The organism is Shewanella sp. WXL01, from assembly GCF_012263345.1.
GTDB classification, from domain to species: Bacteria; Pseudomonadota; Gammaproteobacteria; order Enterobacterales; family Shewanellaceae; genus Shewanella; species Shewanella maritima.
Genome location: NZ_JAAIKQ010000001.1, coordinates 749,731 through 807,401, shown reverse-complemented (window position 1 = coordinate 807,401; position 57,671 = coordinate 749,731). Strand labels below are relative to the sequence as shown.

The following is a 57,671-nucleotide window of genomic DNA, read 5'->3' as shown; positions in this document are numbered from 1 at the left end:
GTCGTCCCAGTCATCGTCGAAGTCCTCGTTAACAACTTCTTCTTGACCTTGGTGGTAGTTGTCCCACTTAAACTCAACGTCTTCTTCGCCAGCTTGCTGCTCAGCTTCTTCAGGTAGACTTTCGATAAAGTCTAACATCTTAATCGCAAGCTCTTGGGTACCTTCACGGTTATAGGCAGACATAGTGTATACATCGCCATCCCACTCAAGCTCAGACACAATATGATCGATCTTTTCTTTCAGCTCTTCTTCAAGCATCAGATCGGTCTTGTTGAATACTAACCAACGAGGCTTAGCTGCAAGTTTTGGTGAGTACTTCTCAAGCTCGCCGACAATAGCACGGGCTGATTCTACCGGATCGCTACCGTCGACAGGCTCGATATCAATAATGTGCAATAACACGCGGCAACGTTCTAAGTGTTTTAAGAAGCGAATACCAAGGCCTGCACCATCTGCAGCGCCTTCAATTAGACCTGGGATATCGGCAATCACGAAGCTCTGCCCTGGGCGCGGGCTAACCACACCAAGGTTAGGTACAAGCGTAGTAAACGGGTAGTCAGCCACTTTTGGGGTTGCACGCGATACCGAGCGAATAAAGGTAGACTTACCCGCATTTGGCATGCCTAAGAGACCAACATCTGCCAGCAGTAACAGTTCTAATTTGATCTCACGAACTTCACCTGGTGTGCCTAGCGTCTTTTGGCGAGGCGCACGGTTAGTACTACTCTTAAAGCGCGTATTACCCAAGCCGTGATAACCACCCTTAGCGACCATCAGCTTTTGCCCATGGGCGGTAAGATCGCCTAGGCTTTCTTCAGTTTCAATATCAACAGCGCGAGTACCCACAGGCACTTGCAGAATCAAATCTTTACCCGCTGCGCCGGTACAGTCACGGCCACGGCCATTAGTACCGCGCTCTGCAGCATGGAAGCGAGTAAAGCGATAATCGATAAGTGTATTTAGGTTTTCATTTGCTTGCAGGTAAACACTACCACCGTCACCACCGTCGCCGCCATCTGGGCCACCATCTGGTACATATTTTTCACGACGGAAGCTGACGCAGCCACTGCCACCATCACCTGCTTCAACTTTGATCTTTGCTTCATCAACAAACTTCATACTGACTCCTGACGCAACCTAATCTGTCATTATAACCCTAAACACTAGGATTTTGCAGAGCAGCACAGAAGTAAAATCATCCACGAAGCGCTAACTGCAACCAACCGAAAATATTACGTTAACCGGTTATTAATACCGTTAATAAACACAAAAACCCCACCATAAAGGTGGGGCTTTTTAAAACTTGCTTAGTAAAAAATTAAGCTTCGATGCTAACGAACTTACGGTTGTTAGGACCTTTAACTTCAAATTTTACTTTACCGTCTGATAGAGCGAATAGAGTGTGGTCACGACCAACACCTACATTGTCACCAGCGTGGAATTTAGTACCACGTTGACGAACGATGATGTTACCAGCAAGAACTGATTCACCACCAAAACGCTTTACACCAAGACGTTTGCTTTCTGAATCGCGGCCGTTACGAGTAGAACCGCCAGCTTTTTTATGTGCCATGAGTTAGACTCCTAATAATTAAGCGCTGATCGCAGTGATTTTAACTTCAGTGAACCACTGACGGTGGCCCATTTTCTTTTCGTGATGCTTACGACGGTTGAACTTTTGAATAGTTACTTTTTCACCGCGACCGTGGCTAACCACTTCAGCAACAACTTTACCACCTTCAACTAGTGGAGCACCAACGTGAACATTTTCACCGTCAGCTACTAGTAGAACTTGATCGAACTCGATAGTTTCGCCAGTGGCAACTTCAATTTTTTCTAAACGTACTGTGTGACCTTCAGCAACACGGTGTTGCTTACCGCCACTTTGAAAAACAGCGTACATAGCTATTTTACTCCAAATGACTAACACGCTAATCCATCAATTGAGGACTTAGGTGCTAAAAAACTTTTAATGACAATGGGCGCGGATTCTACGCGAACATTTTACGTCTGGCAAGCGTTAAATGGCTTTCAATCAAAAAAGATCTGAATACAACACAGTTTGCCGTATCAAGGCTGTGTTAGGGGTAAAAATTAGGTAAGATCTAACAAAATTAGCGACAGTTAATATCATCAAGATATTAGCGTCACACTCTGTCAATAAAAGCCTGTTAAACTTGTGTTCGTTTTTCGCTAGCAAAGTTAATTATAAACTGGCCAAAAAAACTGCGTTTACACTTATTAACGGCGATGATAACAGACTATCAGCCACTGAGGCTTTTATTGACTGTGATGTTTATCTAATATGATAACCAGTTAACAGAATAATAAACTTTTAGTGCGTGCTCCGTCACCACCATAACCAGAGACTATCATGGACTTAAACGCCATTCGTCAACTTGCTGATACTGATATGCAATCAGTGAATCAGCTAATTTATAAACAGCTAGAGTCAGATGTAGCCTTAATCAACCAATTAGGTTTCTACATTATTAATGCAGGTGGTAAGCGACTGCGCCCGCTTTTATCTGTATTAGCAGCGAGATCGATCGACTATAAAGGCGATCGCCATGTCAAACTGGCTGCGATCATCGAGTTTATTCATACCGCGTCATTACTCCATGATGACGTCGTTGACGAGTCAACCCTGCGCCGCGGGCGCGAAACCGCCAATGCTATGTTTGGTAATGGCGCCAGTGTATTAGTTGGTGACTTCCTATATACTCGCTCATTTCAAATGATGACTGAGTTGGACAGCATGCAAGTTTTAAATGTATTGGCTGATGCGACCAATGTGCTTGCAGAAGGTGAAGTGTTGCAGTTAATGAACTGTAATGACCCAAACACCACTGAAGAAAGCTACATGCGAGTGATTTACTGCAAAACAGCAAGACTGTTTGAGGCAGCAACATTGCTCGCTGGCGTGCTTAATGACTCAAGCGAAGACGTGCAGCGTGCGCTTGGTGACTATGGTAAATACCTAGGTACTGCATTCCAACTAACTGACGACCTACTTGACTATACGGCTGATAGCGAAGAGCTAGGTAAGAATATTGGTGATGACCTAGCAGAAGGTAAACCTACCTTGCCTCTTATCTACGCTATGAAACACGGTAGCGCAGAAGCATCAGCCTTAATCAAACAAGCGATCGAAAAAGGCGACGGCACTCATGCGATCGATGAGATTTTGGCGGCGCTGCATGACTCTGGTGCACTTAAATACACAGAGCAGAAAGCTGAGCAAGAAGCACAAAAGGCCATTGATGCGCTGAACATTATTCCTGATAGTGAATACAAAGAAGCATTAGTGTCTTTAGCTAAGTTAGCGGTAAGACGCAATAACTAGTGTTATATCGCCTAACAAGCCCACTTAGCTGAAAAAGCAAAATGGTTCTTAGCAAAAACGCCTCAATTGAGGCGTTTTTCGTTTTCTAAATCAGTCTTCTATATTCTCTACGAACTTTTGCTCTAAGCGGGCACCATAACTTTCTAGTGAAACAAGCGCGCTAATATTAGCGTTATTGATTAATCGCATTCCAATCGATGGGCTCAACATCGGCTTGTTGTAATAACTGATTGGCTTTGGAGAAATGCTGACAGCCAAAAAAGCCACGATATGCAGATAAAGGCGATGGATGTGGACCACTAAGGACATGATGATGCTTGGCGGTGATCAGCTTACCTTTTTTGATCGCATGACTGCCCCACAATAAAAATACGATCGGCCTGTCTTGTTCATTAAGCAGCTCAAGCGCCTTATCGGTAAATTGCTCCCAGCCAAGTTTAGCATGGGAGTGGGCTTGTCCTTGCTCTACCGTTAACACGGTATTAAGCAGTAAAATGCCTTGATCTGCCCATTTGATTAACTCTCCGTGTGCCGGCGTTATAAACCCTTCAATGTCCTGCGCTAACTCTTTATAAATGTTAACTAGCGATGGCGGAGTTTTAACGCCTTGTTTTACTGAGAAACTTAATCCATGAGCTTGCCCCGGACCATGGTATGGGTCTTGCCCAAGGATCACCAACTTCACCTGATTAAGCGGCGTTAGCTCAAATGCACTAAACACCTCAGAGTGCGGTGGAAACACGCTGATACCTTGCGCTCTGCGGCTATCAATATGCTGCATTAACGTTTGAAAATATGCTTGCGACTCTTGCTGTTTAATAAAATCTTGCCAACTATGCACCCAATATCTCCAATAACTCGTCTTTACCTATGTTCAGCAAATACTTATCTGCCAAAAGCTCAGGTATTCTAACAGTACTTTGCTATAGTCATATGTAATAATAACTATAATGATTTAACAAAAGGTATTGTTGTGACCTCGAGTAACCGCCATCTAAACCAAGGTTTCACCCTGATAGAGCTAGTGGTTGTCATCATTATTTTAGGCATCATTGCTGTCATTGCCCTGCCTAGATTTATTGATGTTCAACAAGACGCCCATGTAGCCAATGTAAAAGCAACCGGTGGCGCATTTGCTGGCGGTATCAACTTAGCTCACTTAAAGTGGGCTGCACTCGGTTACAGCGGTCCAGCAGATAATTTGGTTATTTTTGAAAGCGCTGGTAACGACGGGTTATTGGATATGAACCTATGGGGTTACCCTGCGCAAAACTACTTTCCATTTGAGTCATCACCAAGGCTTAATAACTTTCGCGACTGTATTTCGGTTTGGACTACTGTGCTTCAAGATGCGCCCTCAGTATCCAGTAGCAGTGACCCCGAAGTCTCCGCTTATCAGGCAACATATATTGCTAGTGATCAATGCCGCTATTTCTACAATCAGCTCAATACCCTGTCGATTTATTACAACTCTCAGAATGGTCAAGTGATCACAGATTCTGACCCCAGTAGCTAAATTCACTGTTATCTGAGCGTAAAGTAGGTACACTCATTGCTAATTTATGTAATCACGATGAGTAAGAGTCATGTCAGAAGAGAAACAAGAGTTAACTATTTACCAAATTGCTGATCAGTTTATCGCACTAGCAAATCAACTAAGCCAACAAGAAAACGATATTGGTAAAGTGGGCACAGGCATGCGCTATGCAGCGTCTCGTTTCAACGCGTTTGAAGCTGCCATAAAATCTTCAGATCTAAAAGCAGAAAAAGACAACGCACTTGAGTGGTTCGCGAAAGAATATAAAGACATGTTAGAAGAAAACCTAAACGACCACATCGCTTACCCACCAGGTACGCCGCGCGATTAATTGCTTAAAACAAGCAAACATATCGATTTAGCTAAGATGGTATATGATTCTTAGCCGCCATTAAAAAAGCCATCAATCGATGGCTTTTTTGTGCTGTTTACTTGACTGCTCACTATAAGTATAGACTACTGAAACTAGCGGTTGGCGCTCATATCATTGCCTATCATCAGCCCAAAGCATTCGCCCTTGAAGTTAGACCTACAATAATCCTGCGATCACCCGAATTGCTAGCAAAATCAACACAATACCTGAAAGCTTATCAATAAGTGCCGATTTCGCTTGTAGCTTAGGCAAGATAGCACCGTGAGATAAAATCAGTGCAATTAAGGTATACCATAAGCCATCGACCACCAAAGGCGTGAGCACAATAATGGTTTTGCCGGATAATGAATCAGCTACAGCCACAAACTGCGAAAACAAAGCCAAAAAGAACAACAGGATTTTCGGATTAAATAAAGAAATAGCTATGCCATCTCGTGCTGCTTGCCATAAGCTCGCCCCTTGCGCCTCACCATCAACATTGAGTTGACTAGTGCCATTTGAGCGTAGCGCATTAAACCCAAGCCAGGCTAAATACAAAGCGCCCAATACCGCAATACTGTTAAACAACAAAGGCGAGTTTTTTAAAACCACAGCCAAGCCCAGCAAGGTAATGAGTGCATATACCCCAATACCAATAGAATGTGCCCAGGCGCAAACAACGCCGTGCAAGCGACTTTGCGTCACCGTATATTTAACCACCATAGCTAAACTTGGCCCTGGCGACATAGCTCCTAAGCAGCACACAGCTAATAGGCCAAACCAAACACTCAAACTCATAATCAGTCCCTTCTTTTCAAGGCTGCTAATGAAACCTTAATGTGGCCTAAAAAACAAGCATCGGTTGGGCTTTAGTAGTGTTATGGACAAATAAGTAACCCGAGATTACGCAGGAAAACCGCATAGAACCATGCTGACATTACAATTACCCGGTTTCTCCTCAACACGTCTCATGAGGTTACAATCCATTTTAACCAATAAGAACTAACCAGTAACAATTGACCAGTGACAATCTTTAAATGCTTTTGCCGACAGATATACCTTAACGTAACTTTAAGCTTGCCTATGTTAAGCTCTGGGGATATTGGTTAACTCTGCAATAAATCCACCATGACCTACGTTCCAAGTATTCTATTACTGCTATTATTCGCTGCCATTGCAGCCTTACTGTTTGCCAAAATAAAAGGTAAAGCCATTCCAATGGCCGTTATCTTCGTGCTTGGCTTTTTCGCAGTTTGTATGGCGGGTATCGTGGCGTTTATTAAGAATGGCGAGAACTACGATGCTTACCTTTTTCAACAGTGGCAGCCACTACAGCCAGAAAAAATCCAAGGGCTGGTTGAGCAAGGTTACACAGTTGTTGTTGATGTGCAGGCAGACTGGTGCTTACCATGTCGAGCTAACAAAGCAAATGTTTGGCACCGTGAGCAAGTGGTAGATACTCTTAATGCCGACAATATAGTGTTAATGCGTGGCGATATAACCAATAGCAATCCATTGGTTGAAGGCTACCTTGCGTCAGTTGGCGGCCATGGCACACCTTACAACCGTGTATATGGGCCACAGCAACCGCAAGGAATTGAACTGCCTGCAACATTGGCAATTACAGACTTGTTATGGGCGCTTTCGAAGGTTAATTAGGCCTGTTGCTGTAAAACTATAAAGGCTGCCAAGGCAGCCTTTATACGTATCACACTAAGTTAAAAACGATAATTCAACTTACCGTAGTAATAACCACCGTTAAATCCAAAGGGTGAAGTTTCATAATATTGTCCGCCCCAGTTATTATTCGGAATACCTGTAGCATCAGCAAAGTCTAATTTTTCTGCTTGCTGATCAAAAATATTTTGAGCACCCAAAGAGATAGTAAACGCATCGTTAACATAATAACTCAACTCCATATCGACGGTCACCGCAGCACTAGCGGTTTTGACCGTGGCGTCATAGTCTACATGCACACCTTGATATTCTCCGAAGTAGTTGGCCCTAGTGAACAACCCAAAGTCTTGCCAAGTTTGGAGCCAAGTAAATGTTGCTCGATGCTTAGGTAAATCTTTTTCGAGCCTAGCTACCTTAAAGTCACCGGTAATCGCTGAAAACCTATCAACTTCAGTCTCATTCCAGTTATAGGCTAACGCAAATGATGCATCGCCTTTTAGCAATGAGGCGCTATAGTTGGCAACAAGGTCAACCCCTGTTGTCGTAGTATCAAAATCATTAGTGAAAAAACTAACCTGTGCTAGGCCGTCAACGTTTGGTACTCCAGCATCCTTAAGCACCTGTTTATCACTATCGGATAAAGAGATTTTCTCAGACTGTGAAATCCGGTCCTCAACTTTTATCTGGTAATAATCTAAGGTGACAAAAAAATCTTCATAATTATAGACAGCACCCAGTGTGTAACTCATCGACTCTTCAGGACTTAATTCAGTGCCGCCAAGTTGCTGTGCAATAGGGTTGGTTGGAGGAAGCAATGCAGAATCAACCAACACACCGCCAGATAAGTTTGTCTGAACGTTAGCAACATTACTTTGACCTACGGTTGGCGCCCTAAAGCCAGTATTAAAAGAGCCACGTACTGAAAAATCATCTGTCAGATGCCAATTAGCAGCAACTTTGTAGTTGGTTGTGGATCCGAATGAGTCATAGTCTTCGAATCGAATCGCAAATTCTGCTAAGAAAGCATCAGTAAACGGTACACTTGTATCTAAGTACACGGCTTTATTCTTTCTCTTGAACTCGCCTGCAGCGGATGGCTGATACCCAGGAAAACCATTTGAACCAATACCAAAACCTTGCGAAGTCAAAGGACCTACTTTGAAGGAGGCTTCATCACCAGCCAGTATCTCATAGGTTTCATCATGCCACTCTAAACCTGCTGCAAACGCGACCTCTGCGGCTAAGCCTAAATCAACATACTTTACAAAATCGGCATTCATATTCCACTCAGTTTGAATCGCCTTACCTGGACTAAAATCTCTTGGGCTATCCGGACCTAGAGATGCATTCACAGTGTTGTAAATAAAATAACGTGACGAATTGCTACCGTAAGAACCACTAAAGTCGTAGCTAATGCCTTTCAGCCAATCAATTTGAAATTCACCTTTTGTACCCGCTACCAAAGACGTATCAATAATTTCACCACCAAAGTTTGGGGTAAAACCTGCTGGCACCATTTGATTGAAGGCAAAACAGTTTGGGTTGTTCTGTATCCCATCAATGTAATCTTGCTGTGTAGTAACATTTGCTGAGGTGATTGGGATTACTGGGCAGTCAATACCATCACCAATACCTAACCCTTCATTGACCTGGCCTAAAGGGCCGGGGGTCAAATCACCGACAAGCAGTGTAGCGCCATCATCGTTGGAGTAAACGCCGCCTCGAGTATGTGGGTTGCGATAATAAAACCCACCTTTTACATCTCGTGACGAGTAGTTACCGAATAAATAGGCTTGAGAATAGTCATCAAGATCTAATCCTAAGTTTGCAAATAATGAAATATCGTCTTTAACTTCAGGCGAACCCCAAATTTGAGCAGGGTTTGCAACATCTAGACCTGCCTCTGCAAAAGCTGCAGCATCCGGGCGCTGAACACTTCGACTAGTCGCATCAGCATTTTTGTACTGAAAGCTCAAATTAACAAAGCCATCCTGAGTAAGTGGCATACCCACATACCCTGACACTTCTGTCGCGGTTCCGTCTCCTTCATAATATTGTCCTGACTTAACCTCAATGGCTCCACCCTCTGCGTCGTCACGTAACACAAAATTCATTACGCCAGCGATCGCATCTGAGCCATATTGAGCAGCAGCACCGTCACGCAATACTTCAACTTGCTTTAAAGCGATTGCAGGAAAAACTGAAATATCAGGCCCATGTGCACCATCATTAATTCCACCACCTAAAAAGGTGATCACCGAAGAACGATGACGACGTTTACCATTTAATAAGATAAGAGTGCTATCTGCTGATAGTCCACGTAAATTTGCCGGACGAACAAGTGTCGCTGCATCACTAATAGGATTGGTATGAACATTGAGCGATGGCACTGAGCCTTTTAGCATTTCCAACATATCTGAGTTACCAGATTTACGTAACTCATCAGCACCAATAATGTCCACCGGAACCGGTGAGTCGGCGATTGAACGCGGTGCACCACGTGAACCAACCACTGCAATTTTTTCAATATCTTTGTCTACACCTTGCTCCTCGGCACTTACTGCTGGATTCACAATCAGAGATCCAAATAATGCTACGGATACCGCGGTACTTAACTTTTTTAAGCGTAGGTCAACTTTTCTTTTCATCATGGTTTCTCATATATTCTATTAAGTATTGAGAAAAACATCTTGATACTACTGATGTTAATACATCTCTCCCTGAGCTAAATTAACTAGCCCTATCAGTTCTATAACAGCAAACCCTAAATAACCATACGCTTAAAGAATGTGACCACACCAGAAAACACACCCCAATAGATAGCAAGCACAAGCAGGGCCATGTTGCCGATATGCTCAATTAAGAAAAAGGTGAAAACACCAAAACAGCAGGTGAAACCAATCAAAAGCACCACGAAGCTCTCGTCATACAGTGAGATAAATTAGGTCCTATTAATTCAAACCCACAATTTGATTTTAGCTATGTAACACCAAGCACTTAGCCAACAGTGTAAGGAAAATCTGACCAGTTAAAAAAACGCTGTTATTGATTGACCTGCGCACAAAAACCGCACTAATCTAAACAAACGTTTGAATAAAAACGTCACAATAACAAATAACTGATAAGGAAAATCAGTATGGCATTTGATACCGGCTCAACCCTCAATCTTGACCAATACCAATCGGTCGTTGACCTCATCGACCAATCTTGTAAAAAGTACGCAAACCACAGAGCTTATGCATGTTTGGGGCATGACACTAGCTATGGCGAAATCGATCAAACTTCGCGTCAGTTTGCAGCTTACCTACAAAACGACACTCGCTTGCAAAAAGGCGATCGCGTGGCGATTCAGCTGCCAAATATTACCCAATTCGTTATTGCAGCTTATGGCGTGATTCGCGCAGGCATGGTACTGGTAAACACCAATCCTCTATACACAGAGCGCGAGTTGATCCACCAATTCAATGACTCTGGAGCAAAAGTATTAGTGGTGCTTTCTGACCTATTACCAACACTAAACAATGTGGTCGAGGAAACCGGTTTAATTAGCGTCATTGCTACTCATCCACTTGATTTAATTAACCCGCCAGAGCAAAAAGCTGCAACATTTGAGCACACACCATTTTTAGAGACACTTAATAAGGGTGCAGGGCTGCCATACTCGCAAGTTACGCCAAACAAAGATGATATTGCTGCGCTGCAATACACTGGTGGCACCACAGGCTTATCAAAAGGTGCGGTACTCAGCCATGGCAACATTTTGGCGAACTCAGCTCAGGTGAAATCGCGTATAGCCAGTACCATGACCGACGGTGAGGATATTTTTGTCGCGCCGCTGCCTATCTATCACATCTATGCGTTTATGTTGAATCTGGTACTTAACTTCGAATCTGGCAGCTGCTCAGTCCTGATCCCAAATCCAAGAGATATTCCGAGCTTAATTAAAACCCTTGCGAGCTACCCATTTACCGGTTTTGCTGGCCTTAACACACTATTTGTTGGCCTTTGCCACCAACCAGAATTTAAAGCGCTCGACTTTAGCCACTTAAAACTGACTATCTCTGGTGGCACCGCACTGACTAGCGCCGCCGCAGAACTTTGGCAAACCACCACAGGCTGTATGATCAGCGAAGGATATGGCCTGTCAGAAACCTCTCCTGTTATCACCTTAAACGCACCAGGTCATCAACGCCTTGGCTCAATCGGCAAACCAGTGCTTGAGACCGAAGTGAAGATCCTAGATATCAACGATGAAGAAGTGGCTGTCGGTGAAGCTGGTGAGCTTGCCGCTCGCGGCCCACAGGTCATGCAAGGTTACTGGCAAAAACCAGAAGAAACCGCCAAGGTGATGACCGAGGACGGCTTCTTTAAAACTGGCGATATCGCGATTAAATCTGACGACGGTTTTTACACTATTGTTGACCGCAAGAAAGACATGATTATTGTCTCTGGCTTTAACGTATACCCTAATGAAGTCGAAGATGTACTATCGCGCCATCAAGACGTACTAGAGTGTGCGGTTGTGGGTGTTGAAGATGATCATTCTGGTGAAGCCGTAAAGGCCGTAATTGTGCTGACTAATCCAACTAATGATGAAGCGCAAACTCGCGATACGATTAGGCAATACTGTAAAACCGAGTTGACTGGTTACAAGGTACCTAAAATAATCGAGTTTATTGAGCAGTTACCAAAAAGTGCTGTCGGTAAAATCTTGCGCCGCGAGCTTCGCAAATAGGCTGTAGCACTTATCCAACTAGCAGTTGTTCTGAAAGAAAAGCCATCATTTTGATGGCTTTTTGCTTATCTAAAAACCTGTAACGGCTGCGACTCGGTGAGGGTTAGTTATTCTAAAGTGAATTAAGCTTCATCCCATTTCGCATCTAACATCTGCAAACTTGCAAACTCTTGATATAGCGGGCTAGTTTGCATCAAGCTTTGGTGCGTACCTTCAGCGACGACTTTACCGTGATCCATCACAAAAATGCGGTCGGCATTAATAACCGTTGCTAAACGGTGGGCAATAATCAAAGTCGTTTTCCCCTGCATTAGGGTATCGAGCGCTTGCTTTACTTGCTCTTCACTTACAGCATCAAGTGCACTAGTGGCTTCATCAAGCAATAAGATGGGTCTATTAGCTAGAATGGCTCTTGCTATGGCGATTCGCTGTTTCTGTCCACCCGATAAACGCACTCCGCGCTCACCTAAATAAGTGTCATAGCCTTGATCAAACGCGAGAATAAACTCATCGGCTTTTGCTGCGATACAAGCTTGTTTAACCTCATCAATGCTAGCGTCCAGTCGGCCATAACGGACATTCTCAAGCACGCTCATCGCAAATATTACCGACTCTTGCGGTACTAGCGCATACTGCTGGCGCAGCTGCTCAAGCGATAAACTGGCGATATCCACGCCATCAAGTAGCACTTGCCCAGATTTTGGCTGATAAAAGCGCATCAACAATTCAAACAAGGTACTTTTGCCTGCACCACTTGGCCCTACTAACGCCACTCGCTCGCCAGCCTTAATCGATAAGCTAATGTGCTCCAGCGCATGCCTTTCTGTTTCATCGGGGTAAGTGAATACTAACTCGCTAATGGTTAAATCTCGGTTTGACGCATCACTTAACTGCATTGGAGACTCAACGTCAGTAATATCAATTGGCGTTAACATTAACTCTTGTAAGCGCTCAGCTGCGCCAAAAGCGCGTTGAATTTCACTATAAACCTCACTAATGGTCGCCACCGAGCCTGCCACCATCACCGCATAAAACATAAATGCCGAAAGCTCACCGGCGCTAACAGTGCCATCCATCACATCTAGCGCACCAACCCAGGTCACTAATGTAATGGCACCAATACTCAAAAACATCACTGAGGCGATCAGCACTGCGCGATAAAATATGCGTGCTTTAGCGGTGCTCATGACCGCTTCAACGCGATCAAAAAATGCCAGCTTATCCTGCCCCTCATGGGTATAGGCTTGTACTGTATGGATTTCGTGTAAGGTTTCATCTATGTAAGCACCAAGGTCGCCGACTCTGTCCTGACTTTTGCGCGACAAACTGCGCACCTTACGCCCTAATATGCCAACTGGAATTAACACCAAAGGCACGGCGAGTAGTACCAGCAAGGTTAACTTGACGCTGGTGATCAGCATCATCACCATGCCGCCTAATACAGTGACACTAGCGCGCAGCGCCATCGATAAACTTGAGCTCACCACAGACTGCAGCAATGTGGTATCAGCGGTGAAGCGGGAAATCACCTCACCTGTTCTTTGCTGGGCGAAATAGCCAGGCGATAACATCAATAAATGTTGATATACCGTCTTGCGGATATCAGCGCTAACTCGCTCACCCAGCCAGGTGACCAAATAGAACCGACAAAATACCGCGCTAGCACTAATGAAGGTGATTGATAAGATAAAAAAGATGATTTGGTTTAAACGTTCGGTGTTAGTACTTACAAACCCTTCATCGACCATCATCTTTACCCCTTGCCCCAAAGACAGCCAGGCAAGCGAGCCAATAAACAAAAACACGATAGCTGCGACAACGCGAGCACGATAAGGCTTTAAAAATGACATCAGCCATCTGAATATGCTGGGTGAGGAACTCAAATGCTTACTCCTTGCATAAATGGGCACATGGGTTGTGGTTCGCTGTCTTGCATCAAAAAAGCCGATGCTAAACTCTGCACCGGCTCCTTGCCATCAATCACGTTAACTATTTTGGGTTAACAGTCGTTTACTTGCCAATGTTTGGCAGCGAGACAACCCTGAACGGCTCAAAACAACTAACTACTAGGGTAGCGCTTTTCTACGGTTTTGAGTGAGCGCAAGAACAGACCTAAACCGCCCATGCTCAATACCAAAATCACGATTAAATCGAACGCCGACATATGGGTAAAGCGAAACTGAATTGAGCTAATCACCCCAAAAATAAGTCCTGTCAATGAGCCAAAGGTTAGCACCCAACCTAAGATATTTTTGGCGTTATAGAACATAATCCCGACACCAAAAATAAACGGGATCATAATCATCCCGCTCGTCAGGTTATAGCTGCCGACACTATAGAGACTATAACCAAAACCAAAGCTGCTGGTGACCTTAATTGCTTTAAGCAACATATAAAAGCCACCACACATCATTATCAGGCCGATAAAAAACTGTCCTACGCCGCCTGACGTTCCACCAGCACCGTTCATACGTGCCCCTTGTGTTAAAAATCAATAAATTATGATGTTATACCAATCAGTACAAGTATGTGAACAGGCAACACAAACAAGTAGGCAAATTAACCTATGCACTTATCAGTTAGCTCAAGTTCATCAGATCTGCGATAATGCGCGCCACTTAAGTGATAAGGTTTACCTATGAATACGCAATTCGCCTCTTCAGACATTAATCTCACCTTGCAGCGCTACCCAGCTAAGCAGCAATCAAACCTGCAAGCATGGGATGCTGCAGACGAACATATCGTTAAGCTGCTAACCGACAGCCTTGAGCTAAAACAGCCCAAATTGCCGCACACCCTTATCATTAACGATAGCTTTGGTGCGCTGACTTGCTGCCTAAAATCAATTAACCCCAATTGGCCACTGGTGTTTGAAACCGATGCTAAAACATCACTTTTAGGCGCTCAGCAAAACCTAGCAAACAACCAACTCAACATCGATTCAATTGACTGGCAAACCAGTGGAGATGAGCTCAAACAAAACATCGAGCTTGTGCTAATTAAGTTACCTAAAAATCTGAATTACTTTAACTACCTACTTTGCCGGCTATCACAGGTGCTAAAACCAGGCACTCAAGTGCTTATCGGCGCCAAAGCTAAGTCAATCAATAAAGCGTTACTTGGCAGCATTGCCACACATTTAGGTGAAGCATCAGCAAGCCTTACCTATAAGAAAACACGCGTCATCACCGCTATTGCAGATGGTAAAGCAAGAGCTTTGCCACCAGTAGCCAAATGGCAACAAGATGGCTTTAGCATGAGCAATCTAAGTAATGTGTTCTCTGCCACCAAACTCGATATTGGCGCGCGGATCATGCTCGACAACCTACCCGAAGGCGAGTTTGAATCGATAGTCGATTTAGGATGCGGCAATGGTATTTTAGGGTTGCATGCGAAAAAGCGTTACAGCAAGGCTCACATCCATTTTGTAGATGACTCACATATGGCAACCAGCAGCGCTAAGCTAAATTGGACAAACAATCAATTAGATGAGGCTGATGCAAGCTTTGCTTGGGAAGATTGTTTGTCTAACCTGCCTGACAATATCAAGCCAGATCTCGTGTTATGTAACCCTCCGTTTCATCAGGGCGAAGCCATCACGGATCATATTGCCTGGCAGATGTTCAGTGATTCGGCCAAGGTGTTGCAAAAGGGCGGGGTTTTACATGTGGTGGGTAACCGTCATTTAAACTATCACGTTAAGCTCAAACGTATTTTCAAAAACTGTGAAACAGTCGCATCGAACGGCAAGTTCGTTATTTTACAAAGCCGTAAGCTCTAATAGCCATAAGCTTTATTAACCTTGATTATCATACAGCCAAACAACCTTGATTAACCAAACACAAAATTGATTAACTAATACTCCGCCACCTATATTACAACCCATAGATAGCCACCTGCTGCAGTAGGTGGTTTAGGGGCTAACAACAAAAAACGCAGAGTCACCACTCTGCGTTTGTTATTTAACTGTTTTAAACACTCTGGGCAAACAGAGCCTAGCTTCGCAACTTAACAATGTTATCGATGGAGTATAAATCGCGGTTAGCGTTGTTTTTACGTCGCACTTCTTCTAGCGCCTGGGCTTCAAGTTTATCAAACAACACATTGATTAAACGATTAAAGTGCTCATGCATCGCATTACGTGCTTGTGACGCATCACGCTTAGATAATGCTTGATAGATTGCAGTATGCTCAGCGAGAGTTTTACGATTGTCGGTACTGCAAACCATATTGTAGTCATCAACAATTGCCGTGCTAGAAGAGCGCAGTGCCCACAGGCTGTCGAATACGTTTATCAATGCGCTGTTGCGGGTCGACTGCGAAATAATCTGGTGGAACATTTGGTCCGCTTCTTCAATGTATTCCTTGTCTTCCATCATCACTAGCGTGTGATGCAACTTGGCAAGCTCTTCATCGGTAATACTGTTGGCGGCTAAGGCAGCAATTTCGCCCTCAACTAGTGCTCTAGCTTGAGTAAGTTCAAAGGCATTAATTTTCTGAGTCACATTATCAGTACCATTTTGGTTTACCACGTAAACCCCTGAACCTGTTTTAACTTCAACACGTTCACGCACTTCCAAGGCAATTATCGCTTCACGAATTGTAGGTCGACTCACATCAAACTTTTCAGCAAGTTCACGCTCTGGAGGCAAACGGCTCCCCACAGCATATTCGCCTTGCTCTATTGCTTGCTCAATCTGTTCAACGATGCGCCAAAATAAGCGACGGTTTTTCATACTCAGTCCTTCAACTTACGCTCTAGTCAATCGCTGATAATCATATCGTTAATTAACCGAACAGCAACAGTTATTTAAAGATAATAGCTAACTCTTTCAACCAATTCTAGCAAATTGTCAGACCATATCCAGCATTGGTAAAAACAAAAAACACCAAAAGCATTAACAATTGGTATAACAAACTGGTTAGCACTGTATCAACCACCCCCTATTTTCTAATTAAGCACACGCTGTTATTCCAACAATAAAGTTGAAATATATGTTTACCTTGATAGTTAGAAACAAACTTTAAGAAACTAGCTTTAATCTGGGGGGAATTAACGTGAAACTTAATAAAATAAGCCATGCACTAAAGGGGAAGGGCAAATCTTGGCAGCCTAAAACTGCTGTATTCTTAACCGCCCTCGCCTCCGCCCTGTCAGCCAATGCTGTTGCTGATAACACTCAAACAGACATTGAAGTAGCAGCGGTGACTGAGCAAGACGCCAGCTATCTCGACTTTACGGCAAGCTACAAGTTAACTGACTATCTGTCTTTCTCCCTGAAAGCGCTGAACCTGCTAGACGAGCCACAGGTCATGACTCGTGGTAACAGCTCAACCATTGCCGACTACTCATACTCTGGCCCTAAGTTCTTCTTAGGTGCCAAAGCCAAGTTCCAAGCAATATGTCTGACAAATAATGTTGATAAAGGAACACTCACAGTCTCATGTGTATCCCAACATATTACACTGTGATGTGTTGCCCTTTTTTATAACAAAACTGTTTCAATCTTGTTTCATTAGCGGCAATATGACCTATGTCCTGCATGCATTTATCTACTAGCGCTTAACATTGTGCATTTTGGTTCTGGCTCTAGCGGATAACTACAACCGTTAAATTTGTCATACAAGAGTATAATAATGAAAGTCAAACATTTACGCTGGTTGGTTGTTAGCTTGGTCGCCCTAGCAACTGTGATTAACTATATTGACCGTTCCGCACTTGCCATTATGTGGCCAAGTATTTCAGAAGAATTAGGGCTAGATAAAAGTGACTACGCTAACATCATCAGCGTATTCATGATCGCCTACGCCATCGGTCAATCACTATTTGGTAAAATCTTCGACGCCATCGGCACCCGCCTTGGCTTTATCTTATCCATTTTAGTTTGGTCGATTTCTATCGCAGCCCACGCTATCGCATCGACTGCAATGAGCTTTGCTATTGTTCGCGCTATTCTTGGTGTGGGTGAAGCAGGTAACTGGCCTGGCGCCACTAAAGCTAATGCTGAATGGTTCCCGGCTAAAGAACGCGCACTCGCACAAGGCATCTTCAACTCAGGTGCATCAATGGGCTCTATCATCGCACCGCCACTTATCGCTGCGCTATACGCCTTTATTGGCTGGAAAGCCACTTTCGTGGTGATCGCTATCCTAGGTTTCTTATGGATTATTCCTTGGGTAATCGTTTATAAATCTGCGCCTGATGCTCACCCATGGATCACCGATGAAGAACGTGAGCACATCTTATCTGGTCAAATTGCTGGAACTGACAGCAATAACCAAGATGAGTATGTGCCAACACTAGGGCAACTACTTAAACACAAACAATCTTGGAGTGTTATTGCGGCGCGCTTTTTCGTTGACCCTATCTGGTGGTTGTTTGTTGCTTGGCTACCGCTTTACTTAAATGAAAAGTTCGGCTTTGACGTTAAGCAAATTGGTGCATTTGCCTGGGTACCTTATGTGGGCGCGGCAATTGGTGCCATTTTTGGTGGCTGGTTCAGCGGCAAGTTAATTGAGAAGTATGGCTGCGTCAGCAAAGCTCGCCGACTAACAATTTTAGTAGGTGGTTTAGTCATGCTGCCGGCACTATTGCTCACAACGCAAGCCGCCACACCAGCTATGGCAATGGGACTTATCGCGTTAATTCTGTTTGGCTTCCAAACCGCTATTGGTAACATTCAAACTCTACCAAGTGATTACTTCTCTGGTAAAACTGTCGGCACGCTAGCGGGGATCAGTGGTACATCTGCGGTGCTTAGCGTGATTATCACCATTCAGCTAGTACCAGGGCTGACACAAAACGGTGACTATTCAGCTCTGTTTATTCTTGGCGCGATTCTAGTACCTATGTCGCTTATCTCAGTATGGTTAGGCGGTAAGGTTGAAGCGGTAAAACCTAAGTAGATTCGGCTTTAGCTTGCTAACAAAAATAAACACGCCAGGCTTTAGTCTGGCGTTGTTATTTTCGGCCCTAAACCACCTTATTCAGTAAGTGGTTATCGTTCTATTTTTCTCCAGAAGGGGTTGCTTCAATAATTAGCTGGCGTTGCAATGGAATTTAAAGCTCGCAGCGAGCACGTCCTGTGGGCTCGACGAAAACATCCATGTTTTCAACGGCTTTAAATATCACTGCAACTCTAGCCTATAGCTTCAACTGATTGGGTCCCCTTCTAGGGAGCCCACACAAAGTCTCCTTCATTAGAAGATAGTAATTTATTTATAACTGTGAGAAACGAGTGCCGCTTACTGCGATGTAAAATCCTCTACTGGTTTATCTTGTTCATGTTTAACCTGCTGAGTATCCGTTTGCAGCCCATCCATTTGTCGAGCGTTTATTTGCTGAGCCTGTGGCGGCGCAAATAATAGCGCCCAGCGCTCAGACAAGCTTAAACCCGAAGCACTCACCTCTTTAAACATGTCGCGCCACTCTGCAAAGCTGACCACCAGCGGGTTGAAACTGTTTACAGGCTTGGTAATGCCATAGTTTACCGGCGCAATTTCTTTCTCAAAGGTGCCAAACAACTTATCCCAGATGATCAGCACACCAGCATAGTTCTTATCTATATACTCAGGGTTACGCCCATGATGAACTCTATGATGCGATGGCGTATTAAAAATCCACTCTAACGGCCCAAGCTTATCAACCGCTTGCGTATGAACAAAAAACTGCAAACCAAGATTAAGTAGCACAGCAAACACTACCCAACTTGGGTCAAAACCAATCACAACGAGTGGTAGCCAAAATAGCCACATACCAGCTAGGGGATACATTAAACTTTGGCGAAATGCTGTCAACAAATTCATATTTTCAGAGCTATGGTGCACCACATGCGCCGCCCACATCCAACGCACCCGGTGACTCGCTCTATGGAACCAGTAGTAGCAAAAATCCTGGGCTATCAGCAATGCAGCAAAACTCGCAATGCTTAATTCAATATCAAACAATCGCCAGCCAAAGAAATACAAGTACACTTTAGCAATCAGTAAGCCTGCCAAAATGTCAGTCACTTGGTGCATAGCTGCAAGACCAATGTTACAAGCAGCTTCTGGTAGTACATAACGCGCTGTTTGTGGCAGGGATTGGCTTTGACGAATAAACCACCACTCAGCAGCGATACACACAAAAAATAATGGTGCCAACACCAACAGTAATAACTCTGGATGACTCATTAAACTGGCCATCATATTCGAAAATTCCATTTACTCTCCAAGGGCGCTTCCAACCGCTCTGCGCCTTATGTCTAAAGCGTCTATTTCCATCTAATAACTGCTGTGTCTAATTAAAATAACTAACAAGCCCATTACCATTTAGCGTAATGATCTTCACACAAGCCTAACTGCTGAGAAATGGTATAAGTCACACCTTGGTTATCAGTAAGTTTGCCATCGAAATAGCCAATAAACTGCCTAAAATTACTTTTCAGTAGCAAGAGGTCGAGCTTTTCAGTGCGTTGATTGATGCCATGAAAACTTAAATCAACTTGACCATTGGCCGCGTGTATCTGCCATGGGCTGGTTAAATCATCTCTGTCGAATTCAAACTGAATTTGCCCAAGCAAATGGCGCTGGCCATTAACCCAGAGTACATTTTCATTGGCACCAGTTTCATTTACTCCAGCAGCAAGGTTAAGCCCAATCACGCCACCTTCGGTATTAGCATTAAGACTCGCCCAGCGCCAGCTGGTTTCTCGGCGCATATAGCCAGCAGAAAAGTCATAACTCGCCAGAGCTTGATTAAGCGGCTGTGGCTCATCATTAACCGTTAAGGTGCCAGACACTTGCAGGGCATTGTGTTTTTGGGTGTATGTCCAGCCATTATATGCAGTTGGAGTAGCCAGACTCATCGGTAAACTTAATGCCGGCGGAGTTAAGGTTAGCGACGCGCTTACCTTGTTGGTGTTAATCTCAAGCTGCCAAACACCTTCAACTAGATTAAAACGCACCAACTTATCGGCTGACCCAAGCTTTGAGATACTTGCCTCACCATTGTATGGCGACGGCGTTGTTTGATAGCCCAGAGTCGGCGGCCTTAAGTAGCTTTGCTCGACAATTTTTTGTGATTTGATGTCATACACATAAATAAAGCCGCTACCAAGATAGCGAATATCGGCAATCGCAGCGCTCACTATGTAGCGCTGAGTTTTGACCGTCACAAACTGAAACTGCTTGTAATCGAAATACTTGGCAAGTTTGGATGCTTGTTTATCCATGGTATTGCGATAATCAAACTGTTCTAATCCAAGTGACTTTACTATGCCATCGAAATGACCAAACATGGGTTTCCCGTCTGCCTGAATTAAGCAATCAGGGGCAATTTGCGTATGAATTGGTGGATACCTTAGCGTACCTGTAGATGTTTTTGCCTGTTTAGCATCCACTGTCGCTACTACATGAGGTTTCGGGTTGAGGTTTTGCTGCTGCGCCGACATCACTTTCCTCCGTGTCATTTCACAAATTAAGTTGCTACGCCTAATAAATAATGTCAACCACCTCAGCTTGTTACTATTGAGAAGCAGTAGTTTGGTGAAGCTAAACCCCATCCTCCATTAATACAGCCTTAATGCGTATTATGTTGGCTGTTACCTTGTGTTAAATCTGATATGCTTGCTGTCATTATCACAAGAGACATAAGTTAAAGACGCACTATAAATATGAAATCACCTGTGTTCATTTTACTTGCTGCGCTAGGCCTAAGTGCCTGTGCCAGTCACCAGCCAACCCATATTGCATTAAACCCAAGTCTTGGTGCCGTTGCACCACAAACCTCAATGGCAACTCAGGTACATGTTGAAACTATTGATACCCGCAAGGCTAACTTTATTGTACGGATTCATAATGGTGACGATGCAGCTAGACTCATTAGTCCAAGCGAACCTGTAAGGCAACAGCTTGATAAGGTATTTAGACAAGGTATTAGCGAAGCTGGCTATAGTATTTCACCAAGCTCATTTCGCACTGTGCAGTTTCAGTTAGATAATTTGCTCACTGATGTCACTGAAACCACCTTTGGCTATGAGGCAAAAACTCAGGTCACTATTAATGTGGTCGCCACAAACCGCACTCAAGAATTTACCAAAATATATAAAGGCCGCGGCACATTAACTGGCCCGTTTAACTCTGACTTCGCCACCCTAGAGTTAGACATCAACAAACTGCTCGACAAGCTAACGGGTGAAATTCTTAATGACGCCGAGTTGCATCAATTTATTCAACAGCAATAACAAGGACGAAAGACATGTTTAAATGGTTATCTGCCGCTATTATCGCCCTCACACTAACCTTGAGCTGCGCAGTCGCTAAAGTCGATATTCAACCTGATACTCTGTTCCCAAAAGTGAAACTGGAAACCACCATGGGCACAATCGTTGTTGAACTAGACCGCCAGCGAGCACCAATTACCGTAGATAACTTCTTAACCTATGTGGTTAAAGGCGAGTACGACAATACTATTTTCCACCGCATTATCGCTGACTTTGTGGTGCAAGGTGGCGGGCTTGATGGCAATTTTGAAGAAGCAGAGCCATCCATGCCAGCTATTGTAAATGAAGCTGGCAACGGCCTTTCAAATGGCTTGGGAACCATTGCCATGGCAAGGGAGAATGAGCCTCACAGTGCGACCAAACAGTTTTACTTTAACGTCGCTGACAACAAACGGCTTGACCCTTCAAAGCGCCGTTGGGGTTATGCTGTATTTGGTGAAGTCATTGAGGGTTTAGAAGTATTAGAAGCAATGGCCGTGGTTGAAACAGGGCAAAATGCCAAACTTGGTTGGCCAGATGTACCGGTTAAAAACATCACGCTAACCAAGGCGACACTTTTACCGAGATAACGACCTATATAGATATCTAGTTAATGACACACTAAAAACGCACACATCGCAAAGGAGGCATTATGCCTCCTTTTTGCTGGCAAACTCATACTCATTGATGATTGTTCAACTTGGGGTAATTAAACGATAGCGCTACTCAGGTTTCGATTACTGAGCAGCAGTCATACTCTCGTCGTTAAACAACGACTAAGATTCAAAAACTTAACTTATCTTCACTGAGTTTTAGCAAATTCATACAGAATAATTGTTCAATTTTCGTTCCAACAACCGCCATATTTAGCAGAAAATCGCTCAGCAAAGTCAATTTCAGTCATTACTATGCTTTTTGCAGTTTTATTACACTAACTCCACAATATCGGCTAATCGTGTCTATACTTTAGTGCATTACACCAAAGTTATATTTTGTAATTTCGCGCACTTTAATTTGTTCAATAACATTAGTTCAAGGAAGACGCTCCACAGAAAGCGTTTAAAGGACATGACAATGATGACAGCAGATGACTTCATTGAAGCCAAGGCTCCACAGCTGGCTTTTTACGGGAAAGCATTTTTAGACGAACAACTCGAATACAAAGAAATTCAACTCTACATGTGGGATGTACTTGAAGAATGGCAATGCCTGGTCAATACCCCCCAATCTAAAGCTCAACTGCCTAGCGAAACAGAGCAGGTGTTTTGGCACCTGTTACACTGTTTCGACAAATGGCCAGAATGGGCAATTCGCGGTAATCAATATTTGCGTAAGCAGGTAGATGATTGCTGTGATTTCCTTAATATTGGTGGAAAATTCCCCGATAGCTGCATCGGAATCCGCCCATAAACAATAATTTACCGCTAGCGCTTGACCTTTAGTCGCTGACACTTAAGCTAGGTGGTATCACTCCACCTAGATTAATGAATAGCTTCTCTATGCCTTCGACCTGGTCGCGTTTCTTCGGTGCCTTTTCGGTTTACCTTCATCGCCGAGTACTCGCATTATTGATCTTGGGTTTTTCGGCTGGTTTGCCGTTAATGTTGGTATTCTCAACATTAAGTTTTTGGCTGCGAGAAGCTGGAGTAGATCGAGCGGCCATCGGCTACTTCAGCTGGATAGCCCTAACCTACGCATTTAAGTGGGTTTGGTCACCATTGGTAGATAGGCTCTCCCTACCCTTTCTTACTAGTTTACTTGGGCGTAGACGCAGCTGGATGGTATTAGCTCAGTCCTGTGTGGTATTAGCTATCCTGGGTATGTCGATGAGCGACCCGCAAGTGAATTTGGAACAGCTAGCTTTATGCGCGTTACTGCTCGCCTTTGCCTCTGCCACCCAAGATATTGTCATTGACGCGTTTCGGATTGAATCTGCACCAGAACATATGCAAGCAGCCCTTGCTGCGGCCTATCAAGTGGGTTATCGCGGCGCCATGATTGTTGCCACCGCGGGAGCGCTGTCAATAGCGGCAGCGATTAGCCCTGGCGACAGTGCATATCATCTAGAATCCTGGCAAACCGCCTACGCTATTATGGCTTCACTGATGGGCGTAGGTATTATCACCACATTGTTGTGCCGCGAGCCTCAAGTCGATAATAAGCAAGCAACCGAGCAAGAAGCCCAACTTAGAGCGAAATTCAGCGAGCGATATTCACCTACCACAGCCAAAGCATTTGCTTGGCTGTATAGTGCATCTGTACTGCCGTTTGTCGACTTTTTTAAACGCTATGGAAAAAGCGCCATCATGATTTTACTGCTGATCTGCTGCTACCGCATATCAGATATCGTCATGGGGATTATGGCAAATGTATTCTATGTCGACATGGGGTTTAGCAAAGAAGAGATCGCGTTTTTAAGCAAGGTTTACGGCCTGATTATGACCTTAATTGGTGCCGGTGCTGGCGGCGTGTTAATTGCCCGCTACGGCACCATGAAAATCCTGTTTTTAGGTGCGCTATTAGTGGCGATTACTAACTTGTTATTCGCCTGGCAGGCTCATATTGGTTATGACGTGGCTTTCTTAACCTTTGCAATTTCAATGGACAACTTTAGTGCAGGCATAGCGACAGCCGCTTTTATTGCTTACCTTTCTAGCCTAACAAGCTCTGGCTACAGCGCGACGCAATACGCGCTGTTATCATCAATCATGCTCTTATTCCCTAAGTTTGTTGCAGGCTTCTCAGGGCTGTATGTCGATAACTTTGGTTATGTGAACTTCTTCATTGCCGCCAGTCTTATCGGCTTCCCTGTGTTATGGCTTATCCATCTAGTGCAGAAGCAGCAGAATCACCAAGCCAACGAAAAACCAGTTGCAGATCGCGAGTCAACTACACGTGAGTCAACTACTCGTAAGTGAAATTGGCCAACTGATACTCATTAGCACTAACTTTTTGCTTAATGTGTTATTGAGCTAACGCTAGGTAATCCGCTAACTCACTCACTAGGGCCTGTTGATCTTTCAAGATTATTTTTGCAGCTGCTTGTTGAAAATTTATACAAGGCAACGACTTTGATGTGTGGTTGTTCCACATGATAAGTCGTTAACGCAGTAGAAATGACAACAAGCGCTGCCTGAAAGGTTCGTTTAAAAGCACTTTACTCTTTGTTGCGAGCGAATTTGTTTAGGTGACTAGACGTCATCGCTCGCGTCGCGATTAAAGTGCTTTTAATTCGAACAAATTCTAATCAGCAAAGATCAACAGGCCCTAGTATTAACTTTTCATCCTGGTCAGCTTTTTGCTTCTAAACCTGATAGGTTTAAAGTTAATTGATTAAAAGTGAAAGGTGAAATATGGATATCAGCCAGGTTCTTATCGTCGCAATTGTGTTCTTTGCCATTTTTGGCGCAGACTTTTTCAAGTATCGTCTGCGAATGAAGCAGCTTGAAGCCAAGATAGATTCTAGCGACAAAATGAAACTCATCGATGAAGTTGAAAGCTTAAAGCATCGCTTAGTAGTGTTAGAAAGAATTGTTACCGATAAAGGTTATGAAGTGAACGAGAGCATCAATCAACTAAAAGACTAGCGTGCATCACCATATAAAAAACCACCTTGGCCAAGGTGGTTTTTGTTTATATACAGCCAATAAAATACTAACCTCTAGTCACGCAGGTTCTTAATCTGAAACGGCTGACCTAACTCAGATTCCCTTGCTAAACGAATAGCTGCTTGCAAATCGTCACGCTTTTTACCGGTTACCCGCACTGTGTCACCTTGAATAGCACACTGCACTTTCATCTTGCTGTCTTTAATAACTTTCACCAGTTTTTTAGCCACATCAGTTTCAATGCCTTCCATAAAGCGCACCCGCAGAGAAAAGGTTTTTCCTGTATGTAGCGCCTTTTCATCTACTTCCATTACTGCAGGGTCAACATTGCGCTTACTCAGGTTCATCCGCAGCACATCAACCATTTGTTTACAGTAATACTCATCATCGGCAGACAGTGTCACTTGCATATCTTTAAATTCAACGCTGACATTCTTGCCACGAAAATCATAACGGTTGTCGATTTCTCGGCGCGTATTATCTACTGCGTTTCTCAGCTCAACCGCGTCGACTTCTGACACAATATCCATTGATGGCATGATGGTATCCTCTTAAATTTTCTCGTAGCTAGTTTACGATTAAATAGTCGCACACTGCGATATAGTTGAATGAATTTTTTAATATAAATCAGGTTTACGGTGACAAGTGTAAGTAGTTTTCTTATGATTTGGCGAAACACTATTATTCTAAGGTATCCTCAGGCTTGTGATTAGCTATAGAAACATTTTCAAGCTAGCGTTGATTGTCACTTTTATCATCGTTAGCTACCTGGTTTTCTCAAAGCCTGGAAACTATCCTGTGACGTTCCAACACATGGATAAAGTCGGCCATTTAGGCAGCTTTTTTGCGTTGTCATACCTCGCCTACTATGCCTTTAAACCCAAATGGTACATCTTAACGTCAATTTTAACCTTGTATGCGATTTTAATCGAAGTTATCCAATCACAGCTGCCCTATCGCAATGCGTCAGTTGACGATGTCGCTGCCGATCTATTAGGTGTTGGTTTGTTTTATGTGTGCTTGAAAATCTACCACATGTTCAAATACGGCAGTAAAGGCAAAGCTGGCGCGCAAAGTATTAAATCCGGTGAACTAAATGGCAAATCTGCACAAGTACACAGCAAGGCTGATAACTAAATGGCAAATATGCAGGTTATCAATGGTCAAATCGCCATTCTAGGCGCTGGTGCTATTGGGCAGTTAATTCATCAGCAACTAGCGACTCAAATAAATACACAACAAGCTGCACTAAAGCTGATTGTGAGTCACGAGCGTTTCGAGCAAGCTAGCATAAACCAGCAGCTTAGCTTTACTAGCCTTGATGGCAATTCAACAAACTATCATTGTCAGCTTATCGATATTGCATCAAACACACTGACGCAGGAGCTTGCTCAGGTAAAGCTTGTCATCGTATGCGTTAAGGCTTATCAGGTAGCGAGTGCCCTCAAGCAGTTACTTGCGCACCTGCCAATTGATAGCCATATTATGCTGTTACACAATGGCATGGGCCCGCACCTTGAAGTGCAAAACCTGCTAAATAGCTCGTCAACTCAAACAGCAAATATCGGCTTAACCCTAGCTACTACTTCACAAGCAGCGTTAAAGACTGATGCTTTTGCGATTAAACAAACGGGCAATGGTGCAACTAGCCTGGGCTTGTTTGCTGGGCCGCAAATGGACAACAGCTTATTAGCGCTTATTAGCAAGGCAATTCCAAACCTAACGATTAGCGATGATATTGTCACGGCCCTATGGGCTAAGCTGACTATCAACTGCGCTATTAACCCGCTCACTGCGATTGAGCAGTGTCAAAATGGTCAGCTGGCGGCAGAACAATACCAGAGCCAAATTGCCGCGATTATTGATGAATGCGTGCAAGTCGCCAAAGCTGATGGCGTAACACTCGATGCGCAGCAAATGACTCACAATGTCGCTAAGGTTATCGAGCTTACTGCAGCAAACTACTCGTCAATGCATCAAGATGTCGCACACCAGCGCAAAACCGAGATTGACCAAATAAATGGTTATGTGTTGATGAGAGCACGCTCGGCAGACATTAACACACAGGTGAATCAGGCATTGGTTGAGCAAATCCATCAATTACAAGCAAGCTATGATGCGCTTAACTAATTACAGCCAAGCTATGATGCGCTTGACTAGGCGCCCTGTTGCTGAGCACCTCATTTGCTAAATGATTGTCACGATAAATAAATGATATTCAAGCCAAACCCTGCACCTATTCCGTTTAAGCGCAATTATGTACTGGCATACCTTTTTGCAGCACTATGCGTGATGCTTGCAATTGGCTTTATTGACCGCCCCTTAGCAAGCTGGCTGCATCAACATAGTCAGCCTAATATGCTGTTTAAGCTGTTTTCCGATATCCCCGTGCTGCTTGAAGCGATAGCTGGTGCGATCATTATCGGCAGTCTTTACAGACCTTGGCGGGAGAGATTAAAACAAGCCGTATTGCAGCTAGTTAGCTCATTGATACTGGCCACCTGTGTACGGGTAGGCGCAAAGATGCTGTTTGGCCGCACCTGGCCAGAGACCTGGATTAACGATAACCCATCTTGGATCAGCCACGGCGTTGAAGGTTTCTACCCACTGACGCTAGAAAAAGGCTTCCACTCGTTTCCATCAGGTCATGCGTTATTTAGTTTTGCACTGGCGAGCATGTTGTGGCGCTATTTTCCCAAACTTGCACCAGTTTGGATAACCGCCATGCTCGCAACCATTGCCGGGCAGTTAGGACAAAACTATCACTATTTAGGCGACCTTTTAGCAGGAGCGACACTTGGCTGCCTGCTCGCGCATATTTGCAGTCATGTGTTTAATGGCAGCTCTGGCAACAAGCGCTAGACAAACGCTCATAAAGCGATGAATAAACCGCTAACCCCAGATAACCAATAATGCGGCAATTGCGATCAGCAGTAACCCCAGCACATCACTTTTAGTATTTGGTTGCTTTAGCCAGTAACGACCAATTAGCAGCATAAAGAAGACTTCTATTTGCCCTAGAGTTTTCACTAACGGCACCGACTCTAGCGCCATTGCGCTAAACCACCCAATAGAGCCAATACAACTGGTAACGCTCACTGCTAGAGTAAGCCGTTTGTTGTGCCAAAGCTTAACCAAAGTCTGACGCTGCTTAAGCAGCAAATAACTCACCAAAATAAGCGTTTGGCTGCTAATCACCAACAGCAACACCCAGGCAGCTCTTACCATATAAGGGCCTTGCAATTGCAAGCTCGCTTCACGCACGCTGAGTGAGGTCAGTGCGAATGCACTGCCGCAAGCTAGCCCTAATAGAACCGTTGACCAAGAATAACTGCCTTTGCTTTCATTACTTAAGCGAGATGCGCTATTGAGCTTAAACGCACCGCTCAGCACCATAACAGCCAATGCGCCAACAGCAACGCCAGCCCAACCAAGCGCAGTTAATTGCACGCCAAAGAACATCAGCCCAAACACTGCTGCAACGATGGCCTCACTTTTGGCAAGTCCGGCGCCAACCGCATAGTTCTTTAAGGTAAAAAGCTTCACCATCAATGCAGTGGCGATAATCTGCATCAAGGATGCCTGGGCGATATACAAATAAAAGGTATTGCTAAAACTTAGCTTAGGAACACTATGCGTTTGATACAAGATGGCTAAATACAAGGCTGCAATCGGGCCTGCAGCGATAAACCTTGCTAGCGTTACGCCAGTGATACTCACATCTTGACTAAGCTTAGATTGCAACGCATTGCGCCATGCTTGCATGAATGCTGCTAGCAAGGTGAAACCTATCCACATACTTGACGCTCCTAGCGACTGAAACTGTTAACTGGCTCTAAACTATACTCTTATTAACAGAAAATAAGCCAAGGCTTAGCTTATTTTTGAATAGATTTCACCCGCAAAAGTGATGAATCAAGATTCGCACTTTTACGTAGCCGTGGGTGGTGAATTTATGTCAAGCAGGCAATTGTCACATTTCTTAACTTAAACCTAGGCGGGTTTTAACGGTAGAATGAGCGCTCAAAAACCACACAAGCACTCATCAACGTAGGGAAATCACACATGTATCATGCAGCAGTTCGCATTATACGCTCAAGGACGCTAATTAAGCTGGCTTTTGCTATCACTTTATTACCAGTGACACTTTTGGTTAATGCAGAGCAAAACCAGAGTGACAGCACTACAGTGGTGATTTCAATCGATGGCTTTGCCAATCATTATCTCAACAATCCAAAGCTTGCTAAAGTCGCACCCAACCTAATTGAAATACGCAGCAAACACCTTGCTAGTGACGGCTTAACACCAGTATTTCCGAGTAAGACGTTTCCCAACCATATAAGCATGGTGACCGGCGTATACCCGCAAACTCACGGCATAGTACAAAACAAGTTTTATTCGAAAACACTCAAAAAGAATTACAGCTTAGGTGCTGGGCGTGAGCAACCTAAATGGTTAAGTGCCAAACCTATTTGGGTTGAAGCCGAAAAAGCAGCTAAAGCCAGTGCGATTTACTTCTGGCCTGAGTCTGAAATCGACCATGGTGAATACTCACCCACTGAGTTTTTTACATACAAGCACAATACACCAAATGCCGATCGTATCGAGCAAATCATTGACTGGTTAAACCGCAACAAAAGCAAGCGACCTAAACTTATCTTTGGGTATTTTTCGACAGTCGACAGCGCCGGACACACATATGGTACTAATTCAGATGAACTTGCTAATGCCATTTCTGAAGTTGATAGCTTAATTGGCAAGCTACGAGCCTACATACAGGCAAATGCAGCGACCCAAAATATTAACCTAGTGATAGTATCAGATCATGGCATGGTGGATATTGACAGCCTTAACCCAATTGCCGACCCACAAGTATTACTGGATAACGATCAATTAATCACAGTAAATGGTCAAACCCAACTATATGTTTATGGTGATCAGCAAGTGGTACTTGATGCCGCTTATCGCCAACTCAAAGCGGACCAATTGGCCGAGCAAGATAAACGCTATCAAATTCTCAAACCAAGTGAATACCCAGCTCATTGGCACTTTGACAAGCAATCGGATGTAATGCCGGATCTTATCTTAAACGCACACCCGCCTTATGTGTTTGATAATGAAAAAGTGGTCGATGGCAAGGCTACTCACGGTTATGACCCACAAGCGACAATACAGCTCGATGGCATTTTCCTCGCCCAAGGGCCAGCCTTTAAAGCGGGGCGAATTAACGCATTTGAGAACGTCCACATCTATGCATTAATTGCCAAGTTAATTGGCCTAGATGATGAGGTTGTGCCACCAACAAGTTCGATTGCTCCTTTTGTTGGTAAGCTTAAATAACTGCAGCTCGTCATTACCGGAAGCTGTAGTGAAGCCATCACGGGTAATTTAACCGCGCCTTGCTAAGAAAGTTTAAAGGACTTGCGAAGCCAACGCTCAGGTAATTCCTCCGAGTTGGCAGTAGCGCAGCTAACAAAAAGCCCTGACTTATAAGGAGTCAGGGCTTTTTCATTAACTAGAACAGTAAGCAGCTACTTACTGGTATCAATCGGCGCAAATGACTTAACTAAGTCATCGATAGCTTTCATCTGAGTAAGGTAATTCTCTAATTGGTGCAAAGGCAGCGCACATGGGCCGTCACACTTAGCTTCATCAGGGTTTGGATGCGCTTCGATAAACAGTCCAGCTAGACCTAATGCCATACCACTGCGAGCAAGCTCAGTCGCTTGAGCACGGCGGCCACCAGCGCTATCGGCGCGACCACCAGGGCGTTGCAGCGCGTGAGTAGCATCAAAGATCACTGGGTAACCTGACTGCTTCATTTCATCCATACCTAGCATATCAACAACTAGGTTGTTGTAACCAAAGCTTGAGCCACGCTCACACAACATAATGTTGTCGTTACCTGCTTCATTAAACTTATTGATGATATGGCGCATTTCGTGCGGTGCTAGAAATTGCGGCTTTTTCACATTAATAATGGCTTTGGTTTTTGCCATGGCGACAACAAGATCGGTTTGGCGGGCTAAAAACGCTGGCAATTGGATCACATCAACCACGTCGGCAACCGGCTGACATTGGTAAGGCTCATGTACGTCAGTAATAATAGGCACATTGAAGGTCGATTTAATCTCTTCAAAAATCTTAAGCCCATCATCCATACCTGGGCCACGGTAAGAATTCACTGAAGAGCGATTAGCTTTGTCAAACGACGCCTTAAATACATATGGAATACCAAGCTTTTCAGTAACCTTTACATAGTGCTCGGCAATCGACATAGCGAGATCACGAGACTCAAGCACGTTCATACCGCCAAATAAAACAAATGGCCTGTCGTTGGCGACTTCTAAGCCGCTAAAGCCGATAACTTTTTGTTCCATAGTATATTCTCTTTAATCAAAAAATTGTGCGTGTTCGCCCAATGCCAACACGCTAATTTATGCTGCAATCACCTGTAATAGCTGACCACATAACCATGCCATGTAAGTCCCTACTGCATAGCCAAATACTGCTAGCAATACACCGACTGGCGCGAGTGCCGGATGAAATGCCGCCGCAACTACCGGCGCCGAGGCCGCGCCGCCAACGTTAGCCTGACTACCTACAGCCATATAAAACAGTGGCGCTTTAATAATTTTAGCAACGATAAGCATAAAGCTCGCGTGTACAATCATCCAAATCATACCAATGGCGAAGTACCAAAGGTTTTGCTCATCAGCGAGCTTTGACACATCCATATGTAAACCAATGGTCGCTACTAAGATGTACAGGAACGCAGAGGCTACTTTTGACGCCCCCGCAGCTTCAATATGACGCACACGGGTAAACGACAGCGCCAAGCCAATTGTAGTGACAATCACCACCAGCCAGAAGAACTTAGACGTTAAGCTGTAATCGCGAGTCCATGGGTAATTTGCTTCAAAAAATGGCCCAAGAATATCAGCGCCAAAGTGGGCAATACCGGTTATACCAAAACCCACAGCCACAATCATCATTAGATCAGGCAGGCTTGGAATACGCGCATTTTCAGCGTGATACTGCTCAACACGCACTTTTAAACGCTCAATGGCGCTGGTGTCAGCACCTGTTTTGGCGTCAATTTGCTTAGCTCTTGATGCCATCAGTAACAATACAGCCATCCAAATATTAGCAACAATCACATCTACGGTGACCATCACTGAGAAGATATCACCGCCAACTTCATAAATTTCTTTCATTGACGCTTGGTTAGCGCCGCCGCCAATCCAGCTACCAGCTAAGGTTGTCATGCCGCGCCATACTGCATCAGGGCCATGACCACCAATCACCTCTGGGTTAAGCGCTGAAATAATTAACAGCGCAATGGGGCCACCAATCACAATACCTATGGTACCAGTTAAGAACATCACAATAGCTTTAGGGCCCAGACCTAAAATGGCTTTTAAGTCGACACTTAAGATAAGCAACACCAAACAAGCTGGCAGTAAGTAACGCGAGGCAACAAAGTACAAATTAGATGAGTGACCATCAACAATACCAAAGGTATTTAGTAGTGACGGCAAGAAATAACACAGTAATAAGGCTGGTACGAAGGTGTAAAACTTCTTCCAAAATGGGTTATTTGAACTGTTGGTATAAAAAACAAAACCAAGGATCGCAGCTAACAGGCCTAATGCCGTGGCGTCGTTGGTCACTAATGCAGGCGTTGTCATGCTTGCGTCTCCCTTGCAATTTTAATTGTGCAATATCGTTATTATTGTTATCCCGCTACGCAGGCTGTTTTTTTAGTTTGAGCAGCTATTTTTGCTTCATCTCTACAGGCTCAATCTTTAGAGTTCAATCAACTGAGCTATGGGGTTTTATCACAAAATGGCAATCGCTACTGCCCTGCGTCTCACAAAGCGGTGGATATCTGGCCTCTTTGTAGAAATTTCGCCCTATAAAATACAAAAGTGCGCAAGCTTTCGCTCACGCACTTAAAGGTTATATATGGTGCTAGTGCAAGGTTTGTGACTGCTGACTGAGCTCTTTAAGCTGCATCTTTACTAGCTCAGTAACAGGGTCATGCGGGCTGCTATCAATAAAGTGCTGCAAGTCTGACATCGCCACTTTTATACAACCCAACTGCTGGGCAATAAAAGCGCGCTCGCGATTAAGGTGCACATCGCCAGGGTGCCATTGCAGTAGCAAGCTACAACACTCCATGGCTTGCTCAAATTTTTGCGTCAAAATACAGCTGGCTTTGAGCTCATTAAGCATACGCGAAATCAAGGTTTTTACCGTGGCAGCTTTTACGTGCTTTGGCTTAAGGCGGGCTGCATTACCTAACTCACCGCGCACTAAATTATGCAACTGACGGCGAGTCATAGGCTCACCACTAAACGGATCATGATAAACCTGTTTACCGTTAAGTTTACTGCGAAGCACTGTGTGCCCTGGCAATAATACCGCTTCAAGTGGCAAGTCTAGCTGCTTAGCGAGCAATACCAACAAAGTCGAAAGCGTAGTGCTGTTACCTTGTCTTTTCGTCACGCAGTAGCTTAAATCAGCTGCTTCGACACTAAAGTAATCTTCTTTAGCGCAAAAACCTAGGTCATTGAAAAACCATTTAAATAGACCATCTAGACGAGCTTGTTGATCGACAACATAGCGACTTAGCACAGAGCCAGATAACTCGTACCACGCCCACTGCGCCGCTTTAGAAGGTAAAAAGCCAAGGTGCTCTGATAAATCGAACGCAGTCTCTGGAATAGACACTGAGTCATCAGATAGAAAAGTATGCTTCATGACAGAATCAATTAACCCATTAATACAACTTGTTTAAAATGAGCCAGCTTGGCCGCTAGCACTAACCAACCAATTGCACCAATGAAAGCAAAGAACTTAAATAGCTTATTACGGTTTGATTTTAATGCCATGATCCCTAATACGATGTACGCCACCACGCAGATGATTTTTTCAGTCATCCATGCATCTACAAATGGGTACTGTTTGATCATAAAGCAAAGGGTAAAGCCTGACACTAATAAGAAAGTATCAATCACGTGTGGCCCGACTTTCAGTAGCTTTTTCTCCATTAATGGAGACTGACGTAAATGCAGACCAAAACGTAATACAAACAAGGCGATACTTAATGCCAAAAACAACATATGCGTATGTTTAACGGCAGGGTATAAACTGTAAAATGTTTCCATTTTTTAAATCTCTGTCTTTGTTGATTTTATTTAGAGCAGAATAAAACGCAGCCAGTTTACTCGAATTGTTAACTTAGCCACAACTTTGATTGCTCCAGTAGCGTCACGCTAAAAAGTTCATGTCAACATCCATGTGGGGTAGCTAACTTGCGCTCAGGTCTCAATTTTTCACAACTAACTTGCCTCGGTCAATAAGACGCGGAGCTTTAGCCTAGACGGCCAAGAGCCTTCAGCCCAATCGACCTGGAGCTTCAGCCTAGACGGCCAGGAGCCTTCAGCACAGTCGACCTAAAGTACAGCGATCATTACTGCCAAAATCTCGAATGGTCGCCACATCTTGATAGCCAAGCTCAATCAGCTTTTCTCGCACCTTAATTGCTTGCTGATAACCATGCTCCAACAGTAAATAACCACCTGAAGTTAAGTAGCTTTTTGCCGTTTGTGCAATGTGAAATAAATCAGCATAACCCTGATCTTTTGCAGTTAACGCACTGTGCGGTTCAAAGCGCACATCACCTTGCGATAGGTGGTTATCCGCTTCGTCAATATACGGTGGGTTAGACACAATCAAATCAAATCGTTTATCGGCAACTTCACTAAACCAATCAGACTGTAAAATCTCTACATGGCCGAGCTTTAAATTGTCACGATTCGCCTTTGCAAGGGCAACAGCTTCTGGCACCTTATCAATTGCAGTTACCTGCCAACTTGGGCGTTCATAGGCTAGTGACAAGGCTATTGCGCCAGTACCAGTACCTAAATCAAGCACATTAGCGTTGTCTGCAAGCGGTAGATTCAGGGCGCTTTCAACTAAAATCTCGGTATCAGGCCTTGGGATTAAAGTTGTATCGTTAACTAAAAACGGCAGCGACCAAAACTCGCGCTCACCAATAATGTGCGCCACAGGGCGGCCGGCTTGCCTTTTTGCAACCATAGCCTCAAAGTCAGCTTGCTGAGCAGAGGTCAAGGTTTTATCTGGCCAGGTATATAAGTAACTGCGATTTTTATTGATGCAATGCAGTAGCAAGGCCTCTGCATCGACTTTCGCCGACTCAGAGGTAGAGTGTAATTGCTCGCTTGCCCATTGCAGCGCCTGCGCAATGGTTTGACTAGATTGTGCCAAGCCTTAATCCTTACTCGTCTGCGAGTGCGGCAAGTTTATCGGCTTGTTCTTCTTGAGTTAGCGGCTCAATAATCGCGTTTAGATCGCCTTCCATAATCTCACCCAAGCGATACAGCGTTAGGTTGATACGGTGCTCACTTAAACGACCTTGAGGGAAGTTATAAGTACGGATACGCTCAGAGCGATCACCACTTGCGACTAGATTACGTCGAGTAGACTCTTCTTCACTGCGGCGTTTTTCATCTTCAACCGCTTGTAGGCGCGCCGATAACACGCTCATGGCTTGAGCACGGTTTTTGTGCTGTGAGCGCTGATCTTGACACTCGACCACAATACCTGACGGTACGTGAGTAATACGAATAGCCGAGTCAGTTTTGTTAACGTGCTGACCACCCGCACCTGAGGCGCGGAAAGTATCGACTTTAAGATCGGCAGGGTTAATCGAGATTTGCTCAGCTTCTGGAATTTCTGGCAATACGACAACCGTTACGGCAGAGGTGTGTACGCGACCTTGTGATTCGGTTTCTGGCACGCGTTGTACGCGGTGTCCGCCAGACTCAAACTTGAGCTTGCCGTATACGCCATCACCAGTAACTTGCACAATAAGCTCTTTGAAACCGCCATGCTCGCCTTCGTTAGCGTTCATGATCTCCATTTGCCACTTGTTCGACTCACAGTAGCGAGAGTACATGCGGAACAAATCACCGGCGAAAATTGCCGCTTCATCACCACCAGCGCCTGCGCGGATTTCGATGAAGGCGTTACGGTCGTCATTTGGATCTTTTGGTAGCAGCAAGATTTGCAGCTCGTCTTCTAGACGCTCTAATGCTTGCTTAGCTTCTTTAATTTCTTCCTGCGCCATTTCACGCATTTCAGCGTCATCTTCTTCCAGCATCATTTCGGCTGACTCTAGGTCTTCTTGCGCCTGCTGGAATGCCTTGAAGCTTTTTACTACGTCTTCAAGTTGAGCATATTCTTTTGATAAGGTGCGGAATCTGTCTTGATCCGCAATCACACTGGCATCACTTAGTAATGCTAAAACTTCTTCATTACGCTCTAGCAAGCCTTCAAGCTTGCGGATAACGGATGGTTTCATGTAACTGGCTAACCCTTGCTGTTCACCTAAATTTTGCTTTACAACCAACAAAGCACTGCGATTGCAGTGCTAAGTAGGATTGAACTGAATATTTAGCTGCTAGTGTTTATCTAAACCAAGCGCGACTCGCAGTTGACCTAATGTATTTAAATCACCCTGGCGACTGGCTGAAGTCAACGCCTGGGTTGGTGCGTGAATGAGGCGATTGGTTAACTTATTAGCAAGCTCTAAAATTACTTGCTCGCCGTTGCCACCTTGCTGAATTTTATTCAAGGCGCGCTCAACCAATTCATCTTTAATAGCCAATGACTGGCTACGATATTCACGAATACTGTCAACCGACTCTAAAGAACGCACCCACTCCATAAATAAGACGGCTTGTTCTTCGGCAATAATCTCTGCCTGCTCGGCGGCTTCCTTACGCGAAGCCATGTTTTGTTCAATGATACTATGTAAATCGTCAACAGTATAAAGGAAAGCGTCGTCTAACTCACCGACTTCTGCTTCAATATCTCTCGGAACTGCAATATCGACTAATAACATAGGTTGATGACGACGTTGTTTTAACGCTTTTTCAACCATGCCTTTGCCTAAAATAGGTAGAGGGCTCGCGGTCGACGAAATAATAATGTCGGCGTGAGGTAAATGCTCTGGAATGTCTTGCAGGGTAATCGCCGTGGCGTTGAACTCTTCACACATCGCCTGTGCACGCTCAACAGTGCGATTAGCCACCACAATTGAATTCACTTCTTGATCTTTTAAGTGCTTCGCGACTAACTCAATAGTTTCACCCGCGCCAATCAACAGTACCTTAGTGGTTTTGAGCGACGAGAAAATATGCTTTGCCATGCTTACTGCAGCAAAGGCGACAGATACTGCAGCGGCGCCAATATCGGTTTCGGTGCGCACTTTCTTGGCAACCGAAAAGGTATTTTGGAATAAACGATCAATCGTAACCGCAGTTGTGCCCGCTTCTTTTGCTTTAACAAACGCTTGCTTTACCTGACCTAAAATCTGCGGTTCACCTAGTACAAGCGAGTCAAGGCCAGAGGCAACGCGCATCAGGTGTTTCACAGCAATTTGATCTTCATAGGCATAGATACATGGCATTAGCGCTTCATGATCTAGGTCGTGATACTCTTCTAGCCACTCAATGACCTCTTCAGGTTTGACATTGCAGCTATACAGTTCGGTACGGTTACACGTAGACACGATAACAGCTTCACCAGTGCGGCTGCGACTGGCTAAACTTTTCATTGCGTCATGGATGCGATCTGGAGAAAAGGCAACTTTCTCACGTAAATCTACTGTCGCCGTTTTATGGTTAATCCCGATTACTACTAGACTCATTTGACTCTTTCTGAAGTTCTTATCGATCTCGTTAATTAGGCCATTCTACTAAAAGCACAAACTAAAAACACAATTGGGTTAACAAAACCGAATATATGTCTAAATTTTATTTGTAGCTGTTAGCAAATGCATAAACAGTGCACTTTTTAGTAAAAGCAATTTTTACATCAGCTAGTTGGAGCAGTATGATGACCCAACGTTTAACCTCATCTTGGTATTAGTGTGAACACCCAAAAGCCTCAAGCTATCACAGTGCGCCAATTCAGTTTCATAAGTTTATTACTGCTACTTATGTTGATGCTTAATGGCTGCAGTAGTTTAAAGCACACCAACTTTGAACCTGTTAGCGTTAATCATGTTGCGCAAGCACAGCATTGGGAACTTAAGGGTAAAATTGCCGTTCGCTCAAACACAGATAAATTTAGCACTAACTTATATTGGTTTCACCAAGCTCAAGGCGATGATTTACGTCTGACTACTATGATTGGCACTAATTTATTAGTTTTAGATAGTGGCCCACAAGGTGCAACATTGACCGCCAATGGCGAAACTTATTTTGATAAAGACCCGCAAACCTTGCTCGACTCTATGGTGTCGATTCATATTCCTTTAGATAGATTGCCTCTATGGATAACCGGTCAAGCTAGCAGCGAAGACAAAATAGTTAGCTATAATGCTGATGGCACGATAAAGCAGCTCATCAGCGAGCAAACAGCGTCACATTGGCAAGTTGATTTTAGAAGCTGGCAAATACTGCAAGGCATACAAATACCAAGACAAATCATTATTGTGCGAGATGATGTACAAATCAAAATCCAAAACAACCAATGGCAAGCAATGCAGCCCATCAAGTAGACACAAGGACGTCAACATGAAAGCGCCTATTTCTAAAAGCTGGCCAGCTCCTGCAAAGTTAAACCTGTTCCTGCACGTCACCGGACGACGTAGTGATGGTTATCATGAATTACAAACTCTGTTTCAATTTGTTGACCATTGCGACTATTTAGATTTCCATGTCACCGAAACCAGTGACATTCGTTTACATTCCAAGATGTCCGAAGTTGTTGCTGATAGCGATAACTTAATTCTAAAAGCTGCAAAATCGCTAAAAATAGCGGCAAATTATCCTGGCGGCGCCGACATTTGGATAGATAAATTGCTGCCGATGGGCGGTGGTCTTGGAGGCGGCTCTTCAGATGCAGCCACTACATTAGTGGCACTCAATGCACTTTGGAATATTAACTTTCCTCACCAAAAACTGGCTGAAATTGGTCTAAGCTTAGGTGCCGATGTCCCTGTTTTTATTAATGGTTACGCGGCTTTCGCCGAGGGCGTGGGTGAAAAACTACAAACAGTTGCAGTAGATGAGCCTTGGTATTTAGTTATCGTCCCTGACGTGCATGTTTCAACTCAGCAGGTGTTCCAACATCCAGATTTACCAAGGCAAACACCTAAGCTAAATTTGCAATCGCTAATGGAAAGAACTTGGTCAAATGACTGCCAAACTTTAGTGGCAAACACCTACCCTCAAGTTGCCAATGCCTTGAGCTGGCTGCTAGAATATGCGCCGTCTCAAATGACGGGGACCGGAGCATGTGTCTTTGGCCGTTTTGAGCATTCGCAACAAGCACTTGATACGCTGGCAAAATTGCCAGATTCAATGCAAGGCTTTGTTGCTAAAGGCTTAAACAAGTCACCATTGCTGGAACGACTTGCCCAGCTTTAAATTATTAAAATCCTTCTAAGTGAGCAGAATTTGCTCATTTAGCCCATATTCAAGCCAACGCCTGAGGTTCATAAAGTGCCCGACATTAAGCTCTTTGCTGGTAACGCTACCCCTAAATTAGCCGAAAAAATTGCTGAACGTTTATTCTGCAAACTCGGTGACGCAGAAGTAGGCCGTTTCAGCGACGGTGAAATCAGTGTTCAAATCAACGAGAACGTACGTGGTGCGGATGTATTCATCATTCAATCTACTTGCGCGCCAACTAACGACAACCTAATGGAACTTATCGTCATGGTTGATGCGCTACGTCGTGCATCTGCTGGCCGTATTACTGCGGTAATTCCTTACTTTGGTTATGCTCGTCAAGACCGTCGTGTTCGCAGTGCTCGTGTACCTATCACAGCTAAAGTTGTTGCTGACTTCCTATCAAGCGTTGGTGTTGACCGCGTATTAACTTGTGACTTGCACGCAGAGCAAATCCAAGGTTTCTTCGACGTACCTGTAGACAACGTATTCGGTAGCCCTGTGCTACTAGAAGACATGCTAGCTAAGAAGCTAGACAACCCAGTGGTTGTTTCTCCAGATATCGGCGGCGTTGTACGTGCGCGTGCAGTTGCTAAACTACTTGATGACTCTGACTTAGCTATTATCGACAAACGCCGTCCACAAGCTAACGTTGCTCAGGTTATGCACATTATCGGCGACGTTCAAGGCCGTGACTGCATCATCGTTGATGACATGATTGATACTGGTGGCACACTATCTAAAGCTGCTGAAGCATTAAAAGAGCACGGTGCTAACCGCGTATTTGCTTATGCAACTCACCCAGTATTCTCAGGTAATGCACCTAAGAACATCGCTGACTCAGTGATTGATGAAGTGATTGTGACTGACACTGTACCGCTAAGCGAAGACATGCTTAAAGTAGGCAAAGTATCTCAGCTAACTATGTCTGGTGTACTTGCTGAAGCGATTCGCCGCGTAAGCAACGAAGAGTCTATTTCGGCGATGTTCCGTCACTAAAGACGCTGTAAACAAAGGCTGGGTCACTAATTTGCAAGTGTTCGGCTAACGCCAAATGAAACGCACTCCATTGAGTGCGTTTTTTATTACCCAAAATTCTTATCACCTCCCGTTGATAACAAATACGCTCGCTGAGCACTCATCTTAGCTGTCAAAATCTGCTTGCACTGTTTTCCCCCTATGGCATAGTAGAAATTATCGCCAATTCAGGATGAAGATGACGTTATGTTACTTAGCCCAGTCGCCTCAATTAAACAGGCCAATGACCAAGTAAAAGCGCTCAAAGGGGACAACCCGCTTATCTGGCCATTGCTCACCCTATTGCAATCGAGCGCTAAAAGTTGGAAAGTGCACCACCTCGCTGCAGAGCTGCAGCAAAAAGGGTTAATGCACGACCTCGACACCTCTCCTGAAAAAGACCTCTTCAAACGCAACTTCCTATTAATGAATGCCCTCTACGAACTGCAAGACATGTTATTGCCTAAGCAATGGCTGCAAGTTCAGGCGATGGACATTCAGCTATTTAGACTCGTGCCAAGCAACGCAGATCTACTTCATCATAGTGATGCTAGCCTGCGTGATTACTACCTCGACTGGGGCAACTACGATACATGCAGCAATGTAGTGAAGGAGATGCTCGACTCGTTTTGGAGTAGCTATCAAGAATACATCGGCCTTAACCATCAGCTAATGCATAAAGGACAGGCCTTAAGGGTGTTTGAACTAGACGAGAGTGCAACCGATAAGCAAATTCGTAAACAGTGGCGCAAGCTCGCCCTTAAATGGCACCCAGATAGAGATCAGGGTAATGCTGAGCGCTTCAAACAAGTGTGTGAAGCCTGGCAAACACTGAGAGACAAAAGCCTCGTCGCTTAACACACTACCCGCTTGGCGAAATGGTCTATTTAACCATACTTAATGCAGCACCAGCCGTACGCTAGCGGGCAATTTAACCGTACTCAATTCAGCACCAGCCGTACGTTAGCGGTGAGTTTAATTAGCAAGGATCTTTGACATCGGTCACGACTAAATTAGCTAAAGCGGCTAAAGATCACATATCCGCTCTATTATTTCCCGCGAATTCAGCGATAATTCATGCAACAACAATACACTTGTTTCATTATGTACAAGTCCCATTTGAGGCCACTATGATCAAACATATCGCATTAGCATTAACTCTTGCTGTCGCTCCACTGTCTAGCTTTGCAGCTCAATTTGTTGAAGGAAAACACTACACACAAGTTTCTAACCGCGTTGCCCCTAGTGAGCCAAAAGTGACCGAGTACTTCTCGTTTTACTGCCACAGCTGCTACAACATGGAAACCAAATACCTGCCATTTATTAAGCAGCACATCGACAAAAAAATCGCTTTTGAAAACAAGCATGTTGATTTTATGAATAGCGATCTAGGCACTGAAGTCATGCGCTCACTCGTGGTAATGAATCAAACTGAGCACAAACATGACCTAGCATTAAAAATGTTTACTGCAATTCAAGGCGATGCTAGTGATGGTCATGATCACGGTGCTCACGGCCATAAACATGAAAGCGAGATCAACTCACGTGATGATATCAAAAAGGTATTTGCTGAGTTTGGAATTGATTCAGCGGCATATGACAAAATGGCTGACGATGCTGCAACAGATAAAGCGCTATCACAATGGCGTCAAGAGCAAGTGATGTATAACGTTCGCAGCGTGCCTAGCTTCGTTGTTAACGACAAATACTTGATTAACATGAATGAGATGCGCAGCCTTGAGCAGATTATCGATTTAATGAACTACTTAGCTTTGAAGAAATAGTTTAGCTCTAATGAAATAGCTTACGCTGGCAATATCAAAGTGAAAATAAAAAAGGCGCTACCAGCGCCTTTTTTGTTATCTCAAGCTTTATTCAAGGCTTCAATTCAGCAGGCAAACCTCTGAAGCAACCTGCTAAGAGTTTTTTATCATCTCAATCACGTGTACCAAAGCTAGTACCATATGCACAGCAACAAAGGTGACAAAGTACTCAGCCAATGTAACGTGATACTTGCGCCAAGTTAACGCCTCCATATCCCCCTGAGTCAACACCCACATTAAGCCACTAATACACACTCCAGCCAACAACAGCAGCCCAATCCCCTCTATAATACTCAATAGCCCTTTACCGCCTGAGCTAGGTAACTGTGCTTTGAATAAACCTTTAACGTCGGCAAGAAATTGCGATAAATCTAACACTAGCCATGGGAAAAACTGGCGCCAACCACCTTTTATGCAGCACTTGAGCACAAAACAAAGTCCAAGTATTGCGGTAATAGTACCAAGATAAACATGAACATAGTCCCAAATACTGGCGTTAACTCTTAACTGTTTACCTATTAACAACCAGCCACTTGTCGGCAATAAAATAGCGCACGTGGATATCATAATAATATGTAGCTTGGCGCCAATCACACTGAAGAATCGAGGTAACTTCATCTACACCTCTTAAGCATTAATCATGGTATCAACGAATGCGTCTACTTTATTCCAATCTGTATATTCAACCTTGGTATGTGGGTCAGTAGGACCTTTAGTGATCCACATAATAAAGCGGATAATATTGCGATCGACAGGGCCGTAAAACTGGTAATCAAGGTTGCCACCAAACACTTGCAGATGCTTTGGCTGCCACACGCTTTGCTTTAAAAACGCCTGCATATACATATTGGTTTCCGGCGTGTTTTTACCTGGCTTGCGAGCGACTAAACTCACAGAGAAAAAGCCACTAGGGATTTGCTCAAGCTTAGCTTTATTTGCTTCAATAAACTGATATAGAGCTGGGCGATGCTTGCCATGACGAATACTGGCGCCAATAAATACCTTGTCAAAGCCCTCAATAGATGGATTGTCGGCAAGGCTAGCCAAAGTGATGTTCACACCTTGCTCCTGCGCTTTTTGCTGCATGTATTTGCAAATTTTAACGGTTTGGCCGTGCACACTAGAGTGAATAAGTAAAATTTGGCTCATCTTGTTCCCATGCCAATGAAATAAATGACTTTAAACATGATAGCTTACTCTGTTAATTGAGTACTTGAAACAGATCACGGCCTGATAGTCACCGAGCAAGTCCTCCGTTATGAAGGGCTAAACGGTAGGAGGAACTTCCCTATATATCGCCCAACCGGCCAAACTATGTCAGTATATCTACAGCAACTTAACTATTTAGGCTCGTCATGTCACAACATACCGATAGCGCCGAAAATGCCAATGCGCTGGCTCAACTTACCGCCAAACCACAACATTTATTACTTGGGATGACGTTCGTCATGTCGATGGTATTTGCTGTTTGGCAAGCACTGCTAAATAACTTTGTGATTGAAAGAGCTGCATTCACCGGTGCAGAGATCGGTATGTTACAAAGCCTGCGTGAAGTGCCGGGTTTTTTAGCATTCACCGCCGTGTTTGTACTCTTGTTTATAAAAGAGCAAGCCTTTGCCCTACTCTCACTGGCAATCTTATGCGTGGGCGTAGCGATAACTGGCTTCTTCCCAAGTGTGATTGGGCTTTATATCACCACAGTGATCATGTCGATTGGGTTCCATTACTATGAAACCATTAACCAATCTCTCACTCTGCAATGGCTAGATAAAAAAGATACCGCAGCCTTTATGGGTAAAGCCCTTGCCTGGCGCTCAGCAGCGGCGTTAACTGGCTATGGCAGCATTTGGTTAATCATGACCTGGCTCAAACTTGATTATGTGTGGATGTACGCCATTATCGGCGGCCTTGGCGCTATCATGGTGCTGTCGATGGTTGTTTTGTTTCCTAACTTTCGCCAAGCTGCACCACAAACCAAAAAGCTTATCTTGAGAAAACGCTACTGGCTTTACTACCTACTTACTTTCTTCTCTGGCGCAAGAAGGCAAATCTTTGTGGTATTCGCTGGCTTTATGATGGTGGAAAAATTCGGTTATACGGTAAGTGAAATCACCGCTCTGTTTCTTATCAACTATGTGATTAACCTTGCCTTTGCACCAGCAATAGGCCGATTTATTGGACGTATCGGTGAGCGTAAAGCACTCTCGGTAGAGTACGTGGGTCTGGCTCTAGTATTCACTAGCTACGCATTTGTGGAAAACGCGCAGTTCGCCGCAGCCCTGTACGTCATTGATCACTTACTTTTCGCCATGGCAATTGCAATGAAAACTTATTTTCAGAAAATTGCTGATCAGCAAGACATCGCTTCAACTATGTCAGTAAGCTTCACCATTAATCACATTGCCGCCGTGGTTATTCCGGCATTGCTCGGTCTGTTATGGCTAAGCTCACCGACTGCAGTATTTTTAATTGGTACTGTATTTGCGATTTGCTCACTACTGCTTGCACTAAACGTGCCTGAGCAACCTACAGTTGGCAATGAAACCAATTGGCCAAAAACAACGATTGAGTCGTAGTAGCTAAAGTAAGAAAGATCTGTGGTTGATCGCTTTATAGCTCATAGCTGATAACGCAAAGGAACACTCATGGCAGACACGCTCGACAACAACAAATCGCTTATGGTTGAGACACAAGAGCCAAGCAAGGCTGCGGTAAAAACGGAAAAGCCTGTTACTTCAGAGCCTGCTGCAGCTACGCCTAGCACCAAAAACAGCGACTCATCTCAAGCATCAGCCAGACAAAAAGCACTGCAACTCGGGCGCATTTTAGGCTTGGCCAGTGAGGCTGACTATCGCCCGTCAACGGCATCCATCACCGAGCGTGCGCAGTTTCGCGTGCAAAAACAGCTTAATCAACATCAACAAAACCTTGAAACTATTTTTGCACTGGCACTGAACTACACTCCATCCGATGTGACCGGAGTGGAGCTAGACCCTGACTGGCGTTATCAGTTCTTCAAGATGGCCGAGCAAATCCATAACCGCAAAATGCAGGACTTATGGGCAAGAATTTTATCAAGTGAAATCGTTAATCCCGGTCAATTCAGCTTACGTACCTTAGCAGTGTTAACCCAACTCACCCAGCGTGAAGCGCAAATGTTTGAAAAAGCATTAGCCATTGCTTCAAGATTTAATAATGAAAGCCGTTTTAAGCTAATGACGGGCTACAGATTAACAGGCGGGTTAAAACACTATTTTCGCCAGTCAAGCAATACAGGCTTAAACCTGTCGCAGTTTGGCTTGCCGTATTCAAGTATCTTAACCCTGGTTGATGCGGGGATTTTACACAAGAGTGAATTTGAAACTGGGGTACTCGATAGCGCCTCGCCGATTAGCCTTAGCTTCGGTGTAGAGGTAATAAAGCGTACACCAAGGAACAAACATTTATTGCTTACCTATTACCGGTTTACCCCTGTTGGCGATGAATTATGCCAATTGCTGCATGCCACAAGTGATAAAAACTATATTGCCGCCTTGGGGCAACTGCTAGATAAAGACTTTTCGAAACAATAAAAGTGAAAGCATCAACACACGCTAACTAATACTTACTAGCTGTACTTCCTAGCTTGTACTTCCTAGCTTGCGTAAAGGTGTGAGAACTGTGCTTTATGCTCGCTAAATAGAAACTCACGTATTGCCTGGCGCGCGTGGCCGTGAGCATTTATCCTCGCAGCCATGATATCGTTTTCGGTTCTTACCGGCTCAAAGTCGACACTGATAGGCTGAGAGCCTGGAAGCAGCAAATTTGCTTGATAAAAGTCATCTGCACAGCAATTTTCAGGCAAGCGAATCGTTAATCCAGAACTTGACAATGACAGTACCTGAGCTTGTGCCTCACAACAGCGAGTCATCACTTTTACGCCCTTTAGATTATTCACCCGCCATGAGCGTTCGCTGCCACGTGCATCAAGCACTTCAGGCACACCTAGCACAGGCACGAACTGCCCTAGCTCATCACGTTTTAGTACTAAAGGGAACCATAACCGGTAATGGCTTATCTCTGCCAACAATGTCAGCTGCGCTTGACCTAAGATCTTAGTCAGCACTTGAGGGATCTCTGTTGAAACACTCAAGTAATGTTCATCATAAGCCTGAGTTTTCTCGGCTTGGTGTGGTTCAAGTGAAGTGGCAGATTGAGGGGTAAATAACTCACCGAAGCAGGCAAGCTCCTCGTCTGTCAAAATGGACATTTATTATTGCTCGACATTCTATTTGTAATAATTTGCAACAATGTTACATCAGAATGAATTTATGGACAAATTTTATACATAAACATATGAAAAGTTGCGCTTTTTGAAATCGAATTCAATCAAGCGATTTAACGGTAAACTAGGTAAGTAAGCAGATTTTCTTAAATAAAAGCTGACTTGGGCATATTTCTATAGACTTTGCACGATAACCGCGATACTCATCGAAGCAGTTTACAATTACTAATTAACCTTAATAATGCTGCTTCATTATAAGCCTTTGGTACAAAACAAAATTTTATTGTTACGTGTTTGCATATGCTCAAAGCTAAACGATGAGATAAGCCGAATGGTTTTATATTAACTTCAATAGTGCTTTAGCCAAGCTAGATTTACTTAAGCCACTAATTTATTTAAGCGACCATTTTATTTGAACCGCTAAGCTAGGTAAAAGTTGGGTAAAAGCTAGACAGAATAGTGAAGAAATATAAGCACAGAGAGGTAGATTTTAGTGAGTTTTTACAAGAGAGAATCAAAAGAATAACTAGAAAGGAAAACTATTTGATGGTACGGGAGGAGAGACTTGAACTCTCACACCTTGCGGCACCAGAACCTAAATCTGGCGTGTCTACCAATTCCACCACTCCCGCATCAAATATTTCTGACAGTCAGGGCGACTATCAATGATTTAGCATCCTACTAAACCATGTGCCAAACACTCTAAGTAATGGCTGGGGTACCAGGATTCGAACCTGGGAATGCCGAGATCAAAACCCGGTGCCTTACCGCTTGGCGATACCCCAATCTTAGATATAAATCTAAATTTTGAAGAAAATTGAGTTAGATGGTACGGGAGGAGAGACTTGAACTCTCACACCTTGCGGCACCAGAACCTAAATCTGGCGTGTCTACCAATTCCACCACTCCCGCATCTAATTTTCTTCGCCAACATACCTTGGGAGGTGTACGTTAGCTATCTACTCAGTAGTGAGAACAAATCCCTTCTACCCAGTAAATATGGTAGCAATGGCGGGACTTGAACCTGCGACCCCAGCATTATGAGTGCTGTGCTCTAACCAGCTGAGCTACATTGCCAAATATGGCTGGGATACCAGGATTCGAACCTGGGAATGCCGAGATCAAAACCCGGTGCCTTACCGCTTGGCGATATCCCAATAATCTTGCGATTATAAATAGATGGCTGGGGTACCAGGATTCGAACCTGGGAATGCCGAGATCAAAACCCGGTGCCTTACCGCTTGGCGATACCCCAATCTTAGATATAAATCTAAATTTTGAAGAAAATTGAGTTAGATGGTACGGGAGGAGAGACTTGAACTCTCACACCTTGCGGCACCAGAACCTAAATCTGGCGTGTCTACCAATTCCACCACTCCCGCACTGTCTCTGTAAGAAACAGATTCTCATTTTACCTTGAGCAGGTGCCGGTCTTATTTCTAAAGCAGGACTTTAACTAACCAGCCAACCTCGAATTTTACATCTTGAGAAGATGGTAGCAATGGCGGGACTTGAACCTGCGACCCCAGCATTATGAGTGCTGTGCTCTAACCAGCTGAGCTACATTGCCACTTCGTTTTCTGCTGCCCTCGTCGTGAGGACGGGGCGTATTATGCTTATTCAGGGTATTCAGGTCAACAGCTTTTTTTCGCATTTTTTATCAATATTGATTGTTCGGCTATAACTTCACCAAACTGCATATTGTTGCAGCAAAAATAACTCTTTTACTATGAATACCCTAACCGCGAACAGACTATTAAACGCTAACTTAGGCCGATTGCCAAGATAAATCGGCCCTTTTTTGCACAAACCAAGGTTTACGCTCAAATAACATACAAAAGTGTCAACTAGGACAATTTATACATTGAATAGGAAGTGCATAACATCGCCATCTTTAACGATGTAGCCTTTACCTTCTACGCGAAGCTTACCTGCTTCTTTCGCGCCCGCTTCACCTTTATGCTCGATAAAGTCGTCATAAGACATCACTTGTGCACGAATAAAGCCGCGCTCAAAGTCTGTGTGAATCACTCCAGCCGCTTGCGGAGCTGTTGCGCCAACACGTACTGTCCATGCGCGAACTTCTTTTACGCCCGCAGTAAAGTAGGTGTGTAGGTCTAGTAATTGGTAACCTGCGCGGATCACGCGATCAAGACCCGGCTCTTCAAGACCTAAATCAGCCATAAACTCTTCGCGATCTTCTGCTTCCATTTCAGCAAGCTCAGACTCGATAGCAGCACAAACCGTCACAACAACTGCATTTTCGGTTTCGGCAATCGCGCGAACTGCATCCAGATGCGGGTTATTATCAAAGCCATCTTCAGATACGTTAGCAATGTACATGGTTGGCTTTAACGTTAAGAAGTTTAAGTAACGAATTGCCGCCGCTTCTTCTTTAGTTAGTTCAACACTGCGTAGCATGCCGCCTTCATCTAGTGTTGGGCGTAGCTTTTCTAATACTTCAACTTCGAACTTAGCGTCTTTATCACCGCCTTTCGCACGCTTTTGCTGACGCTGAACCGCGCGCTCTAAGCTCTCAAGATCTGACAGTGCAAGCTCAGTATTAATTACGTCAATGTCGCGCGCTGGATCAACACTGTCTGCAACGTGAGTAATATTGTCATCTTCAAAACAACGAACAACATGACCGATAGCATCAGTTTCGCGGATGTTCGCTAGGAACTTGTTACCTAGACCTTCACCTTTAGATGCGCCAGCGACCAAACCCGCGATATCAACAAACTCCATGGTTGTTGGCATTACGCGCTCTGGGTTTACAATCTCTGCTAGTGCATCTAAACGATGATCTGGTACTGGTACTACGCCAGTATTTGGCTCAATAGTACAAAACGGAAAGTTAGCCGCTTCAATACCAGCCTGTGTTAGTGCATTGAACAAGGTAGACTTACCAACGTTTGGTAAACCAACAATGCCGCATTTAAAACCCATATCGATACCTTTTTACTGTCATTGACTCTTGTGAGTCAGGAATTGTTTAAGCGCGTCTAAACGCTAACTTAATTACTCTGCTTTAAAGGAATGCAACCTGTGCATTGCCTTTGTCATGTCTTGTTTAAATAGAATCTCGCTAGAGCGAACCGCTTCATCTACTGCCGCGTTCATTAACTCTTGATCTTTAGTCGGTGCCTTACCAAGCACATAGCCACTGACTTTATTTTTATCACCCGGATGACCAATGCCGATACGCAAACGATAAAAGCCTTTGTCGTTACCCATTCTGGCAATAATGTCTTTTAGACCATTGTGACCACCATGGCCGCCACCTAGCTTAAATTTAGCCACACCAGGAGGCATGTCCAACTCGTCATGGGCAACCAATATTTCTTCAGGCGCGATACGAAAAAAGTTAGCTAATGCGGCAACTGACTTGCCGCTTAGGTTCATAAATGTGGTTGGGATAAGTAAGCGCACGTCTTTACCGTGAAGTGTCGCTCTGGCAGTGAGTCCAAAATATTTGCTGTCAGCTTTTAAGCTCACATTACATATACGGGCTAACTCTTGCACATACCAGGCGCCAGCATTGTGTCTGGTGCGCTCATACTCTGAGCCTGGGTTTGCTAAACCAACAATCAGTTTAATATTACTCATCCACTCTACATTCTATTAAAGTAGCGACTGACCATAGGTCAAAAATAACTCGCTACTGGATATAAAGGGCGGCATTTTAACACCCAATCGTTCGTGCAACAATCATGCAGGCAAGGCGATCGAAATCAGACTACAGCCCAATCGCGTATTTGAGCACTTTGCGCTTTATTGGGGTATCGATATTGGCAAGCTTTAATGCGCCGTTACGTAGCAGCTTCAATGGTAATAGGTCATTACTAAAGCCAGCGTAAAACGCATCCATAGCGCTCATCATTAATTGGTTATCAGCATAGCGTTTGCACTGGTATTGTTTAAGCACGTTATTGCTATGCCAGGGCTGATTATTACCAATGGCATCGGCAATTTGTGCAATTAATACATCGACATCTTTAAAGCCAATATTCACGCCTTGACCAGCAAGTGGGTTGATGGTGTGGGCAGCGTCCCCTACTAGCACGGCATTATCAATATAGTATTGCTGCGCATGACGCCGAGTTAGCGGAAAACTACCTTTATCAACTACCTCAAAGTCCTGTGGTAGGCGACTTGGGAAGTGCTGACGAATTTGTGCACCTAGCTGCAAGTTGGATAATTGTGATAACTGTTTGATGCGCGTTGGTGAGTCGTACCACACCAAAGATGCATGGTTATCTGGTAGCGGTAATAAGCTTCTTGGTCCTTCTGGCGTAAATTGCTGCCAGGTGACAGGTTCTATGGCTTGCGACAACTTAATGTTAATCAACATAGCTGACTGCGCATAATCCCAACCCGTTATACCTATGCCCGCCCATTGACGGACTTGCGAGTTTGCGCCATCAGCCCCTACAAGCAGCTTGGTGCTAAGTTGCTCTCCACTGTCTAATGTGATGGTCAGTTGCGCATTCTTTACGCCATCCTTATTTGCAACACCAATGGCTACCGCTTGATTATCTTGAGCATAGCTGCGGCTAATACTCGATACTTTGCGCGGACACAGGATATCAACATTATCCATAGTCGCTATTTGCTGCCATAACGCTAATTGGATAAGGCGGTTCTCAAAAAAGTAACCCAGTTTTTGCTCGCCGATTTGCTCAGCACTGAACTGAGTAATAAAACCATCAAGCTCCCAGGTTTCTAGCCCTGTATAGGCAACATGGCGCAGCGCCAGCAGGTTGTGCATTACGCCCAAACGGTCGAGCAAATTGGCTGATGCCACGCTAATCGCTGAAACCCGAACATCCAGCGGCTGCGAAGGTGTAAATGCTTGAGGCTCATGCGCTTCGATAACTGCAACTCGAAGGCCGAGCTGCCCAATGCCAACTGCGCTGGCTGCACCAACCATGCCTCCGCCAACAATGACCACATCATATTGTGTTGCTTGTTGAGCATTTAGCTGCTCAGCTGAAGAACCATCTTGCATTAATACAACCTATGTTATCTGATGACTTTCTTATTCTTTTAAAAGCATGCCGTTTGTGTTGTGGCACTGCTTTATAATGCACTAACCAGTGCGATAGATTTCGCGCGGTATATTGTGTGTCGAAACATGTCAATTGGCGACAATTCATGTCTGCTATTGAGCAATACGTGAGCAAATATGTCTTAGCGGCATAACTGCCATACTTAGTTACAATGGCTACAACAAACTACATAAACCAAACACTATACTGCGACTGTCTAACCCATGTTCCACCTTAATTTGCTAAGAGAGGAAGTCATGAAAAGTCAAACTCAGTTAGTTGTTAGCAGCGGTATTATTGCGCTAAGCATGTTTGCCGCAAGTTTCAGCCCTTCAAGTCTGGCTCAAGCAAGAGCAACAGATGAAGCCCTAGTTAATCCGACAATGGAAACCATGACCATAATCTACCGTAATGCGTTTGATTATGCCTTATATCAACACACCGCGGAAATGCTTGCCGCCCACCATCAGCAATTGCACAGCAATATTATGTTGGATGCTCGGCAGCAAAGTAAAACAATGGCGAAAAATTTTGCGATTTCGATAGCAGATTCAAACGCTTTACCCCAAAACCGCAATTCATTACAGGAAATAGGGGTATTAGTCGCGCCGCAATAAAGCGTGACAAAACACCACAAAAGCTAGCCACAAGGGTTAACTATGGGTAAAATATCGCGCTATTTTTACTATGGGTTACCGGCGAGCAGTGATGAGTAAGAAACTTCATATCAAAACCTGGGGCTGTCAAATGAACGAGTATGACTCGTCTAAGATGGCTGACTTACTTGACGACTATCAAGGCTACACCTTGACAGAAGACGCGACAGAAGCAGATGTATTATTACTTAATACCTGTTCTATTCGCGAAAAAGCACAGGAAAAAGTGTTCCACCAACTTGGCCGTTGGAAGAACCTAAAAGATAAGAAGCCAGAGCTTATTATTGGCGTCGGTGGCTGCGTGGCATCCCAAGAAGGTAAAGCGATTAAAGAGCGCGCGCAGTGCGTCGACATAGTGTTTGGTCCGCAAACGCTGCACCGTTTACCTGAAATGATTAATCAGGTTGAAAACGGCCAAAAGGCTGTTATCGATATTAGCTTCCCAGAAATCGAGAAGTTTGATCGCCTGCCTGAGCCTCGCGCCGAAGGCCCAACTGCGTTTGTGTCTATCATGGAAGGCTGCAGCAAATACTGCTCTTTCTGCGTTGTACCATACACACGTGGTGAAGAAGTTAGCCGCCCAGTGGATGACGTCATTCTTGAAATTGCACAACTTGCCGAACAAGGTGTGCGTGAAGTCAACCTACTTGGTCAAAACGTTAATGCGTATCGCGGTGCGACTCACGATGATGATATTTGTACTTTTGCCGAGCTACTGCGCCTGGTTGCGAGCATTGACGGTATTGACCGTCTGCGTTTTACCACGAGCCACCCAATCGAATTCAGCCAAGATATCATTGATGTTTATGAAGATACGCCAGAGCTAGTTAGCTTCTTGCACTTACCAGTGCAATCAGGCTCTGACCGCATTCTCACGCAAATGAAGCGCGGCCACATGGCGATTGAGTTTAAGTCAATTGCCCGTCGCCTACGTAAAGCGCGTCCTGACATTCAAATCAGCTCTGACTTTATTGTTGGTTTCCCTGGCGAAACCCAGCAAGATTTTGCTGATACTATGAAGCTGATTGAAGAAGTTAACTTCGACCATAGCTTCAGCTTTATCTACAGTGCACGCCCTGGTACCCCAGCGGCAGATCTGCCAGATGATGTGACTGAAGAAGAGAAAAAACAGCGCTTAGCTATTTTACAAGACCGCGTCACTCAGCAAGCGATGCGTTACAGCCGCCAAATGCTAGGCACAGTGCAGCGCATTTTAGTTGAAGGTCCATCGGTGAAAAATCCAATGGAACTTCGCGGCCGCACCGAAACCAACCGCGTGGTGAACTTTGAAGCGCCACACACGCATATTGGTAGTTTCGTTGATGTAGAAATTGTCGACGTATACACCAACTCTTTACGCGGCGAATTTATCCGTGGTGAAGATGAGATGGACCTACGTAGAAGCCTGCGCCCATCAGACATTCTTGCCAAACATAAGCAAGATGATGACTTAGGTGTGAGCCAATTTAAACCAGCATAAACTTTGCTGCGTATATATTTACAAACGAGTAATTGTAAATAGCGAAACACTTATTAAAAGGCGGCTCTGCCGCCTTTGTCTTTACTCACATTCGTGCAAAAAATAGCCGCAAACTATTTACCCTTGCCTCGGCATACACTAATGTTAACTTGTACTGTTTAATTGAAAATCGTTGGAGAAATAATTGACCAATAAAGTCACCACCATGAATTTGTATCTTGAGCCTTCAGATACCCGCCGCCTGTCTTCTCTTTGTGGTCCATTTGACGACAACATCAAGCAACTTGAGCGTCGTTTAGGTGTTGAAATTATTCATAAAAACAATCATTTCACCATTGTAGGTATGCCGCGAAATGCCCTCAATGCCAACAATTTGCTAAAACAGCTTTATGTTGAAACCCAGCCAATGAAAGGCTCAACTCCTGATTTAGAGCCTGATACTGTGCACCTAGCCATTCAAGAAGCCATTGCTATTGAAGCTGATCACAGCGACACCGACAAAAGCCTGCATATCAAAACCAAGCGCGGCGTGATTAAACCACGTAACCCAAATCAAAGTGCTTATGTGAGCAACATTGCGCGCCACGATATTAGCTTTGGTATTGGCCCTGCCGGTACAGGTAAAACTTACCTTGCGGTTGCCGCTGCTGTAGACGCGTTAGAGCGTCAAGAAATTCGCCGTATCTTGTTAACTCGCCCTGCGGTAGAAGCGGGTGAAAAACTGGGTTTCTTACCGGGCGATTTAAGCCAAAAGGTCGACCCTTATCTACGCCCACTTTATGACGCTCTATTTGAGATGCTCGGGTTTGAGCGCGTAGAAAAACTGATTGAGCGTAACGTGATTGAAGTCGCCCCGCTTGCTTATATGCGCGGCCGCACGCTAAACGATGCCTTTATTATTCTTGATGAAAGCCAAAACACGACGGTTGAACAAATGAAAATGTTCCTCACCCGTATTGGCTTTAACTCGCGCGCGGTGATCACAGGTGACATCACCCAAATCGATTTGCCTCGCAGCCAAAAGTCTGGCCTGCGCCACGCCATAGAAGTGTTAAGCAAGGTACCTGAAATTAGCTTTAACTTCTTTGCGGCGCAAGATGTAGTGCGTCACCCAGTTGTCGCGCGCATTGTCGAAGCTTATGAGCACTTTGATCGTCAGCAAGAGCGTGAAAAAGATGCCAAACACAAGGCTTACCTTGCGCGCAAGCAAGCCAGTGAAGCTGAAGGCCAAACTAGTGCTAATGCTAGTAGTGCTAATGCTAGTAGTGCTAATGGCGCGACAAAAATCGCCAGCGAAACGCCTGTAGCAGCCGCAGAAGAGCCTTCAGCTCAAGCGGACAAGTCTTCACAACTGAAGAGCGAAAGCTAATGTCACTGCAATTAGACTTGGACCTACAAGTTGCCACCGACGCTACAAATATCCCGAGCCAACAGGACTTTGAACTGTGGGCGACTACCGCTATTGGCAACGCGATGACACAAGCCGAGTTGACTATTCGTTTAGTTGATAGTGACGAGAGCCAAAGCCTTAACCGCAACTATCGCGGCAAAGACAAGCCAACCAATGTGTTGTCGTTTCCATTTGAAGCGCCACCAGAGGTTGAATTGCCACTACTTGGCGACCTAATTATCTGTGTTAGCGTGGTTGAACAGGAAGCCAAAGCACAAAATAAAAGCTTACAAGCCCATTGGGCGCATATGGTCATTCACGGCTGCTTGCATTTGCTAGGGTATGACCATATTATCGACGCTGAAGCCGAGGAAATGGAAGCGCTAGAAACGCAGCTAATCCAAGGCCTAGGTTATGACAATCCATACAAGGAAATCTAAATAAAATCGCTAGCTGATTGGCAGCTATGATTTTGGAAAATACATATGAGTGACGAGATCCCCCCGAGTACAAACGCCCCAAAGAAAAGCTGGCTTGATAAGATCAACCAATTATTCCAGGGCGAACCTCAAAATCGCGAAGAGTTAGTCGAGGTCATTTCTGACGCAGAGCAGCGCGACCTGATTACTGAAGACACCCGCGAAATGATTAAAGGTGTATTAGAGGTTACTGACCTGCGTGTTCGGGACATTATGATCCCAAGAGCACAAATCGTCACCCTACAAGTAGACGCAAACGTGGATCAAGTACTTGAGACCGTGATTGAGTCTGCTCACTCTCGTTTTCCTGTCGTCAATGAAGACAAGGATCATATCGAAGGCATCCTACTTGCCAAAGACCTAATTAAATACGGTTTCAAGCAATCAGACACGCCATTTTCACTTGCGCAAATCATCCGCCCGGCGGTGGTTGTGCCAGAAAGTAAACGCGTTGATGTACTGCTTAAAGAGTTCCGCTCACAACGTTATCACATGGCAATTGTTGTCGATGAATACGGCGGCGTGTCAGGTGTTGTCACCATTGAAGACATTCTTGAAGAAATTGTCGGTGAAATTGAAGATGAGTTTGACCACAGCTCAGTAGAAGATACTGAAATTAAACGCGTGGGCAACTCAGTATTCTTGGTTAAAGCTTTGACCGAAATTGATGACTTTAACGCGGCTTGTGGTACTCAATTTAGCGATGAAGAGTTCGACACCGTTGGCGGTCTAGTCTCGCACGCTTTTGGTCATCTACCTGAGCGCAACGAAAGCATCATTATTGATGACATTGAATTCACTGTGACCAATGCTGATAGTCGTCGCCTCAACCAACTAAGGGTAAAACTCCCTGACGTTAGCAACAACGACACGGCTGCCGAATAAGTCGTGTTATCCCAAGCTTTAGCAAAGTTAAATCAAGGGCGAATTTCGCTAGTCACAGCATTTGCTGCTGGTGCTAGCACCGCCCTTGCGTTTGCGCCCTACAATATTTGGGCGATTTACCCACTTGCCCTCGCCTTTGCGCTATTTCAAAGCCAATCAAAAACACCTAAACAAAGCTTATTTTACTGGCTAAGTTTTGGCTTTGGCTGCTTTGCTGTCGGCATTAGTTGGGTGCATGTCAGTATCGACACCTTTGGCGGCATGCCTTTGGTTGTCTCAATGGCATTGATGGGACTGCTCGCTTTATATCTCGCCATTTATCCTGCACTGTGTGGTTATTTGCTCGCGAAGCTACAAGTATCAGGCCGCTTTGCTAGCTATTGGCAATACCTAGGTTTGTTCCCTGCGCTTTGGGTGCTCACCGAATGGCTGCGCGGCTGGGTGCTTACAGGTTTTCCATGGCTGTGGGCTGGCTATAGCCAAACACTTGGACCATTGAGTCAACTGGCGAGCATTATTGGTGCTTTGGGCTTGAGCTTTATCATTGCTTTAGCTGCAGGTAGCCTAGCATTACTGGCACAAAAGCGCTGGTTACCTTTACTTGTTGTAGCGCCGCTCATCATCAGCCTTGCTTACCT

Annotated in this window: 55 protein-coding genes, 8 tRNA genes and 1 pseudogene (2 of these 64 only partly in view); 30 read left to right on the top strand and 34 right to left on the bottom strand. The window is 44.5% G+C overall.

Annotation, left to right across the window (positions count from 1 at the left end):
- From cgtA to rplU, 3 genes are all read right to left on the bottom strand, one after another.
- Positions 1-1,119, bottom strand: partial view of an Obg family GTPase CgtA gene (cgtA, locus tag G3R49_RS03470; RefSeq protein ID WP_130598244.1) — the 5' portion only. It extends 48 nt beyond the left edge of the window; only the first 1,119 of its 1,167 coding nucleotides appear in the window; the start codon lies at positions 1,117-1,119; the stop codon falls past the left edge of the window.
- A 199-nt stretch (positions 1,120-1,318) separates the two neighbouring features.
- Positions 1,319-1,573 carry a 50S ribosomal protein L27 gene (rpmA, locus tag G3R49_RS03465; protein WP_130598245.1) on the bottom strand — a complete coding sequence of 85 codons (255 nt, stop codon included), beginning with the start codon at positions 1,571-1,573 and terminating at the stop codon, positions 1,319-1,321.
- Between the two features lie 18 nt (positions 1,574-1,591).
- Positions 1,592-1,903 carry a 50S ribosomal protein L21 gene (gene rplU, locus G3R49_RS03460; protein ID WP_130598246.1) on the bottom strand — a complete coding sequence of 104 codons (312 nt, stop codon included), beginning with the start codon at positions 1,901-1,903 and terminating at the stop codon, positions 1,592-1,594.
- A gap of 471 nt (positions 1,904-2,374) precedes the next feature.
- On the opposite strand from rplU, the gene ispB reads away from it, so the two are divergent.
- Positions 2,375-3,346 carry an octaprenyl diphosphate synthase gene (gene ispB / locus G3R49_RS03455; RefSeq protein WP_130598247.1) on the top strand — a complete coding sequence of 324 codons (972 nt, stop codon included), beginning with the start codon at positions 2,375-2,377 and terminating at the stop codon, positions 3,344-3,346.
- 172 nt (positions 3,347-3,518) lie between these two features.
- On the opposite strand, the gene ung is transcribed toward ispB, so the two are convergent.
- The gene (ung, locus tag G3R49_RS03450) at positions 3,519-4,187 is read right to left on the bottom strand and encodes a uracil-DNA glycosylase (RefSeq protein ID WP_167868645.1); all 669 of its coding nucleotides are present in this window, start codon (positions 4,185-4,187) and stop codon (positions 3,519-3,521) included.
- 126 nt (positions 4,188-4,313) lie between these two features.
- Here ung and G3R49_RS03445 point away from each other — a divergent pair, with 126 nt between their 5' ends.
- Together G3R49_RS03445 and G3R49_RS03440 are read left to right on the top strand one after the other, a co-directional pair.
- Positions 4,314-4,862, top strand: a complete 549-nt coding sequence (locus G3R49_RS03445) for a prepilin-type N-terminal cleavage/methylation domain-containing protein (RefSeq protein WP_130598249.1) — start codon at positions 4,314-4,316, stop codon at positions 4,860-4,862.
- A gap of 70 nt (positions 4,863-4,932) precedes the next feature.
- Positions 4,933-5,214 (top strand): DUF3144 domain-containing protein, encoded by a 282-nt coding sequence (locus G3R49_RS03440; protein WP_130598250.1) that lies wholly within the window; start codon positions 4,933-4,935, stop codon positions 5,212-5,214.
- Positions 5,215-5,412: 198 nt separating this feature from the next.
- On the opposite strand, the gene G3R49_RS03435 is transcribed toward G3R49_RS03440, so the two are convergent.
- Positions 5,413-6,033 (bottom strand): LysE family translocator, encoded by a 621-nt coding sequence (locus G3R49_RS03435; protein ID WP_167868644.1) that lies wholly within the window; start codon positions 6,031-6,033, stop codon positions 5,413-5,415.
- Between the two features lie 330 nt (positions 6,034-6,363).
- Between G3R49_RS03435 and G3R49_RS03430 the strand changes: the two genes are divergently transcribed.
- Positions 6,364-6,894, top strand: a complete 531-nt coding sequence (locus tag G3R49_RS03430) for a thioredoxin family protein (protein WP_130598252.1) — start codon at positions 6,364-6,366, stop codon at positions 6,892-6,894.
- A 59-nt stretch (positions 6,895-6,953) separates the two neighbouring features.
- On the opposite strand, the gene G3R49_RS03425 is transcribed toward G3R49_RS03430, so the two are convergent.
- Positions 6,954-9,563: a TonB-dependent siderophore receptor gene (locus G3R49_RS03425; RefSeq protein ID WP_245335229.1), complete on the bottom strand. Its 2,610-nt coding sequence runs from the start codon at positions 9,561-9,563 to the stop codon at positions 6,954-6,956.
- 485 nt (positions 9,564-10,048) lie between these two features.
- Between G3R49_RS03425 and G3R49_RS03420 the strand changes: the two genes are divergently transcribed.
- Positions 10,049-11,647: an AMP-binding protein gene (locus tag G3R49_RS03420; RefSeq protein ID WP_167868643.1), complete on the top strand. Its 1,599-nt coding sequence runs from the start codon at positions 10,049-10,051 to the stop codon at positions 11,645-11,647.
- Positions 11,648-11,769: 122 nt separating this feature from the next.
- On the opposite strand, the gene G3R49_RS03415 is transcribed toward G3R49_RS03420, so the two are convergent.
- Both G3R49_RS03415 and G3R49_RS03410 read right to left on the bottom strand, forming a co-directional pair.
- Positions 11,770-13,551 carry an ABC transporter transmembrane domain-containing protein gene (locus G3R49_RS03415; protein WP_348633909.1) on the bottom strand — a complete coding sequence of 594 codons (1,782 nt, stop codon included), beginning with the start codon at positions 13,549-13,551 and terminating at the stop codon, positions 11,770-11,772.
- A 155-nt stretch (positions 13,552-13,706) separates the two neighbouring features.
- On the bottom strand, positions 13,707-14,117 hold the full coding sequence (locus G3R49_RS03410; protein ID WP_130598257.1) for a hypothetical protein: 411 nt from the start codon (positions 14,115-14,117) through the stop codon (positions 13,707-13,709).
- 168 nt (positions 14,118-14,285) lie between these two features.
- Here G3R49_RS03410 and G3R49_RS03405 point away from each other — a divergent pair, with 168 nt between their 5' ends.
- Positions 14,286-15,428 (top strand): methyltransferase, encoded by a 1,143-nt coding sequence (locus tag G3R49_RS03405; protein ID WP_167868641.1) that lies wholly within the window; start codon positions 14,286-14,288, stop codon positions 15,426-15,428.
- A 214-nt stretch (positions 15,429-15,642) separates the two neighbouring features.
- On the opposite strand, the gene G3R49_RS03400 is transcribed toward G3R49_RS03405, so the two are convergent.
- Positions 15,643-16,383: a FadR/GntR family transcriptional regulator gene (locus G3R49_RS03400; protein ID WP_167868640.1), complete on the bottom strand. Its 741-nt coding sequence runs from the start codon at positions 16,381-16,383 to the stop codon at positions 15,643-15,645.
- A gap of 322 nt (positions 16,384-16,705) precedes the next feature.
- On the opposite strand from G3R49_RS03400, the gene G3R49_RS03395 reads away from it, so the two are divergent.
- A complete protein-coding gene (locus G3R49_RS03395) occupies positions 16,706-17,119 on the top strand; it encodes a hypothetical protein (protein ID WP_167868639.1) in 414 nt (137 codons plus the stop codon).
- Positions 17,120-17,284: 165 nt separating this feature from the next.
- On the top strand, positions 17,285-18,553 hold the full coding sequence (locus G3R49_RS03390; RefSeq protein WP_130598265.1) for an MFS transporter: 1,269 nt from the start codon (positions 17,285-17,287) through the stop codon (positions 18,551-18,553).
- Between the two features lie 339 nt (positions 18,554-18,892).
- On the opposite strand, the gene G3R49_RS03385 is transcribed toward G3R49_RS03390, so the two are convergent.
- Together G3R49_RS03385 and G3R49_RS03380 are read right to left on the bottom strand one after the other, a co-directional pair.
- The gene (locus G3R49_RS03385) at positions 18,893-19,849 is read right to left on the bottom strand and encodes a sterol desaturase family protein (protein WP_167868638.1); all 957 of its coding nucleotides are present in this window, start codon (positions 19,847-19,849) and stop codon (positions 18,893-18,895) included.
- 101 nt (positions 19,850-19,950) lie between these two features.
- The gene (locus G3R49_RS03380; protein WP_245335257.1) at positions 19,951-20,925 is read right to left on the bottom strand and encodes a DUF2804 domain-containing protein; all 975 of its coding nucleotides are present in this window, start codon (positions 20,923-20,925) and stop codon (positions 19,951-19,953) included.
- 375 nt (positions 20,926-21,300) lie between these two features.
- Here G3R49_RS03380 and G3R49_RS03375 point away from each other — a divergent pair, with 375 nt between their 5' ends.
- The 5 genes from G3R49_RS03375 (at position 21,301) to G3R49_RS03355 (ending at position 25,475) form a co-directional block, all read left to right on the top strand.
- Positions 21,301-21,870: a YajG family lipoprotein gene (locus G3R49_RS03375; RefSeq protein WP_167868636.1), complete on the top strand. Its 570-nt coding sequence runs from the start codon at positions 21,301-21,303 to the stop codon at positions 21,868-21,870.
- Positions 21,871-21,884: 14 nt separating this feature from the next.
- Entirely contained in the window at positions 21,885-22,478 is a 594-nt protein-coding gene (locus G3R49_RS03370; protein WP_130598273.1) for a peptidylprolyl isomerase, read from the top strand.
- Positions 22,479-22,965: 487 nt separating this feature from the next.
- Complete coding sequence (locus tag G3R49_RS03365) at positions 22,966-23,298, top strand: hypothetical protein (RefSeq protein ID WP_130603283.1); 333 nt, start codon at positions 22,966-22,968, stop codon at positions 23,296-23,298.
- Between the two features lie 89 nt (positions 23,299-23,387).
- Complete coding sequence (locus G3R49_RS03360) at positions 23,388-24,806, top strand: MFS transporter (RefSeq protein WP_245335228.1); 1,419 nt, start codon at positions 23,388-23,390, stop codon at positions 24,804-24,806.
- 435 nt (positions 24,807-25,241) lie between these two features.
- Positions 25,242-25,475: a nitrite reductase gene (locus tag G3R49_RS03355; protein ID WP_167868634.1), complete on the top strand. Its 234-nt coding sequence runs from the start codon at positions 25,242-25,244 to the stop codon at positions 25,473-25,475.
- Positions 25,476-25,549: 74 nt separating this feature from the next.
- Here the strand turns inward: G3R49_RS03355 and G3R49_RS03350 are convergent, their stop codons facing one another.
- On the bottom strand, positions 25,550-26,035 hold the full coding sequence (locus G3R49_RS03350) for a YajQ family cyclic di-GMP-binding protein (RefSeq protein ID WP_130598279.1): 486 nt from the start codon (positions 26,033-26,035) through the stop codon (positions 25,550-25,552).
- A 166-nt stretch (positions 26,036-26,201) separates the two neighbouring features.
- Here G3R49_RS03350 and G3R49_RS03345 point away from each other — a divergent pair, with 166 nt between their 5' ends.
- From G3R49_RS03345 to G3R49_RS03335, 3 genes are all read left to right on the top strand, one after another.
- Entirely contained in the window at positions 26,202-26,633 is a 432-nt protein-coding gene (locus tag G3R49_RS03345; protein WP_130598281.1) for a VanZ family protein, read from the top strand.
- Positions 26,634-27,626 carry a ketopantoate reductase family protein gene (locus G3R49_RS03340; protein WP_167868633.1) on the top strand — a complete coding sequence of 331 codons (993 nt, stop codon included), beginning with the start codon at positions 26,634-26,636 and terminating at the stop codon, positions 27,624-27,626.
- 81 nt (positions 27,627-27,707) lie between these two features.
- Positions 27,708-28,358 (top strand): phosphatase PAP2 family protein, encoded by a 651-nt coding sequence (locus G3R49_RS03335; RefSeq protein WP_167868632.1) that lies wholly within the window; start codon positions 27,708-27,710, stop codon positions 28,356-28,358.
- A gap of 30 nt (positions 28,359-28,388) precedes the next feature.
- Here G3R49_RS03335 and G3R49_RS03330 read toward each other — a convergent pair whose 3' ends face one another.
- Positions 28,389-29,294: a multidrug transporter gene (locus G3R49_RS03330; RefSeq protein WP_167868631.1), complete on the bottom strand. Its 906-nt coding sequence runs from the start codon at positions 29,292-29,294 to the stop codon at positions 28,389-28,391.
- Between the two features lie 267 nt (positions 29,295-29,561).
- On the opposite strand from G3R49_RS03330, the gene G3R49_RS03325 reads away from it, so the two are divergent.
- A complete protein-coding gene (locus G3R49_RS03325) occupies positions 29,562-30,836 on the top strand; it encodes an alkaline phosphatase family protein (protein WP_167868630.1) in 1,275 nt (424 codons plus the stop codon).
- A gap of 191 nt (positions 30,837-31,027) precedes the next feature.
- On the opposite strand, the gene kdsA is transcribed toward G3R49_RS03325, so the two are convergent.
- The 7 genes from kdsA to hemA all read right to left on the bottom strand — a co-directional run bounded on the left by kdsA (position 31,028) and on the right by hemA (position 38,238).
- A complete protein-coding gene (gene kdsA / locus G3R49_RS03320) occupies positions 31,028-31,876 on the bottom strand; it encodes a 3-deoxy-8-phosphooctulonate synthase (protein ID WP_167868629.1) in 849 nt (282 codons plus the stop codon).
- A 57-nt stretch (positions 31,877-31,933) separates the two neighbouring features.
- The gene (locus tag G3R49_RS03315; protein WP_167868628.1) at positions 31,934-33,187 is read right to left on the bottom strand and encodes a DUF819 domain-containing protein; all 1,254 of its coding nucleotides are present in this window, start codon (positions 33,185-33,187) and stop codon (positions 31,934-31,936) included.
- A 283-nt stretch (positions 33,188-33,470) separates the two neighbouring features.
- Positions 33,471-34,262, bottom strand: coding sequence for a tetratricopeptide repeat protein (locus G3R49_RS03310; RefSeq protein WP_130598295.1), 792 nt, complete (start codon positions 34,260-34,262; stop codon positions 33,471-33,473).
- 11 nt (positions 34,263-34,273) lie between these two features.
- Positions 34,274-34,669, bottom strand: a complete 396-nt coding sequence (locus G3R49_RS03305) for a SirB2 family protein (protein WP_130598297.1) — start codon at positions 34,667-34,669, stop codon at positions 34,274-34,276.
- Positions 34,670-34,943: 274 nt separating this feature from the next.
- The gene (prmC, locus tag G3R49_RS03300) at positions 34,944-35,792 is read right to left on the bottom strand and encodes a peptide chain release factor N(5)-glutamine methyltransferase (RefSeq protein ID WP_167868627.1); all 849 of its coding nucleotides are present in this window, start codon (positions 35,790-35,792) and stop codon (positions 34,944-34,946) included.
- 10 nt (positions 35,793-35,802) lie between these two features.
- Positions 35,803-36,888, bottom strand: coding sequence for a peptide chain release factor 1 (prfA, locus tag G3R49_RS03295; RefSeq protein ID WP_130598301.1), 1,086 nt, complete (start codon positions 36,886-36,888; stop codon positions 35,803-35,805).
- Positions 36,889-36,987: 99 nt separating this feature from the next.
- Positions 36,988-38,238 (bottom strand): glutamyl-tRNA reductase, encoded by a 1,251-nt coding sequence (hemA, locus tag G3R49_RS03290; RefSeq protein WP_167868626.1) that lies wholly within the window; start codon positions 38,236-38,238, stop codon positions 36,988-36,990.
- A gap of 222 nt (positions 38,239-38,460) precedes the next feature.
- Here hemA and lolB point away from each other — a divergent pair, with 222 nt between their 5' ends.
- The 5 genes from lolB to G3R49_RS03265 all read left to right on the top strand — a co-directional run bounded on the left by lolB (position 38,461) and on the right by G3R49_RS03265 (position 42,789).
- On the top strand, positions 38,461-39,093 hold the full coding sequence (gene lolB / locus G3R49_RS03285; RefSeq protein ID WP_348633901.1) for a lipoprotein insertase outer membrane protein LolB: 633 nt from the start codon (positions 38,461-38,463) through the stop codon (positions 39,091-39,093).
- 16 nt (positions 39,094-39,109) lie between these two features.
- Positions 39,110-39,964 (top strand): 4-(cytidine 5'-diphospho)-2-C-methyl-D-erythritol kinase, encoded by an 855-nt coding sequence (gene ispE / locus G3R49_RS03280; protein ID WP_167868625.1) that lies wholly within the window; start codon positions 39,110-39,112, stop codon positions 39,962-39,964.
- Positions 39,965-40,039: 75 nt separating this feature from the next.
- Complete coding sequence (locus G3R49_RS03275) at positions 40,040-40,987, top strand: ribose-phosphate pyrophosphokinase (RefSeq protein WP_130598307.1); 948 nt, start codon at positions 40,040-40,042, stop codon at positions 40,985-40,987.
- A 225-nt stretch (positions 40,988-41,212) separates the two neighbouring features.
- Positions 41,213-41,863, top strand: a complete 651-nt coding sequence (locus G3R49_RS03270) for a DNA-J related domain-containing protein (protein ID WP_167868624.1) — start codon at positions 41,213-41,215, stop codon at positions 41,861-41,863.
- A 272-nt stretch (positions 41,864-42,135) separates the two neighbouring features.
- Positions 42,136-42,789: a thiol:disulfide interchange protein DsbA/DsbL gene (locus tag G3R49_RS03265; protein ID WP_130598311.1), complete on the top strand. Its 654-nt coding sequence runs from the start codon at positions 42,136-42,138 to the stop codon at positions 42,787-42,789.
- 132 nt (positions 42,790-42,921) lie between these two features.
- Here the strand turns inward: G3R49_RS03265 and G3R49_RS03260 are convergent, their stop codons facing one another.
- A complete protein-coding gene (locus G3R49_RS03260) occupies positions 42,922-43,446 on the bottom strand; it encodes a cytochrome b/b6 domain-containing protein (RefSeq protein WP_167868623.1) in 525 nt (174 codons plus the stop codon).
- Positions 43,447-43,455: 9 nt separating this feature from the next.
- Positions 43,456-43,977 carry a menaquinone-dependent protoporphyrinogen IX dehydrogenase gene (hemG, locus tag G3R49_RS03255; protein WP_167868622.1) on the bottom strand — a complete coding sequence of 174 codons (522 nt, stop codon included), beginning with the start codon at positions 43,975-43,977 and terminating at the stop codon, positions 43,456-43,458.
- Positions 43,978-44,183: 206 nt separating this feature from the next.
- On the opposite strand from hemG, the gene G3R49_RS03250 reads away from it, so the two are divergent.
- Positions 44,184-45,404, top strand: coding sequence for an MFS transporter (locus G3R49_RS03250; RefSeq protein WP_167868621.1), 1,221 nt, complete (start codon positions 44,184-44,186; stop codon positions 45,402-45,404).
- 69 nt (positions 45,405-45,473) lie between these two features.
- Positions 45,474-46,400: a TIGR03899 family protein gene (locus tag G3R49_RS03245; protein WP_245335227.1), complete on the top strand. Its 927-nt coding sequence runs from the start codon at positions 45,474-45,476 to the stop codon at positions 46,398-46,400.
- 62 nt (positions 46,401-46,462) lie between these two features.
- Here the strand turns inward: G3R49_RS03245 and G3R49_RS03240 are convergent, their stop codons facing one another.
- The 12 genes from G3R49_RS03240 to G3R49_RS03185 form a co-directional block, all read right to left on the bottom strand.
- Positions 46,463-47,077: a hypothetical protein gene (locus G3R49_RS03240; protein WP_130598319.1), complete on the bottom strand. Its 615-nt coding sequence runs from the start codon at positions 47,075-47,077 to the stop codon at positions 46,463-46,465.
- A 562-nt stretch (positions 47,078-47,639) separates the two neighbouring features.
- A tRNA-Leu gene (locus G3R49_RS03235) sits at positions 47,640-47,724 on the bottom strand.
- Between the two features lie 78 nt (positions 47,725-47,802).
- Positions 47,803-47,877, bottom strand: a tRNA-Gln gene (locus G3R49_RS03230).
- Between the two features lie 42 nt (positions 47,878-47,919).
- Positions 47,920-48,004 (bottom strand) — tRNA-Leu (locus G3R49_RS03225).
- Positions 48,005-48,092: 88 nt separating this feature from the next.
- A tRNA-Met gene (locus G3R49_RS03220) sits at positions 48,093-48,169 on the bottom strand.
- A 5-nt stretch (positions 48,170-48,174) separates the two neighbouring features.
- Positions 48,175-48,249 (bottom strand) — tRNA-Gln (locus tag G3R49_RS03215).
- Positions 48,250-48,272: 23 nt separating this feature from the next.
- A tRNA-Gln gene (locus G3R49_RS03210) sits at positions 48,273-48,347 on the bottom strand.
- Between the two features lie 42 nt (positions 48,348-48,389).
- Positions 48,390-48,474 (bottom strand) — tRNA-Leu (locus G3R49_RS03205).
- A 111-nt stretch (positions 48,475-48,585) separates the two neighbouring features.
- Positions 48,586-48,662 (bottom strand) — tRNA-Met (locus G3R49_RS03200).
- 287 nt (positions 48,663-48,949) lie between these two features.
- Positions 48,950-50,041, bottom strand: coding sequence for a redox-regulated ATPase YchF (gene ychF, locus G3R49_RS03195; RefSeq protein WP_130598321.1), 1,092 nt, complete (start codon positions 50,039-50,041; stop codon positions 48,950-48,952).
- A 72-nt stretch (positions 50,042-50,113) separates the two neighbouring features.
- Positions 50,114-50,701, bottom strand: a complete 588-nt coding sequence (gene pth, locus G3R49_RS03190; RefSeq protein WP_130598323.1) for an aminoacyl-tRNA hydrolase — start codon at positions 50,699-50,701, stop codon at positions 50,114-50,116.
- Positions 50,702-50,831: 130 nt separating this feature from the next.
- On the bottom strand, positions 50,832-52,103 hold the full coding sequence (locus G3R49_RS03185) for an FAD-dependent monooxygenase (RefSeq protein ID WP_167868620.1): 1,272 nt from the start codon (positions 52,101-52,103) through the stop codon (positions 50,832-50,834).
- A 297-nt stretch (positions 52,104-52,400) separates the two neighbouring features.
- Between G3R49_RS03185 and G3R49_RS03180 the strand changes: the two genes are divergently transcribed.
- The 6 genes and pseudogenes from G3R49_RS03180 to lnt form a co-directional block, all read left to right on the top strand.
- Positions 52,401-52,760: a hypothetical protein gene (locus G3R49_RS03180; RefSeq protein ID WP_167868619.1), complete on the top strand. Its 360-nt coding sequence runs from the start codon at positions 52,401-52,403 to the stop codon at positions 52,758-52,760.
- A 91-nt stretch (positions 52,761-52,851) separates the two neighbouring features.
- Positions 52,852-54,279 carry a tRNA (N6-isopentenyl adenosine(37)-C2)-methylthiotransferase MiaB gene (miaB, locus tag G3R49_RS03175; RefSeq protein WP_130598329.1) on the top strand — a complete coding sequence of 476 codons (1,428 nt, stop codon included), beginning with the start codon at positions 52,852-52,854 and terminating at the stop codon, positions 54,277-54,279.
- A gap of 184 nt (positions 54,280-54,463) precedes the next feature.
- Positions 54,464-55,444, top strand: a pseudogene (locus tag G3R49_RS03170) (PhoH family protein); the annotation flags it as partial.
- A gap of 203 nt (positions 55,445-55,647) precedes the next feature.
- Positions 55,648-56,109: an rRNA maturation RNase YbeY gene (gene ybeY, locus G3R49_RS03165; protein WP_167868617.1), complete on the top strand. Its 462-nt coding sequence runs from the start codon at positions 55,648-55,650 to the stop codon at positions 56,107-56,109.
- Positions 56,110-56,154: 45 nt separating this feature from the next.
- Entirely contained in the window at positions 56,155-57,033 is an 879-nt protein-coding gene (gene corC, locus G3R49_RS03160; RefSeq protein WP_167868616.1) for a CNNM family magnesium/cobalt transport protein CorC, read from the top strand.
- 3 nt (positions 57,034-57,036) lie between these two features.
- On the top strand, positions 57,037-57,671 hold the start of the coding sequence (lnt, locus tag G3R49_RS03155) for an apolipoprotein N-acyltransferase (RefSeq protein ID WP_167868615.1). It continues 934 nt past the right edge of the window; 635 of the gene's 1,569 nt are visible here — the first part of the coding sequence; the start codon lies at positions 57,037-57,039; its stop codon lies off the right edge, out of view.

Excerpts from the sequence above, each read along its gene's own strand:
- G3R49_RS03380 (WP_245335257.1), bottom strand. The coding sequence starts at position 20,925 with ATGTTTGGTCATTTCGATGGCATAGTAAAGTCACTTGGATTAGAACAG.
- G3R49_RS03305 (WP_130598297.1), bottom strand. The coding sequence starts at position 34,669 with ATGGAAACATTTTACAGTTTATACCCTGCCGTTAAACATACGCATATG.
- kdsA (WP_167868629.1), bottom strand. The coding sequence starts at position 31,876 with ATGGAACAAAAAGTTATCGGCTTTAGCGGCTTAGAAGTCGCCAACGAC.
- G3R49_RS03325 (WP_167868630.1), top strand. The coding sequence starts at position 29,562 with ATGTATCATGCAGCAGTTCGCATTATACGCTCAAGGACGCTAATTAAG.
- G3R49_RS03180 (WP_167868619.1), top strand. The coding sequence starts at position 52,401 with ATGAAAAGTCAAACTCAGTTAGTTGTTAGCAGCGGTATTATTGCGCTA.
- ybeY (WP_167868617.1), top strand. The coding sequence starts at position 55,648 with ATGTCACTGCAATTAGACTTGGACCTACAAGTTGCCACCGACGCTACA.
- miaB (WP_130598329.1), top strand. The coding sequence starts at position 52,852 with ATGAGTAAGAAACTTCATATCAAAACCTGGGGCTGTCAAATGAACGAG.
- G3R49_RS03375 (WP_167868636.1), top strand. The coding sequence starts at position 21,301 with ATGAAATCACCTGTGTTCATTTTACTTGCTGCGCTAGGCCTAAGTGCC.
- ychF (WP_130598321.1), bottom strand. The coding sequence starts at position 50,041 with ATGGGTTTTAAATGCGGCATTGTTGGTTTACCAAACGTTGGTAAGTCT.
- G3R49_RS03400 (WP_167868640.1), bottom strand. The coding sequence starts at position 16,383 with ATGAAAAACCGTCGCTTATTTTGGCGCATCGTTGAACAGATTGAGCAA.
- G3R49_RS03435 (WP_167868644.1), bottom strand. The coding sequence starts at position 6,033 with ATGAGTTTGAGTGTTTGGTTTGGCCTATTAGCTGTGTGCTGCTTAGGA.
- G3R49_RS03425 (WP_245335229.1), bottom strand. The coding sequence starts at position 9,563 with ATGATGAAAAGAAAAGTTGACCTACGCTTAAAAAAGTTAAGTACCGCG.
- G3R49_RS03315 (WP_167868628.1), bottom strand. The coding sequence starts at position 33,187 with ATGACAACGCCTGCATTAGTGACCAACGACGCCACGGCATTAGGCCTG.
- G3R49_RS03360 (WP_245335228.1), top strand. The coding sequence starts at position 23,388 with ATGCCTTCGACCTGGTCGCGTTTCTTCGGTGCCTTTTCGGTTTACCTT.
- G3R49_RS03385 (WP_167868638.1), bottom strand. The coding sequence starts at position 19,849 with ATGGAATTTTCGAATATGATGGCCAGTTTAATGAGTCATCCAGAGTTA.
- rplU (WP_130598246.1), bottom strand. The coding sequence starts at position 1,903 with ATGTACGCTGTTTTTCAAAGTGGCGGTAAGCAACACCGTGTTGCTGAA.
- G3R49_RS03265 (WP_130598311.1), top strand. The coding sequence starts at position 42,136 with ATGATCAAACATATCGCATTAGCATTAACTCTTGCTGTCGCTCCACTG.
- G3R49_RS03250 (WP_167868621.1), top strand. The coding sequence starts at position 44,184 with ATGTCACAACATACCGATAGCGCCGAAAATGCCAATGCGCTGGCTCAA.
- G3R49_RS03440 (WP_130598250.1), top strand. The coding sequence starts at position 4,933 with ATGTCAGAAGAGAAACAAGAGTTAACTATTTACCAAATTGCTGATCAG.
- corC (WP_167868616.1), top strand. The coding sequence starts at position 56,155 with ATGAGTGACGAGATCCCCCCGAGTACAAACGCCCCAAAGAAAAGCTGG.
- G3R49_RS03310 (WP_130598295.1), bottom strand. The coding sequence starts at position 34,262 with ATGAAGCATACTTTTCTATCTGATGACTCAGTGTCTATTCCAGAGACT.
- G3R49_RS03365 (WP_130603283.1), top strand. The coding sequence starts at position 22,966 with ATGACAGCAGATGACTTCATTGAAGCCAAGGCTCCACAGCTGGCTTTT.
- G3R49_RS03260 (WP_167868623.1), bottom strand. The coding sequence starts at position 43,446 with ATGAAGTTACCTCGATTCTTCAGTGTGATTGGCGCCAAGCTACATATT.
- G3R49_RS03185 (WP_167868620.1), bottom strand. The coding sequence starts at position 52,103 with ATGCAAGATGGTTCTTCAGCTGAGCAGCTAAATGCTCAACAAGCAACA.
- G3R49_RS03430 (WP_130598252.1), top strand. The coding sequence starts at position 6,364 with ATGACCTACGTTCCAAGTATTCTATTACTGCTATTATTCGCTGCCATT.
- ispB (WP_130598247.1), top strand. The coding sequence starts at position 2,375 with ATGGACTTAAACGCCATTCGTCAACTTGCTGATACTGATATGCAATCA.
- G3R49_RS03240 (WP_130598319.1), bottom strand. The coding sequence starts at position 47,077 with ATGTCCATTTTGACAGACGAGGAGCTTGCCTGCTTCGGTGAGTTATTT.
- pth (WP_130598323.1), bottom strand. The coding sequence starts at position 50,701 with ATGAGTAATATTAAACTGATTGTTGGTTTAGCAAACCCAGGCTCAGAG.
- G3R49_RS03405 (WP_167868641.1), top strand. The coding sequence starts at position 14,286 with ATGAATACGCAATTCGCCTCTTCAGACATTAATCTCACCTTGCAGCGC.
- G3R49_RS03420 (WP_167868643.1), top strand. The coding sequence starts at position 10,049 with ATGGCATTTGATACCGGCTCAACCCTCAATCTTGACCAATACCAATCG.
- G3R49_RS03245 (WP_245335227.1), top strand. The coding sequence starts at position 45,474 with ATGGCAGACACGCTCGACAACAACAAATCGCTTATGGTTGAGACACAA.
- G3R49_RS03370 (WP_130598273.1), top strand. The coding sequence starts at position 21,885 with ATGTTTAAATGGTTATCTGCCGCTATTATCGCCCTCACACTAACCTTG.
- G3R49_RS03355 (WP_167868634.1), top strand. The coding sequence starts at position 25,242 with ATGGATATCAGCCAGGTTCTTATCGTCGCAATTGTGTTCTTTGCCATT.
- G3R49_RS03350 (WP_130598279.1), bottom strand. The coding sequence starts at position 26,035 with ATGCCATCAATGGATATTGTGTCAGAAGTCGACGCGGTTGAGCTGAGA.
- G3R49_RS03330 (WP_167868631.1), bottom strand. The coding sequence starts at position 29,294 with ATGTGGATAGGTTTCACCTTGCTAGCAGCATTCATGCAAGCATGGCGC.
- rpmA (WP_130598245.1), bottom strand. The coding sequence starts at position 1,573 with ATGGCACATAAAAAAGCTGGCGGTTCTACTCGTAACGGCCGCGATTCA.
- G3R49_RS03390 (WP_130598265.1), top strand. The coding sequence starts at position 17,285 with ATGAAAGTCAAACATTTACGCTGGTTGGTTGTTAGCTTGGTCGCCCTA.
- ispE (WP_167868625.1), top strand. The coding sequence starts at position 39,110 with ATGAAAGCGCCTATTTCTAAAAGCTGGCCAGCTCCTGCAAAGTTAAAC.
- G3R49_RS03270 (WP_167868624.1), top strand. The coding sequence starts at position 41,213 with ATGTTACTTAGCCCAGTCGCCTCAATTAAACAGGCCAATGACCAAGTA.
- G3R49_RS03410 (WP_130598257.1), bottom strand. The coding sequence starts at position 14,117 with ATGAACGGTGCTGGTGGAACGTCAGGCGGCGTAGGACAGTTTTTTATC.
- prfA (WP_130598301.1), bottom strand. The coding sequence starts at position 36,888 with ATGAAACCATCCGTTATCCGCAAGCTTGAAGGCTTGCTAGAGCGTAAT.
- G3R49_RS03335 (WP_167868632.1), top strand. The coding sequence starts at position 27,708 with ATGATATTCAAGCCAAACCCTGCACCTATTCCGTTTAAGCGCAATTAT.
- hemA (WP_167868626.1), bottom strand. The coding sequence starts at position 38,238 with ATGAGTCTAGTAGTAATCGGGATTAACCATAAAACGGCGACAGTAGAT.
- hemG (WP_167868622.1), bottom strand. The coding sequence starts at position 43,977 with ATGAGCCAAATTTTACTTATTCACTCTAGTGTGCACGGCCAAACCGTT.
- G3R49_RS03340 (WP_167868633.1), top strand. The coding sequence starts at position 26,634 with ATGGCAAATATGCAGGTTATCAATGGTCAAATCGCCATTCTAGGCGCT.